The following is a 57671-nucleotide window of genomic DNA, read 5'->3' on the forward strand; positions in this document are numbered from 1 at the left end:
TCCGTCCTAATCTTCGTCACGGTCATGGCGGGTCCAAGCTCCTCTACGAGCGGTGATCTTCGCAATCACCGGACTTACCATGACCGCTTCAGCCTCTCAGCTTTTGCAGAACCTCCCGCACACTACCTCCATGCGATGCCGGATGAGGCATGGTCGGCTTCCGCTGTCAGCACCGCCGACTCGCATGCCTTGCCCCACGGGTATAGCGAACCATCGTGTCATCGAACGCGCCCTCCCTCCAATCACGTTTACTGGTAATTTTGAGCGCCTTGAAGACGGACAAAACGACCGAACTGGTTGGCTCAAGGTGGAGAGCTCTCTGACACTCGATTCAGGACATCTGCGTGAGCAGCCCCCGAAACAAGAGGCTCTAGCCAGACTTGCGCTGGCGTTCGTCGGTCGGCGATGAGATTGCTCGACGCTCAAGACTCCGTCCAAATCCGCCAATCCTGCCTTACATGCGGCGACAACCGATTGGGCATGAAGCAGCTTGACCTTGAACTCGTTCTGTTGCCTGAGTATTTTCGCAAGACTCCAATCGTCCTGCATCAGCTTATTGACGTGTTTGTCGTCCCCACCTCGCGGAGAATGCATGTGAGCTAAACATTGCGCACCGATTCGTGGTCGCGCTGCGCGCCTCTAATCCTCCTCAACGCCGTCCTGTCAAGTTTCCCAATCATCGATGACGCCCTCTGATCGTGGCCCAACTCAGCCACATCGACTTCGGAGTTGTCCGCCTTCCGGAAAGACCGGAATCGCGCCGTCCGCCGCAAACAACCCCAGCTTATCTCGATCCGCTATACCATCGGAGGAGCGCGACAGTCGCACTGGGGTCCGCGAAACGGTCGTTCATCAAGCTAGCTATGTGTGGATCGCCCGGACTTGGTGAGCGCGCAGAGCAGTAGAATATGGTGCAACGTCTACCAGCTGCACGCGTTTGAAAATGCACTCACGGATTATCATTGCCATCTTCGTGTCCCGCCGACGCCGTCTACACCGCCTTTCCGCCGACCACGGCTTCAGTACGTCAGCCGCTACGATCATCTCTCTTCAATTTGCGACACGCATACGAGCGCCGCGTGCGCAGCAGGGGGACGGACCGATTACAAGGTGAACATAGGGATACGAGCGGGCCGTCGAGCTTGCAAGAGCGTCATGAGCCCGTGATCTCACCTACCCTGGTGGTCCACGGTGCCCGGTGACGATCAGCGACGAAAGAGAAGCAGGCCCGGTTCATACTAACAGCGCCTATATATTATGGCTCTACAGCCGCGGCCGCGTCATTCGCCTCACAGTCCGCTGGAGCAACCCACAGTTACCCTTACATTCGCTAGATCTGCATGAGCGCCAACGCAACCGCGGCCGTTACCTTAAATAAGACCCTCGCGCCGCGCCTTGACGACACACTGAGTCCGACTGGACGTTTCCAGCTTTCGCATCGCATTCTTGATATGAAAGTTGACGGTGTTCTCGCTCACTTTCAGAATGACACCGATAGCCCAGGATGACTTCCCCTCCTCGACCCATCGCAAACATTGTCTTTCCCGTGCCGACAGCGCAACCTCTTTCTCATCCGCCATGAATTTCTCCTGGACTCGAGAGAACAGGAGAAGGATCAGCAAATGCAATGCCACTCTGTGGCGCCAGCAAGCATCGGCGAGGCAGGACAAATTCGTCGGTGATTGCCGCGACATTCGCGCGAGACCGCCATCCCGCTGCAGCCCTGTCGATGGGCTTGCGACATGTGTCGTAAACACGACATCAGCATTGCTGACAATCGCGGCTGCCGATGTTGGTGTCCAACTCTATGTAAGGCGGATATAGCTTTCACTAAGCACTCCTCCCCGCCAAGGAGGGGGGGAATTCTTCCTGGGGCCCTAAGACCAGGCTCGCGAACCCAGGTCGTCCATTTGTAACCAAGGCCCCTCTTTTCAGCCTTTAGGCACCCTAATAAACCCCATAGTGAAAGCTTTGCGTTCGGCGCCACTCCTACGCAATTATGCAAATCTGCGCGTCTCAAAAAACTACCAATGCTGGTCATTGATCGGCATTCCCCCAAAAAGATATGAACGGGTGACGTGGGCGCCAATCGAGGATCGGCTTGCAGGATTCAGGAATGCAGCATCAACCACAAGCCGTTCGGCCTATGGCAGGCCGTCAATGCGCACGCCAGTCGCCTGTCGAAATGCTTCGGGCCCAGGTCTGCTCGAATGATGAGCTCTCGTTTCTGATGGAAGCGCATGATGGCCTGTCTGCCACGATCGCCCAGCGCTCAGGATTCAAGGGGCTCTGGGCCTCTGGTTTGTCGATTGCCAGTTCCCTTGGCTATCGCGATGCCAATGAAGCTTCATGGACCCAGATCGTCCAGAGCGTCGAACGCATAGTGGACTCAACCGAGCTACCTGTGCTCGTTGACGGTGACGGCGGCTTTGGCAATTTCAACAATGCTCGCCTTCTCGCACGCAAACTTCATCAGGCTGGCGCGGCGGGCGTCTCGCTTGAGGACAGTTGCTTCCCGAAGCTGAACTCGCTCATTGGTGAACGGCATCCGCTCGCCGATATCCATGAATTCTCCGGTCGTCTGCGGGCTGTCAAGGATGCAGTCGCCGAGCATCTTGTTCTCGTGGCCAGGATCGAAGCGCTGATCGCCGGGCACGGATTGAAAGACGCTCTCTTGCGTGCTCACGCTTATGCCCACGCGGGAGCCGATGCAATCTTGATTCACTCGCGAAAGAGTACCGCGGACGAGATGCTTTCGTTTGTCGCCGAGTGGCGGAACCGGCTGCCTGTCGTGATCGTTCCGACGACCTACTTTCGAACGCCAGTCTCTGCCTATCGCGATGCGCGCATCTCCACAGTCGTCTGGGCCAATCACTCCATGCGTGCTGCGGCAGCTGCAATGCGGCGCGTCTGCGATAGCATCGCAGCTCAAGAGAGCGTTGCGAGCATTGAATCTCATATCGCACCGCTGAGCGAGATATTCGAGCTCCTGAGGTATGACGAACTCGCCGTGGCAGAAAAGCAATATCTGCATCCCCGTTAGTCGATGGTGGCCAGACTCTATCACCTAACGCTTTCTTTATTCAAAACCCGATGCGCCCCTCTCCTCTCGTCGTCTCCCTCCAGTGTCACCCAGTAAGACCGCGACCTAACATCCTGGGCAGCTCCGGACATGGCTAAACATCTGTCGTGCCGCTTAAGTAAGCTCACACGGCGGCTGATGTAGGTGTATGCGTTGATGACAATTCACACCGCCCCCTTCAATATCTGGGATGGTCGGACAAGTCTGCGGCACGCATCACTGAACAGAGGCGTTCACGATGCTTGCGGAGCGACACCCGGGATGAAGAAGGCGAATGAAATGCCTCTGAATGCTCCCAAGCATGCTCTCATTCTCGCCGCTGGAGTGGGCACTCGACTGCGGCCGCTAACGAATCTAAACCCGAAACCGCTCGTCCAAATCCATGGCACGCCCATCCTGCACAACGCGCTACAGAACCTTGGGCGTGTCGGCGTGGAACACGTGACGATTGTTGTCGGGTATCGCAAGGAGGCGATCCAAGAAGCCTGCGGCAGTCGGTTTGGCGGCGTTGCAATCAAATACGTCGAATCCCCCGTTTACGACCGTACTGGAAGCGCCTATTCGCTCTGGCTGGCGCGTGACGCGCTCGTTTCCGGAGACCACTTCCTTCTTGAGGGCGACGTCTTCTTCGAGGAAAATGTATTGCGGCATCTGCTCATCAGTGAAGCGCCCGACGCGGCTGCTGTCGCTCCCTTCGATGAGCTGATGCAGGGATCAGCGGTCCTGTTGTCCGATCTTGGCTTCATTTCAGAATTTCGCCTGAAACAAACAGCGAGAAATCTCATCACGGATGGCCCGCCTCTTTACAAGACGATGAATCTGTTACGCCTGTCCGCGTCTACTCTGCGGACAGAGGTCGTTCCGGCCCTAGACGATATGATCAAGGCCGGCGCTACCCAAGCCTACACTGAGGAGCTTCTTTCCTATCTCGTGGAAAGGCAAGGCTTGCTGCTTGCTGCGGTGAGATGCGATGATCTCAGGTGGTACGAAATCGATGATGCGGAAGATCTGCGCACCGCCGAGCGCATCTTCGCAAGAGGCGATCCGTCGTCTGATCCAACCGCCTGGGGGTGAGGTTCACGACGATCACGGAAGGTTTGAAGCTGCGCCACTTCACAACCTGCGCGGCTGCCTCTGACAAGGGCCGGCCAGCGATGAAGACCCACAAGCTTGATAGAGGTCGCAACCAACGCGGCCGTCTATTGCCTCAGCAAAACGCGAGCGGCTCGTCCCGGCATGACGCGTGAAACGCCGCCCACCAGCAATGTTGGTAGCGAAATAGTTATTTCGCCCTCAGCCCAAACTGCCGATCGACCTCGTGGAGCACCTCACGCGCGGTAGGATGCTGAAGACCACACTTATGATATGCAATGTCCGGCTCGGAAATCCAGAGCAGGCTGACCTCCGGAAGTGCTTCTTTCTTCAGGAAGGAGAAGAATAGATCGACGACATGTTCAATGGTCGCACGCGCCGGCCGCTGGTCGGGAGAGAGCATCGGAAAGGCGGCGCAATTCTGTGAGCGGCCGCATTGCCACTGCACTTTGATGGGTCATGAACCCAGAACGCCGGCGCACCTGCCTGCCAAATCCCCACCCCGAAAGTCCAAAAGAGCCCTGCGACTGAGCCCCGATCGACAGCATCGCACTATCATGAGACGCCAAGACTTCGCCGACCGTACTGACGGTGAGGACGCCACCGCGTTCGCTGCCGAGTGTCATGAGCGCGGAGAGCGAAAATACATCGATCGACCGACGCGTTTGCCAGAAAACGGTTGCCGATGATTCCATCGGCCGAGCTATGCCACGCAGCCGATGAAACGCGCGTCCGACTGGGAAAAATGAGGTATGGCGGGCAAGTCGAAGGTCGATTTTGGACAGCTCGGCGAGATTCGGCGTAACTGCTTCATCTAGCTGGTCAGGACGAAGGCCATCCAGCACGACAATTAGAAATTTCATTCGGCCACATTCCTGCTCCGATTCTCGAGCCTCAACCTACGGGAGCGACGCGCGGCTCTCAAGTTGGCCGGTGGACTGAACTCGCTTCCATCGACCTCTGTCTTTGCCCAAGACGCTGCCCGAACGGCACTGCGGATTGCAATGCAGGATCTGCGCGTCGAGCGCGATCCGCTCCATCCCCGTCCTACTGCGCTCGTGAGCTTCCGGGTGCTCGAGAGCATTTACTACAAGCTCTTTGCGATCGACTATTAACGGGACGGGCGGATTCGGCCGATGTTGGCTGAAAGCATTGAGGCTCTCGACAGCACCACATATCGCGTGTCTCCGCGGAAAGGGGTTCGATTCCACGATGCTCAAGAGTTAACGGCAGAGGACGTCGCGTTACTTTCGGCGGAACGTATGCTGGCAAAAGAGAGTTGTGGCGTTGCCCAGATCAGCTTTCCGTCGATAAGCGCGGCGCGGGCAACCGGCCGACATACTGTCGAGTTCAGCACCAAGGCGCCCGATCCTGTTTTTGTCAAACGACTACCTCATATGGAGCCAGCATCGTCTCGAAATCAGCCTATCTGAAGGCGGCGACATTCGATCAAACGGCCAGGGCTCCCAGCGCGGCGGGGCCTTACAGGGTCGTTGAGGCCGTCGAAAACCGCTACATACGCCTTGAGTTGCACGAAGGGTACTGGGGTGGAAGACCGGCGCCGAAGGGGAACCGAGTTTCGGATGGTGCGGGAGCCGGCGGCACGCGTCGCCGGCCTTCGCGCTGGCGACTTCGATGTCATCCCGACCGTAGCGCCGGACGCCCCGGACAGGCGTGGTTGGAGGCGACACACGTCCTTCCGCACGCTGTTCTATCATTCGACCGCCAACGAGGTGCTGCGGGATCCGGCGCATCAGGCGCGCCATGACTCTGGCGATCGATAGGCAGACCATTATCAATAGTATTTGGCGCAAGCGCATGAGTGTGCCGCTTTCCCATCAAAGCCCTGCTTACGGCGCTCTCTACCATCCAGACTGCCCAATCCCACAGTACAATCCGCAAGGGGCGAAGCGACTTCTTGCCGAAACCAGCTATAATGGGGCAGCAATTCCTTTCAAAACGGTCGGCAACTACTACACGGCCGAGCTTATCGAAACTCAAGCCATCGCTGCAATGTGGCGGGCTGTCGGCTTGAACGTCGATTTCCAGATGAAAGAGAATGGTCCCAAGTCGGCGCCCGTCTGGTCCGCGGTGTGAACAACTCGTCCGATGGGACATAATACCCCGATCCCACAGCATCATTCATCTCGCGCGGGGGGGTCTCAGAGCAATTTCAGAGGGATGGGTATTGGCGGAACGACAGATTTAATGTGCTGGAGACGATTTTGCTAACGGCGCAGGAGCCGGCCCAAAGATGGGGCTACCTATCAAGAGATGCTGGACATATTCGAAGAGATTGATCCACCAGGGACGGTGCTCCGCTCGCTTGGCGAGTTCTTCGGAAAGGCGCCAACATCCAGTGGGCACCGACCCCAACCGGTTTGATGGATTTTCGGCCAGGCGCAATCAACGCCTAGCCGAGAGCGGCTTGGGCCAGACGCAAAAGACTATTGTTTGCTCGGAGACTGGAATCATGGACCAAACCAGTTCGCATGCACTTGAAGCACCTTTGTCCAAACCTTTGAGCAAGGGAATGCCGGGCGCCCAGCCATGGCGGCCGGCAGCCCGTCGCTCCTGAGCATTCCCGGATTGGCGTTGTTCTTGCAGACCGGCCCGAGACACGCGTCCCGGACGCCATTCAGTTCGAGCTGCCGAAGAGTGCGTTTTTCGCGCTTCTCGGCGAAAGCGGCAGCGGAAAGAGCGTGCTGTGTTCGACCATCATGGGAGTAGCAAGTTCCGAGCTGAGATGTCTCGGCGATATTCATATCTAAGGCAGCCTCTTTCTGACGTCGATCGGCGCCGGCGCGCAATGATCTACCAACAACCAAGCCTATATCTTAACCCTGTTCGTAACATTGGATTCCAGCTCGCGGGACTGTCCAGATGAACAGCGGCTTGAGCAAGCGAGAGGCGAGCGAAAGGGCTGCGATGTTGGACTCGATAGTCCCAATGAGACGATAAGAAAATACCCGCACGAGATGTCCGGCGGAATGAATCAGCGCGTCATGATTGCAATGGCGCGCTAGCGATGAAGCCCGACGCTTCTGATCGCAGACGAGACGACCTCGGCTCTCGACGTCACCACGCAAAAGCAGATCCTTGACTTGCTCCAACGGCTCCGCTCAGACATGGCCGTCCGCTTTGTGACCCATGACCTGGGCGTTGCCCTGCAGCAGTCGGATCGCATCGGCGTTCTCTACGTCAGCCAGTTGGTCAGCCGCTGCAGGATGGCTGACGGCTGCGAGGCAAAGACACAGGAACGCTGTCCCCGTCTTTTGATCTTAGATTGCGAAAGCAACCATTCCCGCAGACGTTTGACGCTATCAATCCTCCAACAAGAAAATGCTTCGCAAACAACTTCCGAATCCGATTCTGTGCAAAATCGGTATTCCCGCCGCAGCAAAGTCCGCCTTAAGTCACGGTAATTGTAGATCTCCCGTTTATACGTGACTGTCAGGCCGAGCTCCTCATCGAGGAACGGTTGGTTTGAGCGAGGATCCAGATCGATGATCGCGAGCCTTCGATGTGCGAAGGCAAAGAGGTCAACAACTGCCACTCGCGTCAGGGTCCCGATGGGCCAGGGCCTGAGCGCAACGCGCGAGGTTCCGCTCGGTCACTGACATATCAGTAACCCGTCCGATGAATCCACAAATCCCACACACAGCTAGCCTCCTGCGTGCTCAGCCGGCCCACACGCGGTCGGGCGCGGCCGCCTCTCGATAGACTGGATGTTACAAAAACAACCTGCAGAGCTAAGACCACGTGCAGTCAATGAGGGAGGTTCGCAGGCAACACTTTGGCTCCGCGGACGGGCTCGAGACGCGCGATCTCATATTCCGGGCTAGCTTCCACGGTGCGAGTCAAGTCAAGCCTTGCCCTGGAGGTGAACATCCCGAACGAGCGTCCGAGCCTCACTGGTCATGACTCGTTCGACGAGCCACTTTGGAGGCTCAATGCGTGGTGGAAGGTATAGAGCGCGGTAGAGTCGATCGAGTTCTTCGGCGGTGCGTGGAACGTCTGACGAATCCAACAGTGCGGCCATCCTCCGCATGGGATAGAAGCAAGCCTTGCGCTTTTCTTGAGCGATCAACTCGTCTTGTGACCGACACGTCGCCGATCCGTCCATTAAACGCAGCCAAACGTGGCAGAAGAGAGCGTAGCCATAAAGTTGCGCTCTGGTGTCTAAAGAGAGGGCGGTCTCAGAAGGCAGAATGGGGAACCGCAATTCGCCGATAATATCGCCCCTATCGACCCGCTCTGAGAGATAGTGGACAGTTACCCCAAAGCTCTTGTCGCCGTTGAGTATGGCATGCGTCCGCGCAAAACTGCCGCGAAATTCAGGCAGTGGGCCTGGATGAAGATTGATTCCTCCTCCATCAAACCGTGTGAGGATGTGGGGCGGAAAAATCTTGTTCCATATGACGCTTACGAGAAACGTTCCGAGAGGAGGAACATCGTCTATCGACTCGGAAAACGGTATTCCGAAGCGATCTGCGACTTGCCAAAGCTCCTCACTGGTTTCATGCCGCCACCACGTTTTCTCGTACCGGGAAGCGCCGAAAATGCCCGCGAAGCGGTCTTTGCTGCAGGTCTCGATGGCAAACAGAAGGCAGCGGGTCGCAAGTCCCCTGGTTCCGGCAAATACCACGCCGTTAGTTAAGCTCGACATTTCTCGTCCTTACGACATTGTAATCCCGATTATTGGCCCGCCCTGCTCGTAATCAGCAGCCCGGCGGACGCAGTGACCCCTACGCCGATGGTGAGCACATGCATAAGAGTGCCCGAGGCTTTGATCTTGAATGGCGCGATGTGGAGCAATGATAGCGGTACAAAGACGGCAGCAAGGACGATACTGAGCTCAGGCGGCCCAACATGTGGTCAACTAGCAAGACCGCCGCGAGCGCTGGAAGAGCGTAAAAGGGAGGTCGGCCGGTCGAATAACCGTGATCGTCCAATCCGAAATAGTCAAAATATGCCAGCCGAAGAGCTCCGATCAATATCAGGAACGCTGCGAACACCGCAGCTGCTGGAGACTCCACAAAACACACGATGACAATTGCCGAAATGACTGATCCAAACATGAGGCCCGAGAACGCATCGAGAGCTTTACCGATGGTTTTGATGGCCATCGTTCGGTTCTCGGTTCGACGGGCAATTTCGCCATCCACATCATCAACGATGAGTCCGAGCGCTACTCCCGCCTCATAATGTCCTTTCATACGCGCCCCATCGCTGCGCCAGAACACAGGAGCCCCAAGGCAGTAATGGCATTTGCGCGGTCAGATAGGTATGCGATCATCGAACTTCGATGTTACTCTTTTTGCCGCGAGCGATCGAATTCTCTGCCCTTGCTGGTTGGCAGCCGCAACTGCAACTTAACTTGGACTAGGTCCGAAACATCCGCAAACTACTCGTTCTGATAGGGCCGCCTAATGGTTCCGCGAGCAAAGACGAGACGCGGCTCTTCCCCTTCATCCGATTGGGACGAGGCAGGCTCGAGCCGTCATGCTAGCTTGACGCCATTCTCCTATAGACGCTGCTGTTCGATCGGTTCGAAAGGACCGCGAGCGCGCGCTTGCTGCCCCCCAGGCAACCCGCAAAATGCTGTAGAACGACCCGGTGAATGGCGATCGCGATGACCAAGTCTAGCGTACCAGAAAACCCAACGTGCAGCTCCTAGGCGTGGCGGCATCTGTCATTAGAGCTTTGGTCCGGCGAAGCCGAGATACGTCTCCCCGTTCGGCGCTGCAGACGGACCGCCCAGCTAATCGCCCCTCTCTCGCGCACTACAGCTCTCCAGAATGCGCGCTAGTGTCGAGCTCGGCGTGATCAGCCTACGCTCAGACGCTTGCGATCCTTCATCTAAGGTCGCGGACACTTAGTGACCGTCCGGTTCACGTCGGGCTCGCTGTCAGGCCGATCGGCCGACTTCTTCAACGGCCTGGACTGAAGAGGAATGGCGCAAAGGACGCCGTAGATAATCGGAAGGTCGTGATCAACCCGCCCCGTCTCCAATACCCGTCCGCTCCGAAGACTGAGAGCGGCGAACTTCCACGACAGATGCTGTTTAGACCAGAGCTACACCCGACGAAGGCAATGAACATTACATTTGCGGCGAGTAAGTGAGTCGCCAGCATAAGCGAATGTCGCCGCTGAGAGAATAACACATGGCGAGTTGACAGGGCATATCCTCTCACTAAACGATCCAGCAAACAGCCGTACTGCGAGCTGTGACGGGCCGAAGAGCGTGGAAACCAAGGCTGTCTCCTGCAGGTCTAAGCCGAGCTGAGTAATGCTGAACAAGCGCGCTAGGGACGGTCATTGCTGACCGCTCCCCGCCCAAATCCGTGCAGGCGGAATTCCCGCACACGGCTCCCACCTCGGGTGCATGACGGCGAAACGTTTGTCAGGATACGGGTGAAGGATGCGCGGTTGAGGGAGCCAGTCGGCGGCTAACCTGTGCATTCGTTGCCATGAGAAGCGGTCCTTCTGGCCGCGCCGCCGCAGCGTGCGCAACCAGATGCGCGTCACATGATAATAGAATGCTCCCAGTGCGCGGCCGTTGGTCGGCACGGCATGGTAGGCGAAGAAGCCTCTGACCACTTGCTTGAGCCACGCCCCTTGCTCGGGGATAGGTTCGTGCATGCGCCGTCGCAATTCCTCCTTGACCCTCTTGAGCGTTGCCCGCATGCGATCGCGCCGTGTTGTTCTTTTGACAAGGAACTGGCCACGGCGGTTGCGTTCACAGATGAAGGTAAAGCCAAGAAAGTTGAAGGTCTCCGGTTTTCCGAGCCCGCGGTGAGCGCGTCGTTCCGCCGCAAAGCGGCCGAACTCGATCAGGCGGGTCTTGTCCGGATTGAGCGACAGCGAGAACTCCTCGAACCGCTTGCGCATATCGTCCCAGAAGCGCCGGGCGTCCGCCTCGTGCTCGAAGCCGACGACAATGTCATCAGCATACCGCATGAGGATCATGTCACCCGTGGCCTCGTGCCGTCGCCAGCGCGCGGCCCAGAGGTCGAACACCTAGTGCAGGTAGACGTTGGCGAGCAGCGGTGAGATGACCGATCCCTGCCCCGTCCCCTTTTCACTGACCGTGACAACTCCGTTCTCTAGGACACCCGCCTTCAACCACTTCTGGATTAGGCGGATAATGCGCAGATCGCCGATGCGGTGCCTCACAAATCGCACCAGCCAGTCTTTGCTGACTGAGTCAAAAAAAGGAGGCCACATCTGCGTCAAAAATGAAGTTCACTCGCCTGCTCGTGATCCCGACGAACAGCGCATCCAGCGCATTGTGCTGACCTCGCTTGGGTCGGAACCCGTAGCTGAACCCGAGAAAGTCTTCCTCGTAGACGGCGTTCAGCACAGCCGCAGTCGCTCTCTGGATGATCTTGTCCTCGAGCGCCGCAACCGCCAGCGGACGCTGTTTCCCATCAGCCTTCGGTATGTACGTCCGGCGCGATGGCAGTGCCCGGTACGCTCCCCGATGAACCCGCTCGTGCAGATCAGTGAGGTTTCGGTCAAGGTCTGCTTCGTAGGTCGGCCACGTCAGTCCATCCACCCCAGAGGCGGCATCGCGTTTGAGCGCGAAGAACGCCATCCGGAGGCAGTCGATGCTGATGTGGTGGAGGAGTGCGGTGAACCTCTCCTTCTTCCGTTGCCTTGCGGCTTGCCGTACGCGTTCCAGCGCCTGTGTCACGCGCTCCCGTCCCTGTGTCCGGTGCGTGCTTTGCTGGCGCGCGTTCCCCTTGGCCCCCGCCCTTGGCTCCACCGGCTCCGCTGCGGTCGGGACCGCTTTGTTCGTCGGCTTCACAGCTACTATGGCAGAGTCTGACTTCTCGCGACCGTGCATCATCGGCTTCGGCTCCTCGCCTTCCCGATGCGGACCGGCGGCTGTTGCCGAGCGGTCGATCGCGAGATCTCCCGGTTCCCATGCAAGGAGCGTCTGCACATGCCAGGGTCTCTGACCACGCCGGGTCGTCCTGGCGCTCGCGATGACGCGCCCGGATGTGTTGCCTTCCGCCATTTGCACGGCGTGGGCACCCGGAATAGGACTCTTTCGCGGCTCGATGGCTGGCCTATGCGCTCCCCTGTCAACGCTTCGCCGACACCCTCGCGGGCAACTGCGCATGACTCGGGGCCGATGTGGATCGCTACTCCTTCATCTTAAGAGACTTGCACTCTCTACTCCTTGCCGGTCTCCCGGCGCTTCGCAAATGTCGTCAGCGAGAAGCCTGCCGTCATGAGGACGAGGTCAATCAGCTTGCAAGAGGGCTGGTCTTGCGAGCCACAGACCGTGTTCTGATCTCCAAGCCTTGCGGAGGACTTCCCGTGAGCCAATTGGATCGAAGCAGGGCGAGGATAACATTGCAGCTTCGCTAGATTCAACCCACTTGCCTCCAGCATATCGAAGTGAGCAACAACGAGGTCAACGCCAGAACAGCGCTGACGAGAAACCGGCGATCAATGTCAACAGAGCCATTTGCCGCTTCGCATGAACCGCATCTCGCGGTACGAAAAAGAAAGTTGCATGCCGGACAGGGCGATTGCAAAAACGATCCCACTCCAAGAAGTTGCCGCAATTCCCAGGCTAGCAGCTCCAACGAATGAGGCGACTTTCATTATCTTGCCTGCGCCGGCTCGGTCCATGAGGCGACCGCCCAGCGACATCACCGCACTGGCAAGCAAAGCGAAGGAGGTTCAAGCGAGCAGCCACTCCTCTGTGACTGCCAGGTCACGGGAAGCCTCTTTTGCAATGGCCGCCACGCAATAATAAAGTGTGCTATAGCTGATAACTCCTGCACCGCCCAGTGCCGCAACGAACAGCCTATCATTCTTCCGGACGGGCCGCGATCTTCCCGATTCGGTTCGCATATCGCCGAGTGCCCTCAACTACTACGGATCACGCAATAGGCTCTGTTCGCCTCCGATTTTGCCCGATCAGTTTCATTCCAGCGATGATGAATTACACGACTACGTGGCAGATGACTTTCGACCGCCGTTTGGTGGCGTGAATTGTGGCGTCTCGGCCACTCGCCTTCCCAAGCACACACATCGAGCGGCGCACGCTTGCATTTTGAGGCGGCCAAGTACGGTTCAATCAGCTTGGCCCCGCCCATCAAGAGTATGCGAGCGTGGACTGGGCCGAATTGCTGTCGAAGACGATGCTTCCTGAGTATCTGCAGTTTGCTCGCGGCTGTCTTTAGAGGACCGCTTAGCGAAGACTCGCACATTTTACGCCATAGGTGTGATTTGCTCGGGTACGCGTGGCGCGCCAACTCGCTCGTCCGAATTGCCGCCTAAAGGTGAGGCCGCTGTACTTGGCCGCGGACGCGCCCAAGTAAACCACGCCTGTCAAAAAGCCGTCGCGAAGCGTCCCTTCGAACTCGTAGTCTAAGGCCAAAGGATTTCCCGGCAATTGTGACACCAGCTTCAATTTCGGTCCAACTATCTGGCCTCGGCAGTTACTCGAGACATCGGCGCCGATGTGCTTGCCCATAATATTTTGGCCTTCCTGTAGCAGAACGAACGCGTGTACAGTGCTACCATGTAGAAAGTCGATAAAGACCTGCCATGCTCCTGCTAAGTCCTCAAAGTCCTCGTGGGGTGGTGCGGCTGGCGGAACAAAAGGCTCTGAAATGGCATGAGCGATTGAACGGCCAACGATCTCGGCTTCGACTTTGGTGAGATTGGTCGGATCGACGACGATCCGTTGCGGTGCCTGCCAACCGTCGTGCAACACAATGCGCGGACGCCCGCCAGCCAGCTTCTTGGCGATCAGGTCGGCGCTTACTGGGAATACTTTAGCCGGCCAAGAAACCGCTATTCGTGGATTGCAGAATGCAGAGTCTGGTTCTATCTCTTCGACAGAGAGGCCAGGTACGCTCAAAAATTTGCGCTTCATTATCGCTATACAGTCGCGCCATCTTTCCATTGCGCGAGTGGCACCTCCCTGAACCCATTGCTCCAACGCAACGAAAGCGCCAATGATCTCGTCTTTGCCAACCTTCATTGACCGGCCAAACGATTGGCCAGGAGGCCCATTCAGGTACGCCGCTCTGCATAATCTTTGGGAGCCAAGTAAGAAGCCGGTAGATTGCGGTCCGCTGATATAGTTGCCACCTGAATGAATCAGCAGATCGGCCCCATTTTGAAGCCAGACGTTTGGAAATTTGGGGGCTTGTCCGGCCGCGTCTACAATCAGCGGAATTCCAAGTTGCTTGGTGCGCAGAGCGATTTCTTCAAAGGGCAAGACCGACTTTGGAATATCTGAGGCAACAACGCATATTGCTGCGACGTCCTCAATTGGAAGCTGGTCCAAGTCTGAGGCACGGCCGATAGGAAGCACCATACAACCGACTGCTCGTATTGCATGCTCGTAAGCTATCCGCTGATCAGCCGCCACAACTACCGTTTTCTCGCCTCGTAACGGAAGCTTGAGCATCTTTTCTGGATCGTTGCCGGCGACGCACGCTGCAACAGCCTGGCTTACTGCTGCTGCACTTCCAGCGGTCACTAGCCCCCATTCGGCACCGGTGAGCGCAGCTAATTTCCGTCCAACCGCTTCCGCCAGTTCGTCGATAACGACAAAACTCTGACCCGACGCTTCCATTGCAGCGAGCACCGATCGCGCTGGATTGCATCCGCCGTAGGAGGTGCGCACACCGGTACAATTAATGATCGGTTCAACGCCAAGGTCACGGAATACTTGTCCTGGGGCAGGGCTGTCATGTAACGTGCCATCGCAATCAGTATTCAAGCTCATGTAAGGCCCCCCTCTAACGCTTTAACGAAGGCCGGAGCGGATCGCATTTATGACGTCTGGGAAGAACCACGAGAACACCCGAGCCCACACACGTCTTGACTCCTGCTCGGCCAACACTCGCTTTCCAAGGAGGGTAGCTGCAGTCAATCTCCATAATCTTCTTCCCCAGATCAACGAGGACTGCGGGTACCGGCCGAAGTCGTGATCTCGACCATGCGATAGCGAAGCGAAATGCCGCTTTCCCCTTACCGCACCACCCATGACGGTTATCCCGGGCTTGTGCCAGCCAACAGCTTCTCGGCCACTTGCCGGCAATCTGCGGCTTGGTGTGAGCATCGAGCTCAATTTCGCGCGAACTCTCAATGACCGCCTCTGGATGATTGCCGGAAAGAGCGTCTTTAAACGCTTGAGCGCGTTAACGAACAAGCCACCGAACATGCCGCTCTGTTCCCGGGCAACCCAGTTGCCACGACGATTTCTGCCAACGAAAACGATCGACGCTACGGGATGCGGCTGCACGGAGTATATGCCAACAATCCAATTCAACCAAAGCGATCGAACGGTATGCTCCCATGACAACTGCCCGCCCCTTGAAGATATTCAAAGATGTCAGCCCGCAGATGGAGAATAAGCAGTCGATCGCGGCAACAGAACTCCTTCGCATACAGCTCGCTGGCTCTAGAGCGAAGCCCCTTATTTGGGTAGTTGATCATCACCAGACCAGCATTCCACTCGCAGGCTTCGACATGGCAGCTCGGATGTGGCACTATGATCCCCTGGACATGTGCGCAGTCCTCTAGGAGACGCTGCCTTCTCTGGCCTGCTTATCTCCATCGTCTGAGAAATGGCAGCCTTTCCTCCCAAGAGATTCGCAGCACTCTTCTCAGAGTGCCGGGATCATTTCGAGAGGCTTTCCGCTTACCCTGATTCTCGCAGGGAACTCCCACGAGGTCTCTGTGTTCACAGCGGCTCTCGAGGCAGCTTTGCTGTAATCGCGTTCAACCAAACGAATACGGGTCATGACCGCATTGCCGCTGGCATGCTATTTATCTGGCCCACCTGGCCCTGAGGGTGCGACATTGAGCGGTTCATCGCGATCGCCTTTAGCGTGAGTTGATGACTAGCGTGGAGAGACAGGCTGGCGTGACAGACGGAACGTCAACAGATTCGGGTGATCAGATGCAGGCCGGCGTCGATACGCACGCATTCTCCCGTCATGCTGCTGGATTCCGCGCTAGCGAGGAAGTAGATGAGATGTGCTATATCTTCTGCTGTAGACACAAGCTTGAGGGGTGAGCTCGCCTTGACGGCATCGCGCACCTCTCGGGCAGCCGTCTCGCCGCGCGCTTTTGCGAACCACGGCGTGTCAATATAGTCCGGACAAATTGTGTTGATGCGAATAGAAGGTGCTAGCGCCCTTGCCAGTGGCAGTGTCATGGCATTCAGCGCTCCCTTGCTTGCCGAGTATGCGATCGATGAGCTGGGACCGCTGATAGCTGCGACCGAGGAGACGTTCACAATTGCGGCCGAGCGCTTGCTAACCTTAGCGCCAGCTTCGAGCAGCGATCGCGCCGCACGGATCATTTGGAATGCCCCGATCGTATTGACGGCATAGATGCGTTGAAACTCTTCCGCGGAGAGTCCGGCGAGATCGTGATGCGGCACATGCTTCGTCGTAGCGGCATTGTTGACGAGCACGTCGAGCCGCCCCCAACTGGCCGCCGCCGCGACGATCTTACGACAATCGTCATCGCGCGAGACATCGCCCTGCACAACCAACACCTCGGCTGCGCCCGCCTTCCGGCAGGCTTCGGCGGTGGCATCGGCTTCCTTCTGGCTCTTAGAGTAGTTCAGCAGGATGCGGGCCCCGCCTTTGGCCCAGAGGGCGGCGGTCGCCGCTCCGAGTCCCGAGGCTGAACCCGTTATGATCGCGCACAATGGATGCTTCGACATCAATCCTCCTTTTCCGGATCTTAACGGTGTGCGACGCTTGGCGCCGACAAACACCCGCGAAACCTACAAAACTCCATCGCCGACACCAGACACGCCCATCCGCTGCCGCGTTTGCCTGGAGCAGTTTCTTCTCGGATCGAGTCCCATCGTGATCTGCATACGCTTGACAAGATGAGAACCCGTTCGTCCTCCGGACGAAGCATGTGAGCACGCGGATGGCATCGTCAACAGAGAGAGAGAGAGAGAGAGAGAGAGAGAGAGAGTTTGTGTGTGGTCAGTTCCGCAAAATGCCAGAGGTGCATCTCCTCCTGGGCTACCGGTGACACTTCGACCGATATTCGTCCATTACGATTCTCGAGCAGGCGGAGCACCGACGGCGGCATGCGCCGTCGGTCATGGCCCATCATAATTATTTAGATGGGTGATGTGTGTGACTTGCTGAAGCCAACCGGAGCATTTGGTCATCCAAGGAGCACCCTGTCGTGCCCCTGCCCCGCAGCGCGAGCGCCATGTTGCCGTTCCTGGAAAAAATCGGGCCGCAGGCCGGTCACTGCTGATCTGCTGGAGTTGAAGATCGGCTTCTACCCCCCGTGAGCGCAAGCTTTTCGCGAACCTCATCGGAGCTCATCACTCGTACACCGATGCGTTCGAGTATTTCCGTCGCGCGCTGTACGAGTTCAGCGTTGGTCGCCAGCCGCCCACGGGAGAGGTAAAGGTTGTCCTCTAACCCTACCCGCACATTTGCGCCAAAGAACGGCGCTAGCGCTGCGTACGGAAACTGCATTCGCCCAATGGAAAAGGCAGAGTAGATAGCGCGCTGCGGCAGGCGGTTCACCATCGCCATCAATGTGACCGGATCGCTTGGCGCTCCATAAGGAATGCCCATGCACAGCTGGATCATTGGCGGATCGTCAATCAAGCCCTCTTTGATCAACTCGTCGACTAACACGAGATCTCCAGTATCAAACACCTCGAGCTCTGGGCGCACTCCAATCTTCTGTAGGTGTACCGCCATTTTACGTACCGTCGCGGGCGTATTGACCACGATCAACTCGTCGCGAGTGCCGTAGTTTAAGGTGCCGCAATCCAAGGTACAGATCTCGGGGCGCAACTCTTCGATGTGCACCAAACGCTCAAGCGCACCCGCCATGTCCGTTCCGGCCGTTGGCGGCAGCGGAGACTCCGGCCCACCCAGAACGAGACCGCATCCCATCCCGGAAGTCAGGTTGATAATCGGGTTTACATTCGACATTCGAATGCGCCGCACCACTTCTCGATACAGCAGCGGATCACGCGAACCTTGCCCCGTCTCGGGATTGCGCACGTGGATATGCACCACAGCGGCCCCGGCCCGAGCTGCGGCGATTGCTGAGTCCGCGATCTGCTCCGGGGTTATGGGCACATTCGTGGTGTCCGGTTTTCCCCCGCCGCCCGTGAGAGCGCAGGTGATAAACACCTCGGAATTCATGGATCTTCTCCCTTTCAAAGGCTGACCTGTCGCGGCAAGGTCGCAATGTATGGACTCCTAGCTGCAGCTCGTGACTTTAAGACTCAAATAGCAGTCATCGCATCCGAAACGTTGAGCCCGCCTATCATCCAGCAAGCCTCATGCCACCCAGGGAATACGGCGTGTGCCGTCACACGCCGTTACGCTTGATAGCGCGGCACGCATCATCGTTGTCTGCGCACGGGGGCACGATGGGCGGGCTAGATCGTCCTCGGCTGAGGCTCTCGCCCTTGAGTGGCGCGCAGCGAGACGAGAGAAAGCTAAGACGCATATTTGGCGAAAACCACCAATCAGCCAATTCAAAAGCTTTGAGGCTGCTGCCGCCCGTCGACGGGTGGCTCAAATACTACAGTGTCGGAGCCGAATTGTATGTACATCCACTCGGTGGTATTATGCTTTTTTGTGCTTCGTCTCGATCTCACCCTGAACTATTTGAAGAGCCGGCTTTCCTCGGAAGCGTGCGTCTGCGATATACCGGAAAGAAGACAGCCTAGCTCAGATGCGCGGGGTGATATTCCCGTATCTCTTCCATTAAGTGCGCGTGAATCAGCATAGGAGCAGCCGATCCCCGTTGTCTGAAATACGACAATGCGAACGCCAGGCTACCCACAAGCGTGAGCGATAGCGACAGTTCGGCCGCTCGATATACTGCCTCGTTTGTGCAGGGTGGAGATCCAGATCCTGCCGTTGCTCTCAGCTGAGCAACTGGCAAGCGCAACAAGCCCGTCGATAATCTGGTTTTCATCCGCGGTCCTGCTGCAGAAGTTGCCCAAACGGGGATTTTAGGAGCGCAGCGAAATGAGCTCGGAAAGGAAGGCAGATCCTGATCGTAGGTCGCGCACCTGCGCAACGGCTCTACCGAGCTCCTGCTCTCGACCCCTTCTTTTATTGAGCCAGAACGCTTCGGCCCCCGCGCGCTGTGATGGGTCCGCCACCGTTTGTCTGGTCTCGGCCGCCCTGCATACCCGCGAGCCTGCTCATGATGAGACAATTATTGGCCGACCGCCTCTTTCGAGACAGCCTTCCTCCTTGTCTTAGCAACTCGATTGCTGGGCTGACCCACGCAGATACGACAGACAGTTCTGCGATCAAGCGTCACAGCGACATCATTTTTGATGGATAGAGGTTGTCGCTTTCCGTGCTGCTCGTGAAAGGCTCGATCAGTAATGGGAGACGCTTATCCAAAACGCGCTGTTTGAAGAATTTGGTTTGGGTCAGGCACCATACAGACCATGATGAATGGATGGCATCCTCATGCCCTATTGTTGGTGTGGGAGGATGGAAACCTGGACGGAGATACCGCATCAGCCGTGATAAGCCTCCGGCGTAAGATCCCCTCGGGTCAGCAGCTCGCACACCATCACCCCATGAACTAAGTTGATCCCGCGACGTTCTCGACTCGAGATTTCGATGCCTTAGAACAAGCAGACCATCCTCAAAGGCTAGCAAACCGGGAGATGACTGATGAACGAAAATTGTCCCGACTTTCTGTTTAAGGCCAGCCATCCCTTGCCTGTCAACTACCGAGCGTACCGGAAGTTTGTCGAGAATCGCCTGATCCACATTCTTCGACAACATCCTGGATGCCACTTTCTCGAGATTGGTATAGGTCGCTCGTTCAGGCAAGAGAGATTCCATACCATTGACGAGCTTCGCATCAACTACGTGGGCTTGGACTTCGAGCCCATCTGCGCTGAAACGCGAACCAGGCTGAGAGCGGCTGGGATCGTGAATCGGAACATCAGATTTTGGGGAAACTACCTAGGAACGTACCTGTTCAACCTGGTCAGGCTCGCAAGGCATTACGAGAGCTTCGATATCATTTACCTCGATGGTGATCATTCACTCTATGTAGATTTTGCGGCTGCAATCGCAGCAGTACGGTTGTTGAAACCTGGGGGACTGTTCCTTTTCGGGGATGTCAGGTTCGCTTTCGGAAGCAGGGAGCTGGCTCACGGGACGTTTGGACAAACTACGCAGTTGACCGAGGACGAGGCTAATGAACCTCACGTCCCAATTATTATCCGGGAGTATTTGATCCCTCTGTTCAATTTTGAAGTTGAGAACTCGTTATCGGATCCCGACTGGATCGCACTGCGAGCTCCCACATCCTCTTCTTGGATGCGGTTGTGAGGGTGGCGCAGGACGGAATTTCTTGAGCCCTGCTGGCGCAGTCACGTCTCTGCACGAGCGAATGCTTCGGCGATTTCCGGTGCTGGTGTCTCCAAGAAGGCTCACGCGACAAGTTGCTACCGCCTGCACCGCCCTGGTTCGGCATCCATGTCGCTTTCAGGTCCTGAGCCCTCTTGCAAATACCAGTAGGACCTTCCCCGAACTCCATCTGCTCGCTCGGCTACAGCCGATTAGCTCGAAGGCACACTCGACCTTCAGTCCCACCTTGGCACCGCACCATCATCCCGCCTGCCGGCATAAGTCTTGCTGGAGGTGAGCTGAAACCGTACTTCCAGTGAACTCTCGGAGGGATATTCCTGTTTCTGGAATCCAGGTGAATTCATTTGATGTCAAAGACGCAACTCTCAGTCCGGACCTCCAGGAGGATACGAGACAGAGCCTGTTCGAGAGGTTGGTAAGGAACGCCGATTGACAATGGCAGCGAATGGGCCGCGGATGAACGGCTGCGTGCTTTTAGCGACGCGCGCACCAAAACAGTTCTCCGGCACCAGCAAGCAAACGTTTCGTCATCTGCTATCTCGTCAAAGGACGAGGGCCTTAAGATTGGCAGAGCATGTTCGAACAGACAACAACAGCAGTGAACGACACCAGAATAGCTGTCCCCTGCACCTGCTTCCGAAAAGAGGCTCCTGGGCTGTAAATGGCAGATCGCGAGACGCTCTGAGAGTCGAGTGAGAGACGTCATGTTGATGAACGAGTTAAAGGATCAGATACCGGATTTTGCCAGAGAAGTTAGGACTAACCTAGCCGCGATGTTGGCCGATAAGACGCTTCCGCCAAAGTGCAAGTGCGGTCTATTGCTAGCTGTCGCGATTGCGACTCGCAATCACAAGGTCATCTCTGCGATGGAATGCGAGGCTAGAACTGTAATGACACCAGATGCCATCGCTGCGGTTAAATCCGCGGCTTGCTCGATTGCGATGAACAACGTCTACAATCGGTTTGTACAACTCGCGTCAAACCCAGAATACAGGAAGATGCCTACGTTGCTAAGGCAAGACCTCGTCGATAGTTCGAACGTCGACAGGGGCGATCTCCAGCTCTGGTCACTGGCGATCTCGGCGATCAATGGCTGCGGCGCCCTCATCGACGAGCACGAAACGGCTCTGCAACAGGAGTGGTTCAGTCCAACGGAGATCCAGACTGCCGTACGTTTTGCTGCTATTATGCAGTCAGTAGCCATCGCCATCGAGACAAGCGGTAACGCGAGATTCTAATCTCGGACATAGTCTATTCGAGCTTAAGCGTAATGCGAAGAGAAGGCTGAGTGCGGCAAACCCGCGATGAATGGAATTCGGAGCTCCCGCCGCCTTGAGCGGCACTACGCCGCCCCTTGTGCCATCGTGGACTAGAGGGATTTTGCTGCATACCGATCCCGCCTGGAGCTGCTAGCGACGTGGGTAACAGATCGTTGGATCTACCGCTGTGAGTTCGGCGAACCCAGCGGCCGGCCTAATCAGCCGAGAACGCGGCTCGCAAGGTGCGCGCCAGAACGATAATTGACGTTCACCGTAGCTTTCCAAAGTAGTGGCCGACGCAGGTCATTTGACTGGTGAAACTGAGTGAGCTGACCGGATTTGGACCGCAGTTGCGGGCACGCCGCATTCTCCCGCGTTCAGGTCATTCTGGCCTGGACGGTCAAGCCCGCTTCGGCCTCGCCATCGGTCCCGTTCAATATGTACTTATGCGCTAAACGCCGCTGGGCGTTCAGGCCAACTCCAGCACAACCTCTGCTTGCCTACGTTGAGCTCAGTGTCGATGCCGGTGCCGGCATCCTCGATTTCGGCTACGACAAGGCTTCCGGTCGAGAGCGGGCGCCGGCCGCGTCTTCGGCAAGACGCAGCTCGCATTGTTTCCATTCGTCAACTTTCCTAACGAAGTGATGCCATCGATGCCCGTCACGCCTGCATCGATCCCCTTGACCTTTAGAACTGCGCAATTTCAGGAGTCTCGCTAGTTTGTTGTGGGGTGAAGGAGACACCATCAAAGAGTTTAGCAAAAGTGCCGTCGACTGGGATAATCAGACAAACGGAGATGGCAAGGATCTCAGGTACAGCTCCATTCTGCCGCGTCGCGTAAAGTGGAGTGGCTTGCAATGACTCGTTGGTTTGAGATAGCTCAAGGCGATCGTACATCTTAGTCAACTCAGAGAAGGCGAACGACCATGCACAACGTATGTGACAACACTCAACATTCGATGGATCTTTGCGGCAAGGTAGCGTTCGTCGTCGGTGGTTATGGAGCGATTGGTACAGCAATCTCCGAAACACTTGCTGCTGCTGGAGCAACCAGCGTTATTGCGGGACGAAACGGGGACCAGGCGCGCGCGCTAGCTCACCAATTAAGCGACAGAGGCTATTTTGCGGAGGGCCTTGAGCTCGACGCTACTAACACTGAAGCAATCAAAGAACTCTCAAGCTCACTGGTACATCACCATGGTTCGATTGACATTCTAGCAAATTGCCTCGGTTTCAATAAGGAGCAGAGGCTACTCGAGGTGACGGAGGAGGCCTTTGATGAGGTCTACTCAAGAACGTTGCGAGCCGGGATGTTCCTCTCTCAAGTGGTGGCCAAGCATCAAATTTCTGGTGGTAGGGGCGGCAGTCAAATCCACCTCCTGTCGGTTGGATCCTCACTTGGATTCCGGGATCTGGGCTACAGTTCCTTTTGCGCGGCAAAAGGCGGACTGGCTATTCTTCTAAAGCAACATGCGGCGGAGCTGGCTCCGCACGGGATCACTGTCAATGGCGTGGCACCTGGCAGGGTTCGGACGCAGAAAAACGACAGAACGCTCGAAGATGCATCGGCGTTTAGGCAGGCTACCGCGAATGTTCCTCTTGGTCGCCTGGCAACGCCAGCCGATGTCGCCGGCGCGGTACACTTCTTCGCATCGGAGCTGTCGCGTTTTGTGACTGGGCAAATACTATACGTCGATGGTGGTCTCAGCGCATGCAGGTAAGGATAGTCGAGCTTGTCCCTGTGATGAGAGAGAGGCGGCAGAGGGCCTGATGCGGGCCGCCGAGAAGATGTCCATCCTAAGAGAGAGCCAGCAGCGGGGTCCGGTTGCGGATGTCTGCCGTAGAGGGGGATCAGTCGCGCTGACCTACCGAATTCAAGTAGCTCCGAGAGGAGAACGGCAGGAAGTGGAAGCTGGTCGACGATTTGTCCCGGCAGGGAAGGCTGCAGGACGTGATCCGCGAGCTTGACCGGGGGCGTTGTAGATCGACGAATCTGTAGCGAGTGGCAGATGTTGACCTACAGTGCCTCGCACCTCTCGATTGCGATCAGTCGCCCAATGATGACAAGTCCCAGGCCGCCCTTGAAAGCTGGATTGAAGCAGATCGGCCATGTTCGGGTTCGATACGGTTATCGCCGTATCCACCTGCTGTTAAGCCGCGAGAAGTGACTGCACGGTAGGAACAAGAGGCGTGTATTTGCGAGTTGGCCTGCATTGCAACAAGTCGACCAGAAGTCGCGCCGAAGCCGAGTGCGCACGGATCGAAGATCACCGCGCGGGTGAACGAGAGAGCTAATGAGTGGCCTTGTAAACCATCGTCTGACAACTGGTCACGAGCTCCGGGCGCTGACGGTCGTTCATACCTTCTCCTGCTTCTCGCCAGCGCTGGCAACGGCGCAACTAGCGCGGCAACGTGACAGAACCTCAAATCCAAGTCTGGGTGGTCTACGTCCGTTCTCACCGCACCGCCTCGCTGACGTCGGCGCGCCGTTTGGCATGTAGAACACCGCCGCGCTTTTCATGGCCCACAGTCCGGGTCCTTACAACGGCGATGAGTATGTCCGCGGCCCGGCCAATACTCGGCAGATCGAAACGACTCCTAATAGTAGATCGTGCAGGAACAAATCAGGGCGTCAAAGTCAGTTCGCTTCCACGATCAACGAGGCTCTTCAACTCCTCTCCTGTTTGCCAAACGAGGCAATCATCGTCCACGATGTCCTCTCCTATCAACCGTAATATCGATCCGCCGGGTTCGTGATGAGAATATCCGTAAACCACCCCTTTTTCCAATAGTTGGCGCGAGACTAGTGCACAAAGGAAGTCCGGAGCCCACATCGCGAAAGACACTCCGCGTGCTAATCCCGCCATGACCTTCGAGATTCCCAACCCTCTAAAATCGTTGCGAATCCAACGATCTCCGAGATAAGCTACCTTACCGGTTATCTTCTTCGCACTCGGTGCTGTGCAACTACAACGATCCTGAGGATGTGCATGCAAAGCCGGCTTCGCAAAAAACGCCTTCAAAGACTGGAGATGTTCGGCCAAGTTACTGCCTGACAGATCGTACAGTCGGGCGGCCTCTAAAAGAGCGACGTTGTTATTTCTATCGGCGCCCACAATCCAAAATCCCTCGCCCAATTTGATCGGCGAACGGTCCGGTCGAAAATTCGGATATGTCCGTCCCTTTGTTGGAGTAGTCTGCGTGATCGAGATATATTCATCAAAATCGAAGCCTATCGAAACCTTTATTCCGTTTTGAGCGGCGGCGGCGTCGTATTTTTGCAAAAAACGTGAGACGCTCAACGGATCAACCACGGTTTTCATTCCCTTATTCCTTGCCTCTTGTCCCCTCGGCTTTGATCAAAAATGCGAGGAATTGCCCTTGGTAGGGCAGTCACCGATCTATCGTCGACTGCCTGATCTGGCGGGGAGCACAATCGCGACACAGATGATCGTCAAGACGGCGAGTATGAGCACCTGGAAACGTCTCAGTGAGCGGACGACACTAAGATGTTGCGCAGTTCAAGCCTGTGCAACAATCACCGACAAAGACGGGAAGATCTGCTCTGCGAGAGGCTGCTCCTTAGGAGCCGCGTCGATCGCGCGACCTCTATCTGAGGTATGGTGCGCGCAGTTCGCAACTGGGCGACAGTTGCAATCTCGTGGTCGATGTGAGGCTCTGGGCAAGCTCTGTACGACGGCTACACTCTAGGCCCATCATCTTGCGTTGAGAAGCAAATCGGGGCCCCCTTAGAATGGATTTCTGGCTGGGACCAGCTCGCACCAGAATCGCTCCAGGAAGGCACGGGCCCGCAGCGGCAGAAGAGACCACGTCACATCTCATTACTACTTCGATAGCCTAAACGTAAGCGCGATTTTCCCCGCACGTTGACGGCGGCGGTTTTGGAGGATTGCCCTAGTATCGGGCGATACCGGGCCGTTCAGGCAGTGGCGGCTTTGTGGAAGTTGAAGGGCAGCAGGTCGGTAATATCGGCGTCGCCGGCGCGCTGAGGCAATTCGGTGAGGACGTGGCGCAACCACGCTAACGGCTCGACACGTGAGGCGCGGCAGGTCAGCATCAGGCTGTAGACGACGGCACTGGCCTTGGCTCCGTCCACCGTATCGCTGAACAACCAACTCTTCCTGCCAGTTGCAAAAACCCTGATGTCGCGCTCCAGAAGATTGTTGTCGATCGGCATGCAGCCGTCCCCGGTGTAGCGCGTCAGATATTCCCATTGGTTTCGGGTGTAGGATACGGCGTCGCCGAGCTTGCTGTCAGGCAAGACCTTCGGGGCCATGTCATCGAGCCATACCTTGAGAGCATTGAGGGTGGGAACACTATGTTGCTGGCGGAAGCGGCGAATGCAGTCGGCCTGTGTTTCACCCTTCTCCGGTATTCCGTCCCGCGCCTGCCTTTCAACCCGGTAGAGCTGGTCGAAGAACCGCAGCGCCTGCTCGGGCGGACCGCCGCCCTTCTTCCTCGCCCTGAGGGCATCGACAAAGCGCCGCCGGGAGTGGGCCATGCAGCCGATGTGGGTGGCCCGTTCCAGCGTGCGCCATGCGGTATAGCCGTCACTCATCACGATGCCGCGGTAATCGCCGAGGAAGGCCTGGGGGTGGATTTGGCCGCGGCCCGGCTGAGAATCCAGAAGAACGATGGGCTCGTGACTGCCCTTGCCGCTGCGATAAGCCCACATATACGATGTGCTGGTGGCCTTTTTGTCCTTCTCCTTGAGGACCTGAACCGTCGTCTCGTCGCCATGGATGAGAGTCTGCGATCTGAGCCGCAGCTTCAGGGCGTCATAGATGCGGGAGAGATGTTTCTCGCTCGAGCCGATCACCCAGCGACCCAAAGCGCCGCGGCTGACCGGAACGCCGGCGCGTTCGAAGGCCTGCGCCAGGCGGTAGAGCGGCGTGCCATCGACATATTTATGAACCAGCGCGAACGCCAGCGTTGAGGCCGTGGCAACGCTGCCCGGCAGCGGCTGCGTCGGCATCGGCGCGGTCACGACAGGGGCGTTGATTCCGGTGCGATCGCAATGGCGGCACGCATATTTGAAGCGTACGTTCTGTAAAACCTTCGCCTTCACCTCGATATGAAGTTGCTCGGTGACAGCCTCGCCCATGCGATGCATCTGGCCACGGCAGCAAGGACACGCCTTCTGATCGTCGGGCAGGTCATACTCGACGCGCTCACGCGGCAGGTTCGCCGGCAGCGGCCTGCGGCCGCGCTTCTTTCCCGTTGTGTTTTCGACGGGTGGCAAGCCCGTGTCCGGAAGTTCGGCGATATTGTTCGTTTCACTGCCGGCGTCATCCTCATCGGCGGCCGGCTCGGCTTCATTGAAGAGACGATCGACGTGCTTTTCGCTGCGTGGCGCAAAACGATGCAGGCGTGCCAGCGCCAGTTCTTCCTCGAGTTTGACGACGCGGTCGGCGAGTTGATGGTTCTCCGCCTGCAGCGCAGCAATGCGCGCCAACAGCACTTCAACACTCGGATCGCCGGTTCGATTCATCGGATTCTTGAATCTGAACCGTACCGACGCGTCAACCGCTCAACTCGAGAGCTCAGCCGGCAACCTGATAGTGCCGCACCGGATGGCGGACCATCGCATCGATATCGATGCCATCAAGGATCCAGTGCAATTGCTCGGTCGTAAGCCGGACGACCGCCTCCTGGCGGCGCGGCCATCGGAACTTGTCCTCGGTCAGCCGCTTCAGGACCAGCACAAAGCCGGACCGGTCGAAGAACAGCAACTTCATCCGGTCGCAACGGCGATTGCAGAACGCAAAAACCGCCGGCGTGAATGGATCGAGCGCCATCGTCTCCTGGACCAGGACCGCAAGGCTGTTGATGCCAGCCCGGAAGTCGATCGGCTCACGGTGCAGATAGACCTGCAGGTCACCGCCCAGTCTGAACATGGCCCAGTGCTCCGATGATCGCCGTCAATGCATCCACATCGCCGCATTCCAGCGCGAGCTTCACGCCGTTCGGCAGCGACACGCTCACTTTGGCCGGAGAACAAAAAGCTGGAGTCCCTTTGGGGTCCGAACCACGCACTTCATCGCAAGTCGCCGGCAAATCCACCGTCGCCACGCTGTCTTGCCGCGACAGGGCTCGATCGGCGGCCCCCTCAAGCTGAACCGGGATGAACGCCGGGCGTGAGGACGGCGGCAGCGACCTGGTCGCGGTGTGCTTCTTGATCCACTTCCGAAGCAGGTTCGCGTTGACCCCATGTTCGAGTGCAAGCCTCGATACCGAAACCCCAGGCTCAAGGCAGGCCGTGACAAGACGCTCTTTCGATGCCGCCTCGTAGCGCCGGCGACCGTTCCGGCCAACAAGCCTGACCCGCAGTTTCTAATCGTCCGCTGCCATCACAAGGTGTCCACCTATTTTGGTGGACACTGCATCAGAGCACTCAAAAGCAAAAGGTGCGGAGAAATTCGCGCTTACGCCTAAACACTTTCGGTGCGTTATCAGCAAAGCCTCATTAGTCGCCCTCTCAGCCAAGGGACGAGTGCGGCTCGCCTAGCGCCTGCGTCCCCAGCCGCTTTGTTCCACGCGATCCGCGCACCAAGGAGTTCCGCGGATCATCTTAAAGCCGTCTCGATCCTAAAACGGTGAAGCTATTTGAGTGAAGCGGCCAACGACCTTTCAAATATATCAAGTCCTTGATCTAGAAGCTCTTGATCGATGGTAAGTGCGGGCATGATTTTTACGACCTGATCATCCGGCCCGCATCGTTCGATCATCAATCCCTCGTTGAATGCCGTACGCGCCGCCGCCTGGGCAATTTCGGCGCTGCGACAGTCGAATCCCCACACCATGCCCCGGCCTCGGACGGAAAACCCTCCTCCATACTCCGACGCGATAGCGTCAAGTCGGCTGCGCATTGAATTTCCCATCCGCTTAATGCCGTCCGAAAACGTCTGGCTCCGCCAATAAGTGTTTATAGCGGCGGTTGCCGATACGAGAGCAAGATTGTTAGCTCGAAACGTACCTGTGTGTTCTCCCGGTTCCCATACGTCCAAGCCCTCTTTTATCAAAACCATCGACAATGGAAGGCCATAGCCGCTCAGCGATTTAGACATCACGATAATGTCTGGCGATAGTTCTGCGAACTCGAAGCTAAAGAACTCGCCCGTACGGCCACAGCCCATCTGTATATCGTCCACCACCAAGAGTGCACCTGCATCTCTCGCGACGGCCTGAATTGATCGCAGCCATTCTCTGCTAGCTACGTTTATTCCCCCCTCTCCCTGCACGGTCTCGACCAGAATTGCGGCAGGAGAATCGACACCGCTATTTTTATCCAGCAGAATGCTGCGTAGATAATCAGCCGTATCGAAATCTGGACCGAGATATCCATCAAAGGGCACGAAAGTCGCGCCAGACAGAGAAATGCCGCTGGCGGCACGATAAAATTGATTAGCGGTCGCGGCCATCGCTCCTAAGCTCATGCCGTGATAGCCACGGGTAAATGAAATGATGTTCTTACGTCGGGTGACTTTCCGGGCCAGCTTTAGAGCCGCCTCGATGGCGTTAGTACCGGTTGGCCCAGTGAATTGAGCACGATATCGCAGATTTCGCTCCTGAAGTACTGCAGAGCTAAAGGTCTTCAAGAATTCGAGTTTTGCGGTCGTGCTCATATCAAGCGCGTGAACGACAGCATCTGAATCCAGATACTCGGTAATTGCCGCTTTGATCGCATGATTATTGTGGCCGTAGTTCAACGCGCCAGCTCCGGCAAAGAAATCGATGATTTTTCGACCCTGGTCCGTCAACATAATGGAGCCGCGCGCTCGGTTGAATGTAGCCGGAAATATACGCGAGTACGAGCGGACGTTCGATTCCAGCGTTTCGATTGTCTGAAGCTCCCGTGTTTCGCCGATTATTCCATGCATGGTCGTCTACTCCGGAATATGATGCCCTAGGAAGCAACAAGCCGCTACCGAAATAGCGACAGTAACCCGTTCAGCCGTTCTGAACGCATCTATCAGAACGGCCTCACTTTATATCAGGCTGGCGGAGAACGACGCCTACCAATGCTCGTAGTCTATCGAGACCATATAAAGCGGCTTCCACTCAGTTTGTTCGAGGAGAGCCCCGTACCAGGCCCGATAGACAAGTTCGCGGCTCACAGGCACCCAGGAGCATCGAGTGCCTTCGCATCGTTTAGCAGTGACAGCGTCAGGCCATATGGCGCGCAGCTAGAATACCTGGCCGCGGGCTGATCACGGCGACCACATCTCAAATCGCAAAGAACCTGCGGCACCAGCCACTCGTCAGGCGGCTCGCGCTAACTAATGGACCTCTATCAGCTAGCAAAATTGCACTTGCGGCTGCAATGCTAAGCCTCCTGACCAGAAAGCCCGCTTCGCGGGGGAAGATGAGGCGGGAGCCGATTGCAGCCGCAAGCACAGATCAGGTGAGTATCGGCGAGGCTTTCCGCCGCGCCCGAATCGGACCCATCCAAGTGGTCGACACCCCGCGTAGCAACGCCCGCACCATCTTCAGCGAGATCGGCACCCTCCGCGGGGCCGCAGTTAAGCACGTCGACAAGGCAGCTAAGCAGACGAGTGTTCGGGCGCGATCGTCTAAGATTCGCGTCCCCCCGCACGCGACCGACTGCCACACTTGCTTGAGCGCAAGCTTGTTCCTTTTTGGACAACGTATTGGAGCAGCTTAGCGGGCATAGGCGCATTCCTGAATCAGGAGTGGCTTGGCTGCATGCCAATGCCGGACTGTTGGGCTCTCTTCTTGTATCCGCGGCTCATATCACCTCCGACGGTAGGACTTCCCGTTACTTCCGCTGTTATTTCCAGAATACAATCACATAGCCGTTCTATGTCGCAGAACTCATGCTCGGCTGTAACGCACACTCGAATTGCCGCCCTCCCTTGCGCGACGGTCTGGCCATCCACTAAGGTATAGAAGCCGCAATCCAGGAGCCGTCTTGCAATGCCCGTCGCATTGGCTTCAGATCCGATCACGATGGCTCGGATCAGAAGTGAGTTGCGCTTCAGCGGTGGCTGACACCACGGTCAAAGAGCTGAGTGAGTTGCAACAACCGCCATTGGCGCTGGCTCAGCTCAGGCGAGCGGCGAATTTTGTATGACGCGAGCGCCGCACCTATCGCACCCGCGATTGGCGCCGCCGAAAATGAATGTGGATTAGAGGACTTTCGATTCGTGATCTGCGAGTCTAACCATCAGTACTCCGACGGAGGCACCAAACCCTCGGCGAGTGAGGCTGCGATGACAGTTCGGCCGCTGAGTGCTTGGAAAACTGAGAGCGAGCAAATCCTTCACCTGCCTGACCTCGAAATCCTCGTATAGTCCCGCCATACGATCTCCTTATGTTTATCTCCACCGTGCCGACGGAATGGATCGGTTACAATTCATGCTCGTCCTCGTCTGGCCGGTGAAGTGGACCCTGAGGACCACCGGATCCGGTTTCTTAATTGGAGCTGCTGCCCTTCGTTCTTCCCAATAAGTTACACTACTCTTGCTTGCTGCTGTTGTGGCTGTGGGGATGTGGGCAACGCGCAGCGCTGTCCAAGTTTCTCGCTTGCGAGAAGCATCATATCCACAGCCTCTTCGCCGAATGCGCCGGTAACATCGGCCCGCCAGACCGCCATCGGCGCGGTTTTCCAGCGCCTGATGGCGCGCTGGCAATTGTAAAACTCGATCCATCGGGCGATTCCGGCTTTGGCCTCGTGGCCATCCGAATAACCCTTGAGTAGTTGCGGCCAGCGTGCGGTGAAGGCGGCGCTGGTGAACTGGCTGACCTGGTCGGTATTGAAGATCTCAGGCCGGCCGAAGCGCGCCAAGGCCTCTTCGAGCGCAGACACACAGAACGATGCGTCCGTCGTTTTCGACAGGCGCCAGGCCAGCATCGCACGGCTCGTCCAATCGATGATGGCCAGCCGATAGAAAGCGCTGGCCGATCGGCACATAGGCGATATCGGCCGCCCACACTTGATTTGGCGGCCGAGCACCACACCGCGCAGGAGATACGGGAAGAATTTGTGTCCCGGCGCCGGCTTAGTGGTTCTGGGCTATGGACCCAGCGCCGCGATGCCCATCTTATGCATCACCGCTGCACGCGCTTGCGATTGATGCGACAGCCTGCGCCCTTGAGCATCGCCATAATCCGCCGCGAGCCCAGGAACGGCCCCCCCGTGAACAAATGGTCGGTCCGTCGCATCAGCTCAAGATCGTTGTCATTAGCCGGCCGCGGCGGCCGATATACGCTCGATCGCGCAACGCTCAGAAGTTGGCATTGCCGGCGGACCGATAGCTTCTCATGATCGCGCTGAAGCAATCCTCGGCGATCCGGCGCGCCCATCTTCCGGACCTCTTGGTGGCATGGAGCTTCTCGTCCTCCAGTTCGTGGGCCGCCTCGCCATCCCGACCGGAAGCCCGAGTCGAACGCCCGAACCACTTGATCCTGAAGCTGCTTCTTCGCATAAATCCGGTTTCACATGCACCTGGTAGCGCTGCGCCAATCCGTCAGCGTTGATTGTTCTCGCAGGCCTCCAAGGCGATCTTTGCCTTGCGCTGCATCGATTTTCCGTCTCGTCTTCTTCATGGTTCGCTCCGTTTATCAAAACGGAATGGCATCCGCACCACCTAGGCCGCCGGTCAAAATTCGGGGGCCACTTCACCAGCTGAGACAAGGAAGGTGATGAACCGAAGTGGCGGTTACGAGCGTGAATGGCGTAAACTGCCGCACAACGTCGGCGTAGATGGTTCGCGTTGTCGACCCCAAGCGGGTGCGCAGCTTTCGCGCTATCGGCTGAACGGCTGGCCAAGGGCGACGATCGATGCCGAGATGATTGGCTGGTTCGCTGCGACGTCTGGCGAGGCGTCGAGCCAGAGGCAAGATACGGCGCACGAAGAGCTGTTGGCGCTGGTGAAAGCACGCATCGCTCTGGTCGAGCTTAAGATCCGATTGCAAAGCTAAATCGCACCTGCTGCGCCAGGACCGGTTCAAAAAAGCGCATGCTTGTGCCTTGAACAACTAGGCCAAGGAATTGAAAAGCTCAAGGCCGCAAATCGCAGCCAGTCCCCACAGCAGAGTTTGCCGTGCGGACCGACATAATCAAGAGTTGCGGGTCTCGACGAAACCACCACCGCAAAGCTCGTTCCAAGACGCGCTAGCTCCAGCAGGTGAGCGACCCGATCGCCGCGGCCCTTATCGGGTTGCTCCACTATAACGATGACAGCGGCCAGCGCGGTGGCGAGCGCAACATTAAAGATGGCCACTGCTGGATCCGCGACGCCAACTACATGCCCTACCGGCGCTGCCATCTAGTACAGTCCCGGCACAAAACCCTTCTATAAAGGCCCGATTGCCGAGGGAAAGAATTGGAAGGCGGCGCTGACTGCATGCGCAAGCACAATCTACTCGCGTCTGGTGCGTTCCTTGCAGGATCCATATTGAAACTCACCATACACACTTTCAGTACAGATCTGAGGTCGGAGGAAATTGGGTGACAATGCCAGAACTGCGATTTGAGGTTTCGGAATATGAAACTCGACTCACTGGAACACGGCAGGCGATGCAGAAAACAGGCATCGATGTGCTGATCGCGACCGATCCAGCGAATATGGCTTGGCTGACGGGTTATGACGGATGGTCATTTACCCAGCACCAATGCGTGATCGTGCGGATGGACGGCCCTCCGATTTGGTTCGGCCGAGAGATGGACGCTAACGGTGCACGAAGAACAGCGTATATGGATGACAGTTGCATAAGGTCCTTTGCGGATTATTATGTCCAATCTGACCAATGTCATCCTATGACGGTCCTGGGACAGATGGTTGCCGATGAGGGGTGGGGGTCAGCAACAATCGGCGTCGAGAAGGACAGCTACTACTTCACGCACGCCGCGTTCGAGGCGCTTGCAGCAGCCGTACCGAACGTGACGTTCAAGGATGCGACGCGTCTGGTGAAATGGCAACGCATTATCAAGTCGCCACGTGAAATCGAGTATATGCGAGGCGCGGGCAAGATTGTGACAGCGATGTACAAGCGAGTCGCAGAAATTCTTCGCCCGGGCGCCAAGCAGTCCGACATCGTTGCCGAAATATATCAAACTGCAATTCGGGGCGTCGACGGATTCTGGGGCGATTATCCTTCCGCGGTTCCGCTTATCGGTGCCGGCTTGGATGCTTCGGCGCCACACCTCACATGGAGCGACCGTCCGATACGCGCCAATGAGAGCATATTTTTCGAACTTGCAGGCGTGCACAAACGTTATCACTGCCCTCTGTCTCGAACGTTCTATCTCGGAAAGCCGAGCCAAAAATTTCTCGATGCCGAAAAGGCTATCCTAGAAGGAATGGAGGCTGCACTCGAGAAGGCAGTCCCGGGAAGCACTTGCGAGGACGTCGCAGGAGCCTACTACCGCGTGATCGAACGTTACGGCCTAATTAAGCCAAGCCGCACGGGATATTCGATCGGCATGGGGTATCCACCAGCTTGGGGCGAACACTCTGCGAGCTTCCGCATGGGCGACCACACCGAGTTGACCTCTGGCATGGCGTTTCACTTTATGTCTGGTCTCTGGTACGACGATTGGGGGATCGAGATCACCGAAAGCATCCTAATTACCCGGGGACGGCCGGAATGCTTGGCCCTCTATCCGCGCAAACTGATCATCATCGAATGTTGAAAGAAACGACCCGCCCCAGCGGTAATGCGGCAGGTCACCTCTAGCGGCGCACCAGTGGGCGCAGCGTTCATTGACATTACCGCTGCCCTGCTAAGATGCGGGTCAGCGCGATTACCGAAGCACCTCTTGAGTGACTGATCAGTGGCACGCGAATCTGCCAGGCTTGAGAGTCATATCAATTTGGCCGCTAGCGGTTAGTTTCCGTCTGACGAGACCTTCCTGCTGTTGCGAGCTCACGGTCGGAAAGCATCACTGTACCGATGATGCCCTCCCTCGACAATTGCGCCATCTCATTGTCAGAGAGGTCGAGAAGTCCCGAAAGTATCTCTCTGTTATGTTGTCCAAGCGTCGGTGCCGCGGTGCGGATTGGATAGGGCTCTGAACCTTCGCGAATCGGCAACGATGGCAGCGGATGGCGGCCTATGAAGGGGCGCTCGATTTCCTGCAAAAAGGCGCGCGACCGAAGATGCCGATCCGTGAGCAGGTCAATAGGGAGACGAGCCACGCCGGCCGCAACAGTTGCAGCTTGCAACTCGGACATAGCCTGATCAGCGTCCCGAGTGAGCGTCCACGCTTCGATCCCTCTCTCAATGACATCTTCGATGCCGCGGCGGGCTTGCTCAGATTTGAGCGACGGGTCTGCGGCCCAGTCTGGCCGGCCAACAAGGATGGCAAGCCTTTGCCACATGGCCTCATCCGTCGCGGCTACCATGACCCAGTTATCTTCACCCGCACACCGGAAGCAACCATGCGGCACGAACTGCGGATGTCGACTGCCATACTTTGGCGGCGGCATACCGTCGGTCGAGTGGACAGTGATCCACGGTGCCACAAACGGCATCATGCATTCGATCTGCGCTAAGTCAATGAACTGTCCTTGTCCGGTGGCGCGGGCATGTATGAGCGCCACCAGAACTGCAGCGCAGCCGTTCAATCCGCCGACAGCATCCCCGAACGCAATGTGGGTCATCACAGGTGGCTCGCCGGGATTTCCGATCACGGTCGGCACCCCCGAACCCTGCTCGAAAGTCGAACCGTAGGCGCGGCAATCGCGATCGGCGCTATCCGCGCCGAAGGCTGACATTGACATCATGACGAGCCGAGGGTTAAATGTTCTAAGTACCTCGTAGCCAAGCCCGAGCTTTGGGAGCACATCGACCGAGTAATTGTCGACGACAATATCGGCTCCCGCTACGAGCCGTTTGGCGAGAGTGCAGCCCTGGGGCCGTGTGAGATCCAGTGTGATACCGCGCTTATTGCGGTTCATGGCGCAGAATCGAGCTCTCTTTTCGTACATCTGCGCATCGATGTAGGGAGGCGATCGGTCAACACCGCGCCACCAGTCCGGATACTGGATAGCCTCAATCTTGATCACCTCCGCTCCGAGATCCGCCAATGTGCGCGTACACAATGGACCTGCCCAACCCATTGAGAAGTCGATGACCCGAATCCCATGCAATGGCTGCCGGGTGCCATCAAGGCGGCTGGGCGACCCCGACCCAGTGCCAGCCAGATCTCTTCGCGCATTCTCGACGCTCTGCCGCTCGCCAAGGGCCGGAACCCTTCCCCCCCTGCGTGGCGGCGTCAACGTCAACCGCTGCGCTGAGCCGACCGTCAGCCCCTCTTCTTCGCCCAACCCAACAGGCACAATCGCGCCGCGCATTTTCTTCTCCGTGTCCTGGACCAGATCGGATATTTCTGGCACTGGCACGATTGGGATCCTTCGTTTTCGTCCCTCTGCGGACCACTCCTGTGCTGTGCGCGTTTTCAACTTCGGGATAAACACTCGTTCGATCTGTTCCAGTCGTTTCAGACAATCTTCGTTGGGTATCCAAACTGGCTCCTCACGCAACTCTGGTAGGTCGAGCATGTCGCAGAATGCCCTCCATTGTGCCGGTGTTACTACCGTAACGCCGAGCCAGCCCTTTCGCGTTTCGTAAATGCCAAGTGGAGAGCCTGGCCAAAAGCGGTTAATCCCAATCCGGCGCATCACGTCGCCGTACGCAAAGGCCTCTGACATGAGATACTCACTTAAAGCGAGGCTCGATTCGAAAATACTAAGTGACCACGACCGCCCTCCTCCGCCCTGCGCTTGCCCAAGCACCGAAGAAGCCGCGGCAATGAAGCCCCACAGGCCAGCCAGAATACCCGTTTGGAAATCCGGTGCGTACATCGGCGGGCCCTCGACCGGTCCAACCAGCTTGATAAGGCCGGCGAGCGCACGAACGGTTGAGTCCGTTGCGGTCAGTCCTGTATAGGGCCCATCTCGGCCGAACCAGCTCGCTTCAAGGCAAATCAACCTGGGATGTCGCTTGCCGAGCGCCGCAAAATCGATGAGCGGGCAATCTGCAGCATCGACGTCGCGGCCATCAACCAGAATGTCGCAATCCTCTATTATTGCTGCCAGTTGTTTGCTCGCCTGTGGAGCCGCGGGATCGATGATGATGCTGGACTTGTTGAAGTTCAGAAATGCGAACCACGCGCTCTGGCCGGTGTGCGTTAGAGGCGGGCTCTGTCGAAGTCGATCGCCTTTTGGCGGCTCGACTTTCCTGACATCGGCACCAAAATCGGCAAACAACCGCGCGCAGTAGCTGGTTGCGGCCGAGCTCCCGACCTCGACCACCCGCAGATGCGACAAAACTCCCATCGAGTGTTTCATTGTGGCGCTCCGGAGCATGATCTATCTGGAGATGCAAGCATGAGGTCCTGCACAACTGGAATTCGCACGAGCTGGAACTAGAATGCGCCCCGGATCTCCCGTGTCGAACGCGACCTCTCTGCTAATTCGATGAAGTTGTGAGCCGGACACCGATTCGACTGTGCTGCCTGCAGTGCTCCGTACCCTTGTTGTCTATAGCACCTTGCTGGATCGGCGCTCGCTACGTCTCATTGCGGAAATCAGGCAGCATGTCCCCCTCCAACTTCTTGCCTCCGAATTGGTCGTCCGCTATGCCGCGGCAGAAGAGATGTAAGCTGAGAACATGAGACGTACGCCGACTTCCCCACGTTCTCCGTTGCTCCATTTTCTCCTATCCTGATGAGCTGCATCACGGCCTCTACCGCCTCTGAAGCGGGCACCAGTTGAACGGACTTTCTAGCGGGTACCAGTCGATCCTACACGACTATTAGCGGATCGACGCACTACCTACTCTGGTGAGGAATCGGGTTCTTGATCGCTGAGAACGGTTTTGGGCAGTATTGGCGTTCAACTGCGGCAGAGTTCTTGAGCGATGATCGAGTCCGTTCACCGCGGTCTGCTGGACTGATGTAGCCGTGCTGCTGATCGGTGACATTAAGGGCGTATGAGCCGCAGCCCGCCTCACAAACGAAAAGACAGGCAACATCGATTCCGAGACAACGGATAAGGCCTTTGTCGCAATCCGTACGCGGTCGGTGGCGCATGAGCGCATAAGGTTTGAAAACTAACAATCGAAGCTTACCAATCCTCTTTTAGTGGAGCAGCGATATCTTTTAACCAGCGTCAAGCTCTACGGGGTCGATGGCTATCAATGATCACGTGCTCTCGATTTGGAAGGCAGAGTTCGACGAGGCTCATTTGCGAGATGGCTAATTCAATCTCATCATGCATCCACAATTGCCCGGCCGCCGTCGCGCTTCCGCATGGTGCGCGAACTCAGAAGGCACGCCAACGTGTGCTTGGAACGAAGACATGACGTGGCGAGTGTCTGGTGAAGATTGCGAACACACCAAGTGGACGACCGATCGGCCCTTTCTGCGACAGGGAGAGAATAGGACTGTTTCGCAGCAGTAAGTCACGCGAGGAAGAGGCCTTTGTACGCGCCCTTGACTGTTCCGGTACCGGATGTACCTCCGAAGTTGTGCCTCGCCGCATATCGTGCGGAAACGTTTCGATGCCTGACGCGCAGGTGCGCGGCCACACGGCTGGAGTGTTGCGACAAGTGCGCACACGACTTAAGCCTATTTGATCTGGTAGCTGCTCAACCGAGATAGCCTTTGATAGTTCGTTTGAACTAGGGGCCGATTGAACTAGCCGTCGCATTTGTACAGAACCTCCCATAGGGACTGATGTTGTCAGGCCCACGTGACCTGACACAGCTGAGCAGACGGCCACCATCCTTCGCAGACTAGAATGGAAAATGAAATGCCACAGCAGATCACGCTCGCGGATAGTGGTCGCCTGGATGAGTACTTTCGGAGCGCTGTCCGCAGGATCCAAGATAGGCCATCTTTCGACGCAGCCCACATGGCTGGTCTCTTGACCGGCCATGAACATTCGACCACTGGACGTAGCACTGCTTGGGACAGCGGTCCGCCCGACAGCCGTTCGCAGGCAATCGATTTTGTGCGATGCTCGTACCTGGGCCTCGACAATCATCCGACGATCGTCGCTGGCGCGATCGAGGCGCTTGAGGCGCATCGTTCGCTACATTGGTCGGACGTCCGAATGGGACCAAAGTTCGCTCTTCTGGCGGAACTTGAAGAAATCCTCTCTGAGATTTTCTGCGCGCGCGTTCTCGCCTTTTCCAGTGGCATGCTCGCCAATCTCGGCGCGATCCCCTTACTTGCTTCGGGTCAACTGACGCGCGGCAGGAGGCCGGTCGTCGTGTTCGATCAGTCTGCACGCATCTCGCTGGGTCAGCATAAACGCGTCGTCGCTGATGAAACACTGGTCGAAACGATCGTGCACAACGATATAGGTGTTCTCGAACGATTGTGCCGCGAACATCCGGTGGTCGCCTATGTATGTGATGGCGTTTACGCCGTGGGAGGCCATTCGCCAATCAAGGAGCTGCGTCAGCTCCAGGAGCGCTATGGACTCTTTGTCTATATCGACGATGCTCACGGAATATCGATCTTCGGACGCCAAGGCGAAGGATTTGCTCGATCTCAGTTTCCGCAAATGCTCGGCGAGCGAACTATCATAGCTGCCTCGCTGGCCAAGGGATTCGGCGCATCGGGCGGAGTGTTGATGCTCGGCGCCGCGGATCACGAGGCGCTGTTTCGACGATACTGGCCTCCCTATGCCTTCTCGATGGCTCCGAATTTGGCCGCGATTGGTGCGGCGCTTGGGTCGTGCAAGATTCATCGCTCGCCAGAACTCGGCCAGCGGCAGCGGCGATTGGCGCAACGCATCGACGTCTTTGACCATCGTGTCGCAACTGCCGAGCAAGGCAATTCACTACCGATTAGAACGATCACCATCGGATCTGAGACCAATGCGATTGCAATCGCAAGGGGGCTCCTCGATTGCGGCTTCTATACCGCGGTGACATTCTCCCCAGCGCTTGGGCGGGGAACGGCGGGGATTCGGGTGTGCATTACAGCGCAGCATGAGGTCCATGATATAGAGCGGCTGTGCGACTCCATCTTGCAGAATATAGCCCAGACCACGGGAAAGCCCTACCCTCTGAGGTGAGGTGATGATTACGCGAATGATTTCCTGAAACTGCCCGTAAGACCGAGGTGCTGTCAGCTGATGCAGACGGGAAGGATAGAAGCTTACCAAGCCGCAAGGACTTGCGCCGCCGCGCCGGTGCTTCCCTTTCACAACGAACGGGCAGATCACGAAGAAGAATGTCGGGTTGTGCGAGGGACAGGCAGCTATTTTCATGCCGACGCCTAGCTGATCTCTGGCATCGGCCGTTTGGGCTTCAATGCGGATAGCGGGCGCCTGTTCAGCAGTCACCGGGGCCGGGGTGGGATCATCAAGGTTGATCGAGCCCCTCCATCAGCGGCGAGCTGCAGTCGTCTAAGGGATTGCGGGCTGGTATTGTGCACGCGATCGGAGGCACGACAGGAATCTCTGTCAGAAGCACCACCTTTCGTTTGGAACAGGAGTAATCCGAAATGCCTCTTATTCAAATCAGGTACAACGCGAGCGCAATTCCCGTTGAGGCTATCAGCGCGTTAAGAGAGACTCTTCCGGCCGTCGCAGCCAAAGCGCTCACTTGCGCTGACAACATCAAGTGTGTGCCGAAGGATATCATGCTGGAGTTCGAGCGCATGAGCGCTTTCGACTTGAATTGCAAAGACATCAATATCCGCGTGTGGGCGCACGACTATCCCAGTAGGCGCGAGATTCTCGATTTGGCTCGAGAGCACATTGCAAAAGAGGTTTTAAAACATGTTCCCACCGAGGTGAGCTGGTATGTATGGATGCTTCCCATGCCGAGTTCATATGGATCGGACGCTGAACAGTTGTTTTTTTCATCTTCTCAGCTCAAATATGGCACTCAAAGCTCTTTATAGGAATCGAGTTTCCACGCTGGTCGTGGCGGGCCGCACCGGCGCCAGACCGATCTTGGCTTGCCCGCCGTGAAGGAGCCTCTCTAAGCCCATCTACGCTGGTGACGCACAGAGTCCTTCACCTAGTCGATAACGAACTCGTCAGGCATCGGGACCACGGCCGGCCCAGGCTTCCTGGTGCACGCCGGCCGCCTAGTCTTGTCGAGTTGATTGGGCGATTAAAAGCTACTGGAATGCGTGCCAATAAATGCTGTAATCCGGCCTCTTCACGGAATCTCCCCGCCTGTCTCACCGAGCAGCACGGCGAGGCCAAAGATGGCTGCGCGAGTCGCCACCCGAAAGTCGCTCGAGGACAGCGTCATCTCGGGTTATAGCTCCGCAGAGGACATTCACGCGTTCACCGCTTCCGCTTGGAAACTCTGATCGAGCTGTCCGGATGCGCAAAGGGCAGCCGAAATGGCCCCCACTTTTTGCCCAGACTAGGGTCAAACGATTTAGTTATTATGCAAAAGTAAAACGAAGCCTATCGATACACATGTCGCAATTTTCACGCTCGTCGACAGATCCTATGTAATTTGCAAAGAACCTCGAGGTTCACCCGTCGACGCCTTCGTCAAGACGAAACCGGCGGCGATTCATCGTGATGGATGCCCCTGACCAGAAGTGAGACTCGCGATTCGATTTGCTCGTCTAAATTACTTGAGAGCTTACGGAGTACTCTTAGCTCTGATAGGTGCGCGCATCTGTACGCGCAGTTAAAGTGGCGCCTGCAGACGGTAGATCGATGCAAATGGCAGTATGTGGGGCGCTACGGTGCTCTTCATTTCGTCGATTGGATCGCATCGTCCAGATTCCCGCTGCATTACAATGTACACGGTAACAGAGTCGCTAAAAGCTCTGGCAATACGTTGCGGCAGCGAAGCATTGGACCGTCGTCTCGCGATAGGAGAGATTGTCTCCGTCGGCTTGCGCCTCCTTCGTAGACGGCGGCGCCGCGAGGATAAGGAGAGCGCATGGCCGGACTGTATTACGAGGATTTCGAGATCGGGCAGGAATTCCGTCACGCCCTCAGCCGGACCGTCACCGAGATGGACAATACCATGTTTAGCCTCTTGACGCTGAACCCGCAGCCGCTGCACATCGACGCTCATTTCGCGGCCTCGACGGAATTCGGGCAGCGGCTTTTCAACAGCCTCTATACGCTCGGAATCATGATCGGCATGACCGTCTATGATACAACGCTCGGCACAACCGTTGCGAATCTCGGCATGGCCGATGCCATCTTCCCCAAGCCAGTTTTTCACGGGGATACGCTACGTGCGACCACGAAGGTCCTTTCGAAGCGGGACTCGAAATCGCGGTTGAACGCAGGAATCGTGGAATTCGAACATCAGGCGCTCAATCAGCTCGACGAGGTTGTGGCTAGGTGCCGCCGGTCCGCGCTGATGCATAAGAGGTTAACCTAGTCGTACTGTCGGTGCCGCGCAACAGCTCGCGTAAATTCGAGAAGGCCTCCAAGGAAGCCAGAGAAACAACAGGCTTGGACTGATATCGTGCCGCCGCGCCACCGCGGACACGCTCGCCCCCGGCGCAAAACTCTCCGCAACAATCGCCGCCTTCGCGTCGGTCGACCAGCGCCGACGCCGGCCCGTCCCCGTGATGATCTCGATGCGCTGCGGCGTGTCGGCGCCGTCCAAGGATAGACGTATACCTATCCTTATCGCTATCCTTACGACTATCCTTACGACTATCCTTACGACTATCCTTGGACATTGTGACCCCCGCGACAAACCATTCCGCGAGATATTCTTAGCCGACCAGATCAGCCCTCAGTGCGTGGTCTCTGGATGACGCTCACCAACGAAGTTCAACATGCTGTTCCTTCCAGCAGGATCGATTGAAGATGGGCCACGTCTCAACCGCCGCGGCGAAGAACTGCTGCGCAACTCCTTGCGGGCCATTTACGTTTCTCTGAAGTTTCCCGAACCTACGAGGACCCTGATCCGCGGGCGGGCTCGGCGGCAAGCAATAGGTAAGTTGCGACTCTAACGCAGTCCTATCCCTGCGCCAGCGCGATTCGGACGAGGCAACTGTGAGTGTAGCCGCGCCAGCTCCAGCAAGCGCTCACGCACGTGCCCCTTCGCCGGTGCGCTGCGTCTGCTGATGGGGTCGACGTGAATCAGCATCTGCTCGCCGGTGGCCGCTGGCTTCTCGTCACCCTCCCGCGTGATCACGTGATGGAGATGAAGACGCTTGTCATCGGCGCCGAGCACCTGCGTGAGCATCTGAACACGGTCGCCAGCATACAGTTCCCGGAGATGTGTCAGGTGCGTCTCGGCCGTATAGTAATTGCCGCTGTTTGAACGGTACTGGCCGTCGATGCCGATGTATTGAAGCAGGGTTTCGGTGGCCTTGTTGACGAGCTTGAGATAGCGGCTTTGAATGACATGGCCACTGTAATCGACCCAGTGGGATGGCACCTCCAGTGTCGGCATCCGCAGCGGCCCGGAACCGTTAGTCAGCTGACGAGCGCGGTCGCTCAGCGCCCGCTCCCAACGCGCGACCGTTTCGCCTGGGCCGTCCCCCTGTGAACGCAAAGCCTGCAGCAGGGCCACGATCAATACATCGCGTTTCTCTTCCGCGCGGACGTCCAGGCGATGGCACTTCAGCATTACGTCCACCTGCTCCGCAGCCTTGCCCAGGAAGGCGCGGTCGATGACGGATTTGTCGGTCAACCTCGACCACGGCCATTTGAACGCCCGTTGCCCGATGTTCTGGCCTACACCCCTCCCGCCGGCTATGCAGTAGGACACCATAGCAGTGTGGCATAGCGCCCATGAGTACCGGACCGCATCATCAACGTCCTGCAGCGTAGCCACTTCGTCGTGCACCAGCCGCAGCGCCTCGCGTGCGACCGTATCCTGCAGCCGGTTTATGATAAACCCATCCACCTCTTTGCGCACCACCAGCGGGTGCATCCCAATTGCCCTGTAGATCGCCGCTGCCCGCTCAACCGCGCCGGGCGCCGTACGCTCCCCAGCGCACAGCTCAATCAGCGGCAGGAGGTACACAGGTTGGACCGGGCGCGCGACGAGTAGGCAGTCGGGGTGCTCCATCTCCGCCTGCAGCAAGGACGGCCGAAACCCTGATGTCGAGGAACAGATTAGGGTACCAGGCCCTGCCGCGCGGCTGGCGGCCGCGAGCAGCTGCTGCTTGAGCTCCAGGCGCTCCGGCGCGGATTCCTGCACGAGGTCCACGCCACGCACCGCGTCCGCGATGGACTCGACGGCCATCAGCGAACCTTCCGGCGGCAGCGGCATCAGCGTCAGCTTTCGATACGCCCGCCGCGCGTCGTCCAACATCTTCTGCACGCGTTCGGCCGTACCAGGCGATGGGCCATACAGCCGTACGTCCACTCCGTTGAGCAGGAACCGTGCAGCCCACCCGCTGCCAATGACCCCGCCCCCTAGCAGGCCTACTCCGCGCGGTAGCTTTTCAGAGACGTCGGAGCTCTCAAGCATCACCTTCGCTCTCTCAGGCGTAGAATTTTGAGCTTGAACTTCAAGCGCATCACCTCCGGTTTTATCACCCGCATACTGATCTGCTCGAGATCGCAACCGCTCGCGGCACCAGCTCGGCATTCGTGGCCACCCGCCCGAGGAAGAGATAAAGGTTGTCCGAGCGCCATCACTGAAATCACCCGCCGTGCCATGGCCGCTCCGATGCATTGCTGGCTCAATGGCGCATCATCAATGCTATTCAAGTCACCCTATTCTCAGTCTTAGCGGGGCTAGTTGGATGCCGCACGGGAGGAGAGCCCCGATGTCTCGGATTCGAACGGTGCAAAGATTGAGTCACGCCACTTAAATGCCGCCTTCGTACCCTCGCTGTTCTGAATCTCGCGGAAGCGTCTGAACTCGGATTCCGATTTGCCGATAATCAAGTCTGCGGCGCAGCTGTATCGCAGAGCAGAATCGAGTCCTGCTGCGAGGAGCGTATTGTTGAGCGCCTTCTTGCTCCACACCAACGCTGGCAGCGCGACCCGAGACATACGCTTCGCAATGCGCGTAACCTCTTCCTCAAGGCTTTCCTTAGGAAAGACGCGGCTTACGAGGCCGAGCCGGTACGCGTCTTGGGCATCGAACATATCTCCTGTGTAGACCAGCTCGCGACAACGTTGACCGATCAGATGCGACATCATCGGCAGCTCTGTGTCGCCAATCCCCATCCTGGTCTCGATGGCACCGAACCGCGAATCGTCAGAACAGTAGCGGATATCACAACTAATGACGAAGTCTAAGGCCCCGGCCAGGCAATAGCCACCAATCATCGCGATAACTGGCTTGGAGCAGTCAAATACGGAATGTATGAACTTAACGCCTAGATCGAAATACCGGCTCCAATCATCCAAGCTCCAATCATCCAGGCTTGACGGTGCGACCTCTGACTTGTCTCCGTCCATGTCAAAGCCGGTAGAAAATGCTCGGTCACCCGCTCCCTTAACCACGACTACACGCGCGTCCGGATTGCGCTCGGCTGACGCGAGGGCGTCACGAAATTCGGCACAAAGCTTCAGAGACAGCGCGTTCCCTTTGCTCGGCCGATTCAAAGTGATCCACGCGACACGATCGTCCACCGCATAAAGAATGGTGCTATACGCCATCAGATGTATCTCCTGATTATTGGTGTGGCATCATCTGGAGCGGCAGGGCCCACGGCCACCTTAGCTTTACCACACCGACACCTTTCTCGGACCTCTTCGTCTCGAAGCTCTTCTCGAAGATCTTGGTTGCCTACAGAGCCCGCAGTATAAAGCCCGTCAAGCTGACGCAACACTACCAGAAGCAGGCAGGCTGAAGATGCGCGTTCGAGCCTGTCGCCGAGTTGCCAAGCCGAGATCGGCCAGTCGGGTTCAGCACCAGCGCTTCTTCTCAGTGTCGTAGGCGCCGGCAAGCGGATCACTCACGGCCATCAGCTCACGTTTGAGGACTTTATTGCTGGTGGTGGCTCTAGGAAGCGCCGGCGTGAAGGAAATGTACCGCGGCACCTTGAACACCGCAAGATGCGCACGGGCATGCTCCAGAATGCGCGCCACAGCCAGATTGTCCGGTGTGCTGCCTTCCCTCAGCTCGACGCAAATCTTGACTTCCTCGCCGCGCTTCACGTCGGGAACGGGCACGGCGGCCACATCCACAATCTCGGGAATCTCGCGGATGACCGCCTCCACCTCTCGTGCCGCGATGTTCTCGCTTGAGCGGCGGATCATGTCCTTCGTGCGCCCCACCAGCCAATGAAAGCCGAGTTCATCGCGACGCACCAGATCACCGGTTTTGAACCATTCGCCTTCAAACAACGCGGCATTTGCTTCCGGTTTGTTCCAATAGCCCTTGAAGATCCCACGCCCCCTCACCCAGAGCTCGCCGACGTCGCCGACCGGCGTCGGCTTGCCATCCTCGTTCATCAGCCGCAGCGCTCGAAAAGGTGCGCAAATCCCAACCGAACCCGAGTCGGCCAACTCGTCCAGTTGGTCCGTCATTCGGGTGCCGAAGCCAATTTCCGTCATCCCGTACGCTTCCTCCGTGCGCACTCGAAACCGCCTCCGGAACCGGCGTATCGTATCCGGATTCCAACCCCAATTCAGGATTTGCTTCAGGCACGTCGCCCCATCTTCGTCGGCGGCCTCGGCTTGCCGCGCTATCAGCTCTGGAAACTGGCACCACTCGATGCGGTGCTGCTTGACCCAACCGATGAAGCGCGTCGAGCTGAGTTTGGGAGCCAAGTAGAGCGTGCCGCCTTGTCGATACGACTTGAGAAGATGCGCTGGCGGATCGATATAGAAGAAAGGCTGCGCAGATAAATACCTCTGGTACGGCTGCTCCCAACACATCGCCTGGTACGAGAACACACCCCAGTAGTCGTGCGTCAACATGCAGCCCTTTGGAAAGCCGGTTGTCCCTGAGGTATACTGAATATTCAAAAGGTCGTCGGGCCGGACATCCTCCTGCACAGGAGACTCATCGACACCCTTGAGCAATTCATCGAGGGTGACGGCCGTTTCGCCGAAAGACTGTCCAACCAGAATCGCTCGGTCCTTGGCTAGATTTCGCGGCCAACGCTCCATCGCGGAGAACGATGTCCATACGGACTCGTCGACGACAGCGAACTCGGCTTGTGTGTCGCTAAGAACGTATTCGATCTCCCTGCGCGTGTAGCGCATATTGATCGGGACCGTCACCGCACCGAGCTTCGCAATGGCGAACCACAAGATAGGGAATACGATCCGATTGGGTAGCATCACCCCAATGCGATCGCCCTTGCGTACGCCCAATGCACGCAGTGCATGCGCATGTTTGTTGGACAATCGGTCCATCTCGGCGTAGGTCGCGCGCTCGCCGCGGTCGAAGACGTCAATTGCGATCGTTGAGCCGTGCGTTCTCGCCCGCCTTTCAACCAGCTGTCCGATTGTGATGGTCTCATATGCGGATTCCAGCGCCTCGATCTGGCGCAACGCATTTGCGAGGCGTTTCTTTAGCTGAGTTTGTGTCAATTTCGTAGAGGCTATCATCGTAAACCTTGCAAGTCAGGGAACCAACCTAGTCTGCCAACGGGGACGAGACCTACCCATTTGAGAGTGTTCTCCGGTTGCTGGTCCGGCGTCGCGTTTTCCCAGAACTCGGCCTGATCGTCGGAGATTCCACTGTTGTCAGGCGCGCCACCATTACCGGCGCTCGAACAGGCGAACGCGCAGCTCTTCACTCGCATCAAAATCTCGAATCGCGCAAACGCCGAACGATGCGTTGCACACTTTGCGACTCGATGTCGGCTTTTGCGATCGAAAACTCGTAGAGATAGTCTCGTGGTCCTATGAGCATATTCATCATGTACTTGAGGGAACCGTGAGACGTGCAACAGACCAAGAACACTGCCATTGCTGCACCTTGTCCTATGCAGATGAGCTGCCGAATTGATCCACGACAAGCTAGTAGTTGATCGTACCTCGTTAAGGAGAATCAAAACACTACCTACTCTGGTGAGGAATACTGTACGCCGATTTGTAAGGATCTGTTTATCCTGGAGCAAAGACCTTACAGCTCTTTTGAAGCGGGCGCGGGGGCAGTGGGCACTGCAGCTTGCTGGGATGATATCGTCGACCAAGTCGGCGAGCTGGTAACAGTTAGGAGCACTTCCTTCACCAAACGCAATGAGCCGGAACGCCCGCACCCACGATTGAGGGACTCGAGGCTCCCGCCTTGGTCATAACCGCTTTCTCCAAAACGAAGGACGCCGAACCTCTATGGCGCTGCTTGTGACACATCTTGGACACATTGCCTGCGCCCAACTTCAATCATCGCTGCACCACACCGGTCATCCCAGCCAAGGCCGCCCCCACGGCGCATTCCTCACAATACCGAAGGTGTCACCAATCTGTCGCAGCTCCACTCACCTTTCCCGAACGTAAGCCGGGCCCGCGTGAGCGTCCTTGTGTGAACGTCGATAGGAATAAGACTCCGCGTTCAGGGCTTCTTCACCGTCCGATCGAGCTGACCTTGGGTATGGCGCGTTTGCGTGCGTCCCATTCTCCAACAACAGAGAGAGCCGCACAACAAGCTTCAGCGTCACGGGACGAGTTTATTGGCTATAAGACCGCGATATGGTTGCTCAGCCTGGAGCTAAGCGTGCGAGCTGCATGCCGGCATCAGACACAGCCCAGTTCGGTGAAATCAGATGCTTCGTCAACCCGGGTTCTCCAAACAGCGAACGATTGCAAATAGCGAACGATTGTCCCCCCAGAGTAGGTAGTGTCTCGATCGTTGTTGATGATGTACCGATAATTAGTGACTAAGCCGACGAGGCCATTATGCAGCGCATCACGATAGGCAATGGGCAGCAATGGTAAGAGTGGCTAATCCGTTTGCATGTCGGAGGGCAAACTATACCTTCTCGATGTTTCGCGATCATACCAGAGGGTATGCAGTAACGCAGGCTGCTCGTTACGCGATCCACGCAGTGGTTCGAAAGATGTATACGCACCTCCTCCAGGGAATGAGGCGCCTCGACGCGGCAAGTGCTGCGGTGATTGCGATCCGCCGAAAGCAAAATGTGAGACGTTGCCCGCCGCGGGCGCGAAAAGGGATTTGGAGGCGCGAGTATTTGGCTAGCTGAACAGCGGCAGCCAAGAAGTGTGTTGCGATGTTAATCGCTGCGGGGCCAAAGTTCATGCCTGCGAGTTCAAACTTATCGGGGTGGCGGCCGCGAGCGGTCGGACTGCTGGGGGGCGGGTTGATCGGCGGCGGGTGGGCTGCACGTTTTCTCCTGAACGGAGTGGACGTGCGGCTGTACGCCCGTTCGGCTAATACGGTCGAGCGCGTGCAGAAGATACTGGCCGACGCGCGGCGGGCATATCGGCGGCTGACGCTGGTCTCGCTTCCAGTCGAGGGTTCGCTGACAGTGGTGACGTCGGTCGCGGACGCTGTGCGCGGCGTGGAGCTCGTGCAGGAGTCGGTGCCGGAACGTTTGGAGCTCAAGCGGCCGCTGCTCGCGGCCGCCAGTCAAGCGGCGGCGCCGGAGACCCTGATTTGCTCCTCGACCTCGGGCCTTCGGCCGTCATTGCTGCAGGCGGACGTTGACCATCCCGAGCGCATGCTCGTCGCGCACCCGTTCAACCCAGTATATCTGCTGCCGCTGGTTGAATTATGCGCCGGACAGCAAACGGCGCCTGAGGCGCTGGTGCGGGGGGCGGAGATTTACCGTGCGGTGGGGATGTACCCCCTTGTGATGCGCAAAGAAGTGGACGGGTTCATCGCTAACCGGCTGCAGGAGGCGGTGTTCCGTGAGGCGCTGTGGCTGGTGCATGACGATGTGGCTACCGTGCAGGAGGTCGACGATGCGGTTCGCTACTCCTTCGGACTGCGCCGTCCGGTGATGGGGCCTGTGCAAGGCTACCGCGTCACGGTTGCCGAGACCAGCGCGCGCCGTGCGATGGAGCGATTCGCACCCGAGCTGAAGTTGCCCTGGACGAAGCTCACCGAGGTGCCGGAGTTTACCGACGCTTTCCTCGACAAACTCGCCGAGCAGTCTGAGACACAGGCCGGGAAGCTGACGATCCCTGAGCTCGAACAGAAGCGCGACGATTGCCTCGTCGCCGTGCTGCAGGGCTTGCGCGCTCAGGGTTACGGCGCAGGTGAGACGCTCGCGCTTTGGGAGCAAGGGCTGCGCGACCGCCTTCCACAGCTAACCAGCGGCTCCGGCCCGCTGCGGACGGCGACAGGGCAGATAACTTCTGAGTGGAACGCGCAGGACACTGAGAGCCACTACCCTCAGCTCTTCGGCATCGCCACCGAGAACCTGCTCCGTTACATCGGCGTCGACGGCGAGTACCGTTCAAACAACGGCGGGTACCGCCTAATCGAGATGCACCTCTCTTACCTCAGGGAACTCTACGCCGGCGATTGCGTCCAGGTCCTCACGCAAATCCTCGGTGCCGACGACATGTGCATTCGTCTGTTGCACGTGCTCACGCGCGAGGGCGACGAGGAGCCGATGGTCACAGGCGAGCAGCTGCTGGTTCATATTAACGCCGGCAACGGGCACCGCGGACCCGTGCAGGGGCATGTGCGCGAGCGTGTGCTGGAGTTAGCGCGACTGCACGCGGAGCTGCCCCATCCGGAGCGCGAAAACGTCCGCCTGCGCTGACCGCGAACTCACCTGGCGGGACGCGACAACTGCCCAAGACACCGCACACAAGACGCTTACTCCGTTCGGGAGGCTTCAGAGCAACCGCCATGCCTAGTAAGCAGCTACGCAGCAAGCGACCGTTGTGCCGCGCCCGCCGGAGACCTCGAGAATGTCGTGGCCCGTGCCCCGTGCACTGGCTATGACCTGTGCGCGAGCGTTGCGGCCCAATATCGATGGGCATCAAAATGGAAAGCAACAAAGCGCCGTCAGTTCTGCGGCCGACAGAAATTCCTTGCTAACAAGGTGCGCTCGAAGGGTATTTTTGCGCCGAGATCGTCTGCGGTAACAGCCAGGTATTTGCGTGCAGAACCCAAAGTACCAAAATGCCTCTGGTCGGCATTGGCGAGCCAGGAACTTTGTGTAACGCGAGAAGAGAGGAAACAATGAGCGATGTCGGATTCGGGGTTGAGGCTTTACGACGCGGGATGTCGCGTCGGGAGTTGACCAATCTCCTCATTGGGTCCGGTATGTCGGCTGCCGCGGCTGGCACATTTGCGATCTCCGCTAGCATCGCGCATGCGCAAACCCCTCGCCGGGGCGGCAGGATCAAGGTTGCGCACTCGCAAAGTTCGACCGCCGAGACGCTTGACCCGGCGAGGGCCATGAACTCATCTGACAATGTGCGCTTGTTTATGTTCTACAATGGGCTGACTCGTTTCAATGAGGAGCTTTCGACCGAGCTCGACCTCGCCGAAGAAATTACGCCAAGTCAACGCGCAACTATCTGGAACATCAAACTGCGGCGTGACGTACGCTTTCATGACGGGACGCCGCTGACCTCGGCCGACGTCGTGTATTCTCTGCGCCGCCATAAAGATCCGGCTGTAGGCTCGGGTGGACGTAGCCTCGTTACCGCGATCGAGGAGATCACCGCGACCGGGCCGCGCGAGGTGCGCATCATCCTCAGCGGCCCCAATTACGAGTTGCCCGCGATCTTGTCCATCTGGCATTTTCTCGTTGTCAAAGATGGTGCCACCGATTTTCGTACGGCAAACGGCACCGGCCCTTATGAGTGCCAGGAATTCCAACCGGGCGGGCGCACGATCGCCATGCGCAATTCCGAGTACTTCAGGCCCGGGAAGCCCTATCTCGACGAGATCGAATTTTTCGGCATTACCGACGAATCGGCGCGGGTTAATGCATTGCTCGCGGGCAACGTACAACTCATCAATTCGGTCAGTCAGCGTTCGGCGCGGCGCATTGTCACGGCCCCGAACCTGTCGCTCTTCGAAACCAAGTGCGGCGCCTACCAAGACCTCGTAATCCGGCTCGACCAAGCGCCCGGATCGAATCCGGACTTTGTGCTCGCGGTCAAGCACTTGTTCAATCGCGAGCAAATTGCCCGCGCCGTCTACCGAAATTTCGCGACTGTCGCCAACGACCAGCCGATCGGCCCGACTAGCCCCTTCTACGATCCGGGCCTGCCGCAGCGGCCATTTGACCTCGACAAGGCCGCCTTCCACCTGCAGCGCTCAGGCTTCGGTAATCAAACCTTCCCGATCGTCATCTCGCCAGCGGCGAGGAACTCGGAAGAGATCGCGCTGTTGCTGCAGCAAAGCGGCCGGGAGATCGGCCTGAATTTTCAGCTCCAGCGCGTACCAGCCGAGGGCTATTGGTGGAACTACTACATGAAACGTCCGATCTTCTTCAGCTCTGTCCCCCCAAAAGCGACCCCCGATATTGCTTTCACCACCTTCTTCCAATCGCGGGCGCCCTGGAACGAGAGCGCTTGGCGCAACGAGCGGTTCGACGCACTCCTACTCGAGGCCCGCGCCGAGGCCGATACTGGTAAAAGGGGACAGGTGTACCGTGAGATGCAGAGTCTGATCCACGACGGCTCGGGCGTTTGCATCCCGGTGTTCGCCAGCTATCTCGACGCGCACGACAGCGACCTTAAAGGTCTGTTGCCAATCGCCGTCGGCGGCATGATGGCTGATAGTTTCGCTGAACACGTATGGCTCGATCAATGAGCGGAGTTGCGGTAGCGCCAGAAAGGCGCGTTCTGCGATGTAGCGCAGCCGCTGGAAAAAGGCCATGAACGCCCTCCTGGTTCGTCTCCTGGTGAGCAGAATCGCGATCGCGATCCTGACCCTTCTTTTCGTATCGGTTGCAGTCTTCCTCGGAACTGAGATGTTGCCCGGCGACGTCGCACAGGCTGTGTACGGTCAAAACGCAACGCCAGATGCGGTCGAGGGACTGAGACGAGCCCTTCACCTGGATCAGCCTGCCTATCTGCGCTACTTGCTGTGGCTCGGTCGGCTGCTAACCGGGGATCCTGGCAACTCACTAGTCAACAATCTACCTATTGCCGAACTCGTTGCAACTCGACTGCCGAACTCACTGATGCTCGCTTCGGTGACAATCGTGGTATGCGTGCCGATGTCGCTCATTCTTGGTATTAGCTCAGCGATTTGGCAAGACAGTCTCTACGACCGCACAGTCAGCTTGGCGACTATGTCGCTCGTGTCGGTTCCGGAGCTCGTCATCGCGACACTCGCGGTAATCATGTTTGCTGTGAACCTGCGTTGGTTTCCGGCGCTCTCCTACTCGGCTGGACTCCTTTCGCTCAATCAAATCTTCCAGCTATTCGCGCTTCCCGTCTTCACTCTTAGCTGCGTGCTGATCGCCCAAATCATGCGCACGACGCGGGCGGCCGTGATTGACTGCCTGCGCTCGTCCTATGTTGAGACAGCTGTACTCAAGGGCGCGCGCCCGATGCGCATCGTGCTGAACCACGCCGTGCCGAACGCGATCGGACCGATCGCTAACGCGGTTGCGCTCAGCGTTTCACACCTGCTTGGCGGAGCTGTTATTGTCGAGACCATATTTAACTTTCCCGGCCTAGGACGCCTTTTGGTCGATGCAGTGGCGACACGGGACATGCCGCTCATCCAGGCCTGCGTTATTATCTACTGTGCAGCCTATCTTTTTCTCGTCGCGTTGGCTGATATCGCCGGGATGCTATCCAACCCGAGGCTTCGCCATTGATGAGCGTCGATCATAACAACACGGCTATCGAAGCACCCGCGCAGCCGCGCCGTCGACTGCCCCTGTCGCTCGGCGGGATGGTCGGCGCTACGATAGTCGCTTTCTGGGTTGTCGTGGCGATCATCGGTCCGTACATCGCCCCTCACGACGCCGGGGCGCTGCTCGACGATGACCTGTTCGGGCATATGCGCTGGAAGTTTCCGCTCGGTAGCGACTATCTCGGCCGCGATGTCCTGAGCCGCATCCTCGTCGGGGCACGCTATTCGATCGGCGTCGCGACAGTGGCGACGTTCCTCGCGGTCCTGATGGGCGGTAGCCTCGGCATGCTGGCCGCCGTCTCGCGCGGGCCGGTCGACATGACGCTCAGCCGTCTCTTCGACGCGCTGATCTCTATCCCAAGCAAGATGTCCGCACTCGTCCTCATTGCAGCGCTCGGATCCTCGATCCCGGTGTTGATCGCGACCGTCGCCGGGATCTTTACGCCTGGTGTATTCCGCATTTGGCGTGGGCTCGCGATTAACGTGAACGCGCTCGATTTCGTCGAGGTCGCGCGTGCTCGCGGGGAGAGTACAGCGTACCTGATTCGCGAAGAGATCCTGCCGAACATTTCGGGCCCAGTGCTGACCGATTTCGGTCTGCGCTTCATGTTCGCCGTCCTCCTCCTGTCGAGTCTTTCTTTTGTTGGGCTCGGCGTGCAGCCGCCGGACGCCGACTGGGGCTCGCTCGTCCGCGAAAACATCGACGGCCTAGCTGATGGAGCACCCGCTGTCATCATGCCAGCCATTGCGATAGCGACGCTGACCGTCGGAGTTAACCTTCTCGTTGACAATCTGCCAAGGCGCTGGTCCTCAACCGTGGAGCACTGAGCGATGGCTCCCCTAGTGAAAGTCGACCGCCTATGCGTCACCGCGCGTGATGAGCGCGGAAATAACCGCGCCATTGTGAAGGATGTGAGTTTTGAGGTTCAGCGCGGCGAAGTCGTCGCGCTAATAGGCGAATCCGGTTCGGGCAAGACCACGATTGCGCTGTCGTTGATGGGCCATACCCGGTCGGGTATCAAGATCGCCGGCGGCAGCATCACGTTCGATGGACAAAGCCTGCTGGATATGAGGTCGCGTGATCTCTCAATCGTCCGCGGCCGCGATATTGCCTACGTGCCGCAGTGCGCAGCCGCCTCATTCAATCCGGCACATCCGCTTCTCAGGCAGGTGATTGAAAGCTCACAAATTCACCGCGTCATGTCTGCGGCCGAAGCCGAGGCCAAGGCGATTGCGCTCTTCCGCGAACTCGCGCTGCCCAATCCCGATCATATCGGCCAACGCTATTCGCACCAAGTCTCGGGCGGTCAGATTCAGCGCCTGCTTGCTGCCATGGCGCTTGTCACAGACCCGAAGCTCGTCATCTTCGACGAGCCGACCACCGCGCTTGATGTGACGACCCAGATCGAGGTGCTTCGCGTCTTCAAAACGGCGATCAAGAAGCGCGGCACGACTGCAGTCTACGTCTCGCACGACCTCGCCGTGGTCGCCCAGATGGCGGACCGCATTATCGTGCTGCGCGACGGCATCATCCGCGAGGTGGCTTCGACCGGGCGCATCCTCACCCAACCGAGAAACGACTACACCAAGATTCTCCTCGCTGCCGCCAAGCCGCGGGTGCGGGCAGCCACGAACGGAATAAGGAAGGAAACCTCTGTCCCGCCAGTCCTCAAGGTGATGAACGTTGTTGCCGGACACGGTGCCGTGGATGAGCGTGGTATTCCGGCAGTCCCGTTGCTACGCGATGTGGGGTTCAGCATCAAAGCGGGCAGTACGCTTGGCGTGATTGGAGAATCCGGCAGCGGCAAAAGCACGCTCGCCCGCGTCATCGCCGGGCTTCTGCCTGCGACGCGCGGAGAGGTGCTACTCAACGGCACGAAGCTACCGCGGAACGCCGCTCACCGGACGCGCGACCAGCTGCGCCGCATCCAGATCGTTTTCCAGATAGCCGATACCGCGCTGAATCCAGCGCGCTCAATCGGACGCATCCTCGGGCGGCCACTCGAGTTCTACAACGGCCTTGTTGGTGACAAGCGGCGGCGATGCGTGGCCGAACTCCTCGACATGGTGCACCTGCCAGCAGCGGTGGCCGATCTTTTTCCGAGTGAACTCTCGGGCGGACAAAAGCAGCGGGTCAATCTCGCAAGGGCGCTCGCGGCGGAACCCTCGCTCATCCTATGCGACGAGGTGACGTCCGGGCTCGACACGGTGGTCCGCGCCGCGATCCTGGACCTCCTCGCCAAGTTGCAGCGCGATCTAGGCGTTGCCTACCTCTTCATCAGCCACGACCTGTCTACAGTGAAGGCGGTGTGTGATGAGGTGATGGTTCTTTATGCTGGACAGAGAATGGAGTACGGCAGTCGTGGTGCCTTGCATCAGCGCCCGCGGCATCCTTATTCAGATCTCCTCATCTCCTCGGTGCCGGAGCTTCGGCAAGGCTGGCTCGACGGCATTAGTGAGATGATGCCGAAGGAAACATCAGCTGCAATCGCTGGGGTGGCTGGCGGGGAGACCTGTCGCTTTTTCGAGCGATGTGCGGTGCGCATCCAGGGCCGCTGCGATGTTGAGGGAATACCAGTACGATTGCTATCGAAAGGTGCCGAAATCCGTTGCCAGCGAACGGAACAGGAGCTCATTGAGCTGTTCACTCCGTGAATGCTCCGACGGCGCCTCGTCGTTGCTATGAGGACGATTTGTTGTTTGCGAAGCGCGCCAACATTGTTCTCACGCCATCAACCCGATGGTCTCAAATGAAGGCTTAGGCGGCGCGTGTTGCACCTCCAAGGAAGCAAGCGTGCGAAGGTGGCGCTAACCAGAAAGTTGGCTGTCGTCCTTCACCCGAAGGTGGGTCGATGGAACCCAACAACAAATTCGGCTACGGATCTTGGTAGTTCCAAGATGTCCTGCATCCGCTAAAATGGTCACGGATCCTCGACGTGTGCGCCTATTGGAGGCGCGAAAGGCGTGCTGGTTCGCTTAATCGATATACGTAGCGGACGCTACATTCTCAATCGCAACCAAGCAATGACTACTGAACGCTTGGGAATCGAGTTGCGAAGTTATCAGGTTGATTTTTCAAACAGCGCCAGGACATGTGAGTATCGGGGGAGCAAAGTGAACAAGATCTTTGGTGGCTGTTACAAACAGAATGGCGAGAAGTTGAGGACTGGTTCGCGACCACAACTGCTGGAGTTCAGCTGCCGTCGCGATCCACCAGATATATTCTCTTGCTTCAAGGTTCGGTGATGTCGAAAGCGATACAGATGTGTCAATGTTTTGGAGTGAGCTCGGTCGAGCATTTATCATTTCTCTCACCAAGAAGATTCTCGCGGCCGATCTTCGCTGCCTCGAGCTCCTGAAGCGCCGTTGCGCGATTCGCTCGATATCGCGGTTAATCACGAAGCTGCTTACGCCGCCCTCCGCCTACTGATGCAAATTGCGCCGGAAGTTGATCTCGTCATAATCAGCAGCCCACACTGGAGACAGCGCTTGCCAAACATCCCATGGCCAAACGGTGCCAAGATCGCCGTCAATCTCACTTTCGATTTCGATGCAGAGACCTTGTGGCTCGGGCGCGACCCGACCAATGTCGATCGTCCCGGCACATTGTCGCAGGGGACCTACGGCGCGAAGATAGGCGTACCCAAGATCCTCGAACTTCTTGCCGACCAAGAGTTGCCTGCCACTTTCTTCGTGCCCGGGTGGGTCGTCGACAACAGGACCCTTATCGTCGAGAAGATCGCAAAAGCCAATCATGAAATCGGCCACCACGGCTATCTTCACAAATCAATTGACCCGAACAACCTGGAGATGGAAGTCGAGGAGCTTGAAAAGGGTATTGAATCGATCCAACGTGTCATTGGTGTTGCTCCCCTAGGCTATCGCGCCCCATCCGGAGAGACGAGTGAAAATCTAATCCGCCTTCTGTCCGAAAGAGGTTTCGTCTACGACAGTACCATGCTGGACGACATCGAGCCCTACCGCCACGTCTTAGAGGACGGAACCCCCAGCGTCATCGAATTGCCGTGGCACTGGAGCATGGATGACGCTCAGTATCTTTTGACCGGTGTCAAGTGTCACCGGCCGATAGCCACCAACGACCACGTGCTCTCGATTTGGAAGGCGGAGTTCGACGAGGCCTATCTGTCGGGCGGCTACTTCAATCTCATCATG

The 57671-nt window shown here is 57.6% G+C and carries 42 protein-coding genes (1 of these 42 running past the window's edge); 19 read left to right on the plus strand and 23 right to left on the minus strand.

Features of this window, described 5'->3' with window-relative positions; all coding sequences use genetic code 11:
* Nucleotides 1-1370: 1370 nt before the first annotated feature.
* Nucleotides 1371-1580, minus strand: a complete 210-nt coding sequence (locus EAV90_RS27485; RefSeq protein ID WP_129145239.1) for a response regulator transcription factor — start codon at nt 1578-1580, stop codon at nt 1371-1373.
* A gap of 605 nt (nt 1581-2185) precedes the next feature.
* On the opposite strand from EAV90_RS27485, the gene aepX reads away from it, so the two are divergent.
* Entirely contained in the window at nt 2186-3043 is an 858-nt protein-coding gene (aepX, locus tag EAV90_RS27490; RefSeq protein WP_129145276.1) for a phosphoenolpyruvate mutase, read from the plus strand.
* A 318-nt stretch (nt 3044-3361) separates the two neighbouring features.
* Nucleotides 3362-4156, plus strand: coding sequence for a phosphocholine cytidylyltransferase family protein (locus EAV90_RS27495; RefSeq protein ID WP_129145277.1), 795 nt, complete (start codon nt 3362-3364; stop codon nt 4154-4156).
* Between the two features lie 380 nt (nt 4157-4536).
* Here the strand turns inward: EAV90_RS27495 and EAV90_RS27500 are convergent, their stop codons facing one another.
* Complete coding sequence (locus EAV90_RS27500) at nt 4537-5037, minus strand: hypothetical protein (protein WP_129145240.1); 501 nt, start codon at nt 5035-5037, stop codon at nt 4537-4539.
* Nucleotides 5038-5310: 273 nt separating this feature from the next.
* On the opposite strand from EAV90_RS27500, the gene EAV90_RS27505 reads away from it, so the two are divergent.
* The 3 genes from EAV90_RS27505 (at nt 5311) to EAV90_RS41810 (ending at nt 6945) form a co-directional block, all read left to right on the plus strand.
* On the plus strand, nt 5311-5607 hold the full coding sequence (locus EAV90_RS27505; protein WP_129145241.1) for an ABC transporter substrate-binding protein: 297 nt from the start codon (nt 5311-5313) through the stop codon (nt 5605-5607).
* Nucleotides 5608-5938: 331 nt separating this feature from the next.
* Nucleotides 5939-6271: an ABC transporter substrate-binding protein gene (locus tag EAV90_RS27515; RefSeq protein ID WP_129145243.1), complete on the plus strand. Its 333-nt coding sequence runs from the start codon at nt 5939-5941 to the stop codon at nt 6269-6271.
* Between the two features lie 539 nt (nt 6272-6810).
* A complete protein-coding gene (locus EAV90_RS41810; RefSeq protein WP_430644752.1) occupies nt 6811-6945 on the plus strand; it encodes an ATP-binding cassette domain-containing protein in 135 nt (44 codons plus the stop codon).
* A 425-nt stretch (nt 6946-7370) separates the two neighbouring features.
* On the opposite strand, the gene EAV90_RS41815 is transcribed toward EAV90_RS41810, so the two are convergent.
* The 8 genes from EAV90_RS41815 to EAV90_RS27565 form a co-directional block, all read right to left on the minus strand.
* Nucleotides 7371-7730, minus strand: a complete 360-nt coding sequence (locus tag EAV90_RS41815; RefSeq protein ID WP_164937126.1) for a hypothetical protein — start codon at nt 7728-7730, stop codon at nt 7371-7373.
* A gap of 309 nt (nt 7731-8039) precedes the next feature.
* Nucleotides 8040-8843 (minus strand): formyl transferase, encoded by an 804-nt coding sequence (locus EAV90_RS27530; protein ID WP_129145244.1) that lies wholly within the window; start codon nt 8841-8843, stop codon nt 8040-8042.
* Nucleotides 8844-8922: 79 nt separating this feature from the next.
* Nucleotides 8923-9393 carry a CDP-alcohol phosphatidyltransferase family protein gene (locus EAV90_RS27535; RefSeq protein WP_129145245.1) on the minus strand — a complete coding sequence of 157 codons (471 nt, stop codon included), beginning with the start codon at nt 9391-9393 and terminating at the stop codon, nt 8923-8925.
* 1099 nt (nt 9394-10492) lie between these two features.
* Nucleotides 10493-11146, minus strand: coding sequence for a reverse transcriptase domain-containing protein (locus EAV90_RS41495; RefSeq protein WP_347338817.1), 654 nt, complete (start codon nt 11144-11146; stop codon nt 10493-10495).
* A gap of 238 nt (nt 11147-11384) precedes the next feature.
* Nucleotides 11385-12125 (minus strand): hypothetical protein, encoded by a 741-nt coding sequence (locus tag EAV90_RS41500; RefSeq protein WP_347338818.1) that lies wholly within the window; start codon nt 12123-12125, stop codon nt 11385-11387.
* A 1263-nt stretch (nt 12126-13388) separates the two neighbouring features.
* Nucleotides 13389-14939 carry a hypothetical protein gene (locus EAV90_RS27550; protein ID WP_129145246.1) on the minus strand — a complete coding sequence of 517 codons (1551 nt, stop codon included), beginning with the start codon at nt 14937-14939 and terminating at the stop codon, nt 13389-13391.
* Nucleotides 14940-16097: 1158 nt separating this feature from the next.
* On the minus strand, nt 16098-16892 hold the full coding sequence (locus EAV90_RS27560) for an SDR family NAD(P)-dependent oxidoreductase (RefSeq protein ID WP_129145247.1): 795 nt from the start codon (nt 16890-16892) through the stop codon (nt 16098-16100).
* 547 nt (nt 16893-17439) lie between these two features.
* Nucleotides 17440-18360 (minus strand): beta-keto acid cleavage family enzyme, encoded by a 921-nt coding sequence (locus EAV90_RS27565; protein WP_129145248.1) that lies wholly within the window; start codon nt 18358-18360, stop codon nt 17440-17442.
* 1503 nt (nt 18361-19863) lie between these two features.
* Here EAV90_RS27565 and EAV90_RS27570 point away from each other — a divergent pair.
* Together EAV90_RS27570 and EAV90_RS27575 are read left to right on the plus strand one after the other, a co-directional pair.
* A complete protein-coding gene (locus EAV90_RS27570) occupies nt 19864-20532 on the plus strand; it encodes a class I SAM-dependent methyltransferase (RefSeq protein WP_129145249.1) in 669 nt (222 codons plus the stop codon).
* 743 nt (nt 20533-21275) lie between these two features.
* Nucleotides 21276-21809 carry a carboxymuconolactone decarboxylase family protein gene (locus EAV90_RS27575; protein WP_129145280.1) on the plus strand — a complete coding sequence of 178 codons (534 nt, stop codon included), beginning with the start codon at nt 21276-21278 and terminating at the stop codon, nt 21807-21809.
* A gap of 708 nt (nt 21810-22517) precedes the next feature.
* On the opposite strand, the gene EAV90_RS27580 is transcribed toward EAV90_RS27575, so the two are convergent.
* A complete protein-coding gene (locus tag EAV90_RS27580) occupies nt 22518-22727 on the minus strand; it encodes a hypothetical protein (RefSeq protein ID WP_129145250.1) in 210 nt (69 codons plus the stop codon).
* A 29-nt stretch (nt 22728-22756) separates the two neighbouring features.
* Between EAV90_RS27580 and EAV90_RS27585 the strand changes: the two genes are divergently transcribed.
* A complete protein-coding gene (locus EAV90_RS27585; RefSeq protein WP_129145251.1) occupies nt 22757-23551 on the plus strand; it encodes an SDR family NAD(P)-dependent oxidoreductase in 795 nt (264 codons plus the stop codon).
* A 903-nt stretch (nt 23552-24454) separates the two neighbouring features.
* Here EAV90_RS27585 and EAV90_RS27590 read toward each other — a convergent pair.
* The 6 genes from EAV90_RS27590 to EAV90_RS27615 all read right to left on the minus strand — a co-directional run bounded on the left by EAV90_RS27590 (nt 24455) and on the right by EAV90_RS27615 (nt 31785).
* The gene (locus EAV90_RS27590; protein ID WP_129145252.1) at nt 24455-25153 is read right to left on the minus strand and encodes a hypothetical protein; all 699 of its coding nucleotides are present in this window, start codon (nt 25151-25153) and stop codon (nt 24455-24457) included.
* 617 nt (nt 25154-25770) lie between these two features.
* Nucleotides 25771-27342 (minus strand): IS66 family transposase, encoded by a 1572-nt coding sequence (gene tnpC, locus EAV90_RS27595; protein ID WP_129145253.1) that lies wholly within the window; start codon nt 27340-27342, stop codon nt 25771-25773.
* Between the two features lie 52 nt (nt 27343-27394).
* Nucleotides 27395-27748: an IS66 family insertion sequence element accessory protein TnpB gene (gene tnpB / locus EAV90_RS27600; protein WP_028344496.1), complete on the minus strand. Its 354-nt coding sequence runs from the start codon at nt 27746-27748 to the stop codon at nt 27395-27397.
* Nucleotides 27729-28181, minus strand: coding sequence for an IS66-like element accessory protein TnpA (gene tnpA / locus EAV90_RS27605; RefSeq protein WP_164937129.1), 453 nt, complete (start codon nt 28179-28181; stop codon nt 27729-27731). Before tnpA ends, tnpB begins: the two co-directional genes overlap by 20 nt.
* 272 nt (nt 28182-28453) lie before the next feature.
* Nucleotides 28454-29731 (minus strand): diaminobutyrate--2-oxoglutarate transaminase, encoded by a 1278-nt coding sequence (gene ectB / locus EAV90_RS27610; RefSeq protein ID WP_129145254.1) that lies wholly within the window; start codon nt 29729-29731, stop codon nt 28454-28456.
* A gap of 1592 nt (nt 29732-31323) precedes the next feature.
* Complete coding sequence (locus EAV90_RS27615; protein WP_129145255.1) at nt 31324-31785, minus strand: DDE-type integrase/transposase/recombinase; 462 nt, start codon at nt 31783-31785, stop codon at nt 31324-31326.
* 731 nt (nt 31786-32516) lie between these two features.
* On the opposite strand from EAV90_RS27615, the gene EAV90_RS27625 reads away from it, so the two are divergent.
* Together EAV90_RS27625 and EAV90_RS27630 are read left to right on the plus strand one after the other, a co-directional pair.
* Nucleotides 32517-32795 (plus strand): hypothetical protein, encoded by a 279-nt coding sequence (locus EAV90_RS27625; RefSeq protein ID WP_129145257.1) that lies wholly within the window; start codon nt 32517-32519, stop codon nt 32793-32795.
* Between the two features lie 535 nt (nt 32796-33330).
* Nucleotides 33331-34509 (plus strand): M24 family metallopeptidase, encoded by a 1179-nt coding sequence (locus EAV90_RS27630; RefSeq protein ID WP_129145258.1) that lies wholly within the window; start codon nt 33331-33333, stop codon nt 34507-34509.
* A 187-nt stretch (nt 34510-34696) separates the two neighbouring features.
* Here the strand turns inward: EAV90_RS27630 and EAV90_RS27635 are convergent, their stop codons facing one another.
* Nucleotides 34697-37168 carry a CaiB/BaiF CoA transferase family protein gene (locus tag EAV90_RS27635; RefSeq protein ID WP_245509621.1) on the minus strand — a complete coding sequence of 824 codons (2472 nt, stop codon included), beginning with the start codon at nt 37166-37168 and terminating at the stop codon, nt 34697-34699.
* A 1464-nt stretch (nt 37169-38632) separates the two neighbouring features.
* Between EAV90_RS27635 and EAV90_RS27640 the strand changes: the two genes are divergently transcribed.
* From EAV90_RS27640 to EAV90_RS27650, 3 genes are all read left to right on the plus strand, one after another.
* Nucleotides 38633-39907: an aminotransferase class I/II-fold pyridoxal phosphate-dependent enzyme gene (locus EAV90_RS27640; protein ID WP_245509622.1), complete on the plus strand. Its 1275-nt coding sequence runs from the start codon at nt 38633-38635 to the stop codon at nt 39905-39907.
* Between the two features lie 431 nt (nt 39908-40338).
* Nucleotides 40339-40740, plus strand: coding sequence for a hypothetical protein (locus EAV90_RS27645; protein WP_129145260.1), 402 nt, complete (start codon nt 40339-40341; stop codon nt 40738-40740).
* Nucleotides 40741-41750: 1010 nt separating this feature from the next.
* Nucleotides 41751-42203 (plus strand): MaoC family dehydratase, encoded by a 453-nt coding sequence (locus EAV90_RS27650; protein ID WP_129145261.1) that lies wholly within the window; start codon nt 41751-41753, stop codon nt 42201-42203.
* On the opposite strand, the gene EAV90_RS41820 is transcribed toward EAV90_RS27650, so the two are convergent.
* The 5 genes from EAV90_RS41820 to EAV90_RS27675 all read right to left on the minus strand — a co-directional run bounded on the left by EAV90_RS41820 (nt 42195) and on the right by EAV90_RS27675 (nt 47302).
* A complete protein-coding gene (locus EAV90_RS41820; RefSeq protein ID WP_430644751.1) occupies nt 42195-42527 on the minus strand; it encodes a transposase in 333 nt (110 codons plus the stop codon). The two genes, EAV90_RS27650 and EAV90_RS41820, sit on opposite strands and share 9 nt — an antisense overlap.
* A 255-nt stretch (nt 42528-42782) precedes the next feature.
* Nucleotides 42783-44258, minus strand: a complete 1476-nt coding sequence (locus EAV90_RS27660; RefSeq protein WP_129145262.1) for a 3-hydroxyacyl-CoA dehydrogenase NAD-binding domain-containing protein — start codon at nt 44256-44258, stop codon at nt 42783-42785.
* Nucleotides 44258-44500, minus strand: a complete 243-nt coding sequence (locus EAV90_RS27665; protein WP_129145263.1) for a hypothetical protein — start codon at nt 44498-44500, stop codon at nt 44258-44260. The genes EAV90_RS27660 and EAV90_RS27665 overlap by 1 nt, the downstream gene beginning before the upstream one ends.
* 27 nt (nt 44501-44527) lie before the next feature.
* Complete coding sequence (locus EAV90_RS27670; protein WP_129145264.1) at nt 44528-45400, minus strand: enoyl-CoA hydratase/isomerase family protein; 873 nt, start codon at nt 45398-45400, stop codon at nt 44528-44530.
* 249 nt (nt 45401-45649) lie between these two features.
* Nucleotides 45650-47302, minus strand: a complete 1653-nt coding sequence (locus EAV90_RS27675) for a class I adenylate-forming enzyme family protein (RefSeq protein WP_129145265.1) — start codon at nt 47300-47302, stop codon at nt 45650-45652.
* A 1652-nt stretch (nt 47303-48954) separates the two neighbouring features.
* Here EAV90_RS27675 and EAV90_RS27680 point away from each other — a divergent pair.
* The 6 genes from EAV90_RS27680 to EAV90_RS27705 form a co-directional block, all read left to right on the plus strand.
* On the plus strand, nt 48955-50430 hold the full coding sequence (locus EAV90_RS27680) for a 3-hydroxyacyl-CoA dehydrogenase NAD-binding domain-containing protein (protein ID WP_129145283.1): 1476 nt from the start codon (nt 48955-48957) through the stop codon (nt 50428-50430).
* Between the two features lie 425 nt (nt 50431-50855).
* Nucleotides 50856-52442: an ABC transporter substrate-binding protein gene (locus EAV90_RS27685; protein ID WP_129145266.1), complete on the plus strand. Its 1587-nt coding sequence runs from the start codon at nt 50856-50858 to the stop codon at nt 52440-52442.
* Nucleotides 52443-52506: 64 nt separating this feature from the next.
* A complete protein-coding gene (locus tag EAV90_RS27690; RefSeq protein ID WP_129145267.1) occupies nt 52507-53460 on the plus strand; it encodes an ABC transporter permease in 954 nt (317 codons plus the stop codon).
* On the plus strand, nt 53460-54326 hold the full coding sequence (locus tag EAV90_RS27695; protein ID WP_129145268.1) for an ABC transporter permease: 867 nt from the start codon (nt 53460-53462) through the stop codon (nt 54324-54326). Before EAV90_RS27690 ends, EAV90_RS27695 begins: the two co-directional genes overlap by 1 nt.
* Before the next feature lie 3 nt (nt 54327-54329).
* Nucleotides 54330-56153: an ABC transporter ATP-binding protein gene (locus EAV90_RS27700; RefSeq protein WP_129145269.1), complete on the plus strand. Its 1824-nt coding sequence runs from the start codon at nt 54330-54332 to the stop codon at nt 56151-56153.
* A gap of 711 nt (nt 56154-56864) precedes the next feature.
* Nucleotides 56865-57671, plus strand: partial view of a polysaccharide deacetylase family protein gene (locus EAV90_RS27705; RefSeq protein ID WP_245509623.1) — the 5' portion only. The gene runs 204 nt beyond the window's last position; only the first 807 of its 1011 coding nucleotides appear in the window; the start codon lies at nt 56865-56867; the stop codon falls past the right edge of the window.

The sequence above is a fragment of the Bradyrhizobium vignae genome (genome assembly GCF_004114425.1).
Taxonomy (GTDB): Bacteria; Pseudomonadota; Alphaproteobacteria; order Rhizobiales; family Xanthobacteraceae; genus Bradyrhizobium; species Bradyrhizobium vignae.

Coding starts and splice junctions, on each gene's coding strand:
- EAV90_RS27485 (WP_129145239.1), bottom strand. CDS start 1,580: ATGGCGGATGAGAAAGAGGTTGCGCTGTCGGCACGGGAAAGACAATGT.
- aepX (WP_129145276.1), top strand. CDS start 2,186: ATGCTTCGGGCCCAGGTCTGCTCGAATGATGAGCTCTCGTTTCTGATG.
- EAV90_RS27495 (WP_129145277.1), top strand. CDS start 3,362: ATGCCTCTGAATGCTCCCAAGCATGCTCTCATTCTCGCCGCTGGAGTG.
- EAV90_RS27500 (WP_129145240.1), bottom strand. CDS start 5,037: ATGAAATTTCTAATTGTCGTGCTGGATGGCCTTCGTCCTGACCAGCTA.
- EAV90_RS27505 (WP_129145241.1), top strand. CDS start 5,311: ATGTTGGCTGAAAGCATTGAGGCTCTCGACAGCACCACATATCGCGTG.
- EAV90_RS27515 (WP_129145243.1), top strand. CDS start 5,939: ATGACTCTGGCGATCGATAGGCAGACCATTATCAATAGTATTTGGCGC.
- EAV90_RS27530 (WP_129145244.1), bottom strand. CDS start 8,843: ATGTCGAGCTTAACTAACGGCGTGGTATTTGCCGGAACCAGGGGACTT.
- EAV90_RS27535 (WP_129145245.1), bottom strand. CDS start 9,393: ATGAAAGGACATTATGAGGCGGGAGTAGCGCTCGGACTCATCGTTGAT.
- EAV90_RS41495 (WP_347338817.1), bottom strand. CDS start 11,146: ATGATCCTCATGCGGTATGCTGATGACATTGTCGTCGGCTTCGAGCAC.
- EAV90_RS27550 (WP_129145246.1), bottom strand. CDS start 14,939: ATGAGCTTGAATACTGATTGCGATGGCACGTTACATGACAGCCCTGCC.
- EAV90_RS27560 (WP_129145247.1), bottom strand. CDS start 16,892: ATGTCGAAGCATCCATTGTGCGCGATCATAACGGGTTCAGCCTCGGGA.
- EAV90_RS27565 (WP_129145248.1), bottom strand. CDS start 18,360: ATGAATTCCGAGGTGTTTATCACCTGCGCTCTCACGGGCGGCGGGGGA.
- EAV90_RS27570 (WP_129145249.1), top strand. CDS start 19,864: ATGAACGAAAATTGTCCCGACTTTCTGTTTAAGGCCAGCCATCCCTTG.
- EAV90_RS27575 (WP_129145280.1), top strand. CDS start 21,276: ATGTTGATGAACGAGTTAAAGGATCAGATACCGGATTTTGCCAGAGAA.
- EAV90_RS27580 (WP_129145250.1), bottom strand. CDS start 22,727: ATGTACGATCGCCTTGAGCTATCTCAAACCAACGAGTCATTGCAAGCC.
- EAV90_RS27585 (WP_129145251.1), top strand. CDS start 22,757: ATGCACAACGTATGTGACAACACTCAACATTCGATGGATCTTTGCGGC.
- EAV90_RS27590 (WP_129145252.1), bottom strand. CDS start 25,153: ATGAAAACCGTGGTTGATCCGTTGAGCGTCTCACGTTTTTTGCAAAAA.
- tnpC (WP_129145253.1), bottom strand. CDS start 27,342: ATGAATCGAACCGGCGATCCGAGTGTTGAAGTGCTGTTGGCGCGCATT.
- tnpB (WP_028344496.1), bottom strand. CDS start 27,748: ATGTTCAGACTGGGCGGTGACCTGCAGGTCTATCTGCACCGTGAGCCG.
- ectB (WP_129145254.1), bottom strand. CDS start 29,731: ATGCATGGAATAATCGGCGAAACACGGGAGCTTCAGACAATCGAAACG.
- EAV90_RS27615 (WP_129145255.1), bottom strand. CDS start 31,785: ATGTGCCGATCGGCCAGCGCTTTCTATCGGCTGGCCATCATCGATTGG.
- EAV90_RS27625 (WP_129145257.1), top strand. CDS start 32,517: ATGAACCGAAGTGGCGGTTACGAGCGTGAATGGCGTAAACTGCCGCAC.
- EAV90_RS27630 (WP_129145258.1), top strand. CDS start 33,331: ATGCCAGAACTGCGATTTGAGGTTTCGGAATATGAAACTCGACTCACT.
- EAV90_RS27635 (WP_245509621.1), bottom strand. CDS start 37,168: ATGAAACACTCGATGGGAGTTTTGTCGCATCTGCGGGTGGTCGAGGTC.
- EAV90_RS27640 (WP_245509622.1), top strand. CDS start 38,633: ATGCCACAGCAGATCACGCTCGCGGATAGTGGTCGCCTGGATGAGTAC.
- EAV90_RS27645 (WP_129145260.1), top strand. CDS start 40,339: ATGCCTCTTATTCAAATCAGGTACAACGCGAGCGCAATTCCCGTTGAG.
- EAV90_RS27650 (WP_129145261.1), top strand. CDS start 41,751: ATGGCCGGACTGTATTACGAGGATTTCGAGATCGGGCAGGAATTCCGT.
- EAV90_RS27660 (WP_129145262.1), bottom strand. CDS start 44,258: ATGCTTGAGAGCTCCGACGTCTCTGAAAAGCTACCGCGCGGAGTAGGC.
- EAV90_RS27670 (WP_129145264.1), bottom strand. CDS start 45,400: ATGGCGTATAGCACCATTCTTTATGCGGTGGACGATCGTGTCGCGTGG.
- EAV90_RS27675 (WP_129145265.1), bottom strand. CDS start 47,302: ATGATAGCCTCTACGAAATTGACACAAACTCAGCTAAAGAAACGCCTC.
- EAV90_RS27680 (WP_129145283.1), top strand. CDS start 48,955: ATGCCTGCGAGTTCAAACTTATCGGGGTGGCGGCCGCGAGCGGTCGGA.
- EAV90_RS27685 (WP_129145266.1), top strand. CDS start 50,856: ATGAGCGATGTCGGATTCGGGGTTGAGGCTTTACGACGCGGGATGTCG.
- EAV90_RS27690 (WP_129145267.1), top strand. CDS start 52,507: ATGAACGCCCTCCTGGTTCGTCTCCTGGTGAGCAGAATCGCGATCGCG.
- EAV90_RS27695 (WP_129145268.1), top strand. CDS start 53,460: ATGAGCGTCGATCATAACAACACGGCTATCGAAGCACCCGCGCAGCCG.
- EAV90_RS27700 (WP_129145269.1), top strand. CDS start 54,330: ATGGCTCCCCTAGTGAAAGTCGACCGCCTATGCGTCACCGCGCGTGAT.